The organism is Streptomyces sp. NPDC030840 (assembly GCF_055572015.1).
The window spans coordinates 1-56,672 of sequence record NZ_JBVIEE010000021.1 but is presented as its reverse complement, the minus strand read 5'-3'; the positions used below and the strand labels follow the sequence as shown (position 1 = coordinate 56,672).

At 69.9% G+C, this 56,672-nt stretch carries 47 protein-coding genes, 1 tRNA gene and 5 pseudogenes (1 of these 53 running past the window's edge); 19 read left to right on the top strand and 34 right to left on the bottom strand.

Annotated elements, in window-relative coordinates; translation table 11 throughout:
• A protein-coding gene (locus ACZ49J_RS33955) for a response regulator (RefSeq protein WP_467454350.1) crosses the window boundary here: on the bottom strand, positions 1-139 show its start. It extends 536 nt beyond the left edge of the window; only the first 139 of its 675 coding nucleotides appear in the window; its start codon is at positions 137-139; the stop codon falls past the left edge of the window.
• Positions 140-255: 116 nt separating this feature from the next.
• Complete coding sequence (locus ACZ49J_RS33950) at positions 256-1,467, bottom strand: sensor histidine kinase (protein WP_467454349.1); 1,212 nt, start codon at positions 1,465-1,467, stop codon at positions 256-258.
• 199 nt (positions 1,468-1,666) lie between these two features.
• Between ACZ49J_RS33950 and ACZ49J_RS33945 the strand changes: the two genes are divergently transcribed.
• A complete protein-coding gene (locus ACZ49J_RS33945; protein ID WP_467454348.1) occupies positions 1,667-2,242 on the top strand; it encodes an AMIN-like domain-containing (lipo)protein in 576 nt (191 codons plus the stop codon).
• 9 nt (positions 2,243-2,251) lie between these two features.
• Here the strand turns inward: ACZ49J_RS33945 and ACZ49J_RS33940 are convergent, their stop codons facing one another.
• The 4 genes from ACZ49J_RS33940 to ACZ49J_RS33925 all read right to left on the bottom strand — a co-directional run bounded on the left by ACZ49J_RS33940 (position 2,252) and on the right by ACZ49J_RS33925 (position 6,407).
• A complete protein-coding gene (locus ACZ49J_RS33940) occupies positions 2,252-3,274 on the bottom strand; it encodes a LacI family DNA-binding transcriptional regulator (RefSeq protein WP_467454347.1) in 1,023 nt (340 codons plus the stop codon).
• A gap of 77 nt (positions 3,275-3,351) precedes the next feature.
• A complete protein-coding gene (locus tag ACZ49J_RS33935) occupies positions 3,352-4,188 on the bottom strand; it encodes an ATP-binding cassette domain-containing protein (RefSeq protein ID WP_467454346.1) in 837 nt (278 codons plus the stop codon).
• Entirely contained in the window at positions 4,185-5,198 is a 1,014-nt protein-coding gene (locus ACZ49J_RS33930; RefSeq protein ID WP_467454345.1) for an ABC transporter permease, read from the bottom strand. The genes ACZ49J_RS33935 and ACZ49J_RS33930 overlap by 4 nt, the downstream gene beginning before the upstream one ends.
• Positions 5,199-5,384: 186 nt before the next feature.
• A complete protein-coding gene (locus tag ACZ49J_RS33925) occupies positions 5,385-6,407 on the bottom strand; it encodes a substrate-binding domain-containing protein (RefSeq protein WP_467454344.1) in 1,023 nt (340 codons plus the stop codon).
• A 364-nt stretch (positions 6,408-6,771) separates the two neighbouring features.
• On the opposite strand from ACZ49J_RS33925, the gene ACZ49J_RS33920 reads away from it, so the two are divergent.
• The gene (locus ACZ49J_RS33920; RefSeq protein ID WP_467454343.1) at positions 6,772-7,074 is read left to right on the top strand and encodes a putative quinol monooxygenase; all 303 of its coding nucleotides are present in this window, start codon (positions 6,772-6,774) and stop codon (positions 7,072-7,074) included.
• Between the two features lie 24 nt (positions 7,075-7,098).
• Here ACZ49J_RS33920 and ACZ49J_RS33915 read toward each other — a convergent pair whose 3' ends face one another.
• Positions 7,099-9,657 (bottom strand): GH32 C-terminal domain-containing protein, encoded by a 2,559-nt coding sequence (locus ACZ49J_RS33915; protein WP_467454342.1) that lies wholly within the window; start codon positions 9,655-9,657, stop codon positions 7,099-7,101.
• A 146-nt stretch (positions 9,658-9,803) separates the two neighbouring features.
• On the opposite strand from ACZ49J_RS33915, the gene ACZ49J_RS33910 reads away from it, so the two are divergent.
• Entirely contained in the window at positions 9,804-9,998 is a 195-nt protein-coding gene (locus tag ACZ49J_RS33910; protein ID WP_467454340.1) for a hypothetical protein, read from the top strand.
• Positions 9,999-10,007: 9 nt separating this feature from the next.
• Here the strand turns inward: ACZ49J_RS33910 and ACZ49J_RS33905 are convergent, their stop codons facing one another.
• Positions 10,008-11,099 carry an ArsR/SmtB family transcription factor gene (locus ACZ49J_RS33905; RefSeq protein WP_467454339.1) on the bottom strand — a complete coding sequence of 364 codons (1,092 nt, stop codon included), beginning with the start codon at positions 11,097-11,099 and terminating at the stop codon, positions 10,008-10,010.
• A 22-nt stretch (positions 11,100-11,121) separates the two neighbouring features.
• Positions 11,122-12,696, bottom strand: a complete 1,575-nt coding sequence (locus tag ACZ49J_RS33900) for an AbgT family transporter (RefSeq protein ID WP_467454338.1) — start codon at positions 12,694-12,696, stop codon at positions 11,122-11,124.
• A 247-nt stretch (positions 12,697-12,943) separates the two neighbouring features.
• On the opposite strand from ACZ49J_RS33900, the gene ACZ49J_RS33895 reads away from it, so the two are divergent.
• Entirely contained in the window at positions 12,944-14,884 is a 1,941-nt protein-coding gene (locus tag ACZ49J_RS33895) for a CocE/NonD family hydrolase (RefSeq protein ID WP_467454337.1), read from the top strand.
• A gap of 121 nt (positions 14,885-15,005) precedes the next feature.
• Here the strand turns inward: ACZ49J_RS33895 and ACZ49J_RS33890 are convergent.
• Positions 15,006-15,236 (bottom strand): annotated as a pseudogene (locus ACZ49J_RS33890) (response regulator); the annotation flags it as partial.
• A gap of 136 nt (positions 15,237-15,372) precedes the next feature.
• On the opposite strand from ACZ49J_RS33890, the gene ACZ49J_RS33885 reads away from it, so the two are divergent.
• Both ACZ49J_RS33885 and ACZ49J_RS33880 read left to right on the top strand, forming a co-directional pair.
• Complete coding sequence (locus ACZ49J_RS33885) at positions 15,373-16,830, top strand: FG-GAP-like repeat-containing protein (protein ID WP_467454336.1); 1,458 nt, start codon at positions 15,373-15,375, stop codon at positions 16,828-16,830.
• 338 nt (positions 16,831-17,168) lie between these two features.
• A complete protein-coding gene (locus ACZ49J_RS33880; RefSeq protein ID WP_467454335.1) occupies positions 17,169-18,503 on the top strand; it encodes a ferredoxin reductase family protein in 1,335 nt (444 codons plus the stop codon).
• Positions 18,504-18,939: 436 nt separating this feature from the next.
• Here ACZ49J_RS33880 and ACZ49J_RS33875 read toward each other — a convergent pair whose 3' ends face one another.
• From ACZ49J_RS33875 to ACZ49J_RS33815, 13 genes are all read right to left on the bottom strand, one after another.
• Positions 18,940-19,620 (bottom strand): polysaccharide deacetylase family protein, encoded by a 681-nt coding sequence (locus ACZ49J_RS33875; protein WP_467454334.1) that lies wholly within the window; start codon positions 19,618-19,620, stop codon positions 18,940-18,942.
• Between the two features lie 183 nt (positions 19,621-19,803).
• Positions 19,804-20,472: a glycoside hydrolase family 11 protein gene (locus ACZ49J_RS33870; RefSeq protein WP_467454333.1), complete on the bottom strand. Its 669-nt coding sequence runs from the start codon at positions 20,470-20,472 to the stop codon at positions 19,804-19,806.
• Positions 20,473-21,075: 603 nt separating this feature from the next.
• Positions 21,076-21,678, bottom strand: coding sequence for an HNH endonuclease family protein (locus ACZ49J_RS33865; RefSeq protein WP_468351363.1), 603 nt, complete (start codon positions 21,676-21,678; stop codon positions 21,076-21,078).
• 575 nt (positions 21,679-22,253) lie between these two features.
• Positions 22,254-23,087: a PIG-L family deacetylase gene (locus ACZ49J_RS33860; protein ID WP_467454330.1), complete on the bottom strand. Its 834-nt coding sequence runs from the start codon at positions 23,085-23,087 to the stop codon at positions 22,254-22,256.
• A 370-nt stretch (positions 23,088-23,457) separates the two neighbouring features.
• Positions 23,458-23,727 (bottom strand): hypothetical protein, encoded by a 270-nt coding sequence (locus ACZ49J_RS33855; RefSeq protein WP_467454329.1) that lies wholly within the window; start codon positions 23,725-23,727, stop codon positions 23,458-23,460.
• Positions 23,728-23,779: 52 nt separating this feature from the next.
• A complete protein-coding gene (locus ACZ49J_RS33850) occupies positions 23,780-24,103 on the bottom strand; it encodes an SCO5918 family protein (protein ID WP_467454328.1) in 324 nt (107 codons plus the stop codon).
• A 36-nt stretch (positions 24,104-24,139) separates the two neighbouring features.
• Complete coding sequence (locus ACZ49J_RS33845; RefSeq protein WP_467454327.1) at positions 24,140-24,487, bottom strand: CBS domain-containing protein; 348 nt, start codon at positions 24,485-24,487, stop codon at positions 24,140-24,142.
• 45 nt (positions 24,488-24,532) lie between these two features.
• The gene (locus ACZ49J_RS33840) at positions 24,533-26,035 is read right to left on the bottom strand and encodes a DEAD/DEAH box helicase (RefSeq protein WP_467454325.1); all 1,503 of its coding nucleotides are present in this window, start codon (positions 26,033-26,035) and stop codon (positions 24,533-24,535) included.
• A gap of 232 nt (positions 26,036-26,267) precedes the next feature.
• The gene (locus ACZ49J_RS33835) at positions 26,268-26,471 is read right to left on the bottom strand and encodes a cold-shock protein (protein WP_028799214.1); all 204 of its coding nucleotides are present in this window, start codon (positions 26,469-26,471) and stop codon (positions 26,268-26,270) included.
• A gap of 870 nt (positions 26,472-27,341) precedes the next feature.
• Positions 27,342-28,217, bottom strand: a complete 876-nt coding sequence (locus ACZ49J_RS33830; protein WP_467454324.1) for an ABC transporter permease — start codon at positions 28,215-28,217, stop codon at positions 27,342-27,344.
• Positions 28,214-29,146: an ABC transporter ATP-binding protein gene (locus ACZ49J_RS33825; RefSeq protein ID WP_467454323.1), complete on the bottom strand. Its 933-nt coding sequence runs from the start codon at positions 29,144-29,146 to the stop codon at positions 28,214-28,216. Before ACZ49J_RS33825 ends, ACZ49J_RS33830 begins: the two co-directional genes overlap by 4 nt.
• Entirely contained in the window at positions 29,143-29,487 is a 345-nt protein-coding gene (locus ACZ49J_RS33820; RefSeq protein ID WP_467454322.1) for a transcriptional regulator, read from the bottom strand. The genes ACZ49J_RS33825 and ACZ49J_RS33820 overlap by 4 nt, the downstream gene beginning before the upstream one ends.
• On the bottom strand, positions 29,484-29,984 hold the full coding sequence (locus ACZ49J_RS33815; RefSeq protein WP_467454471.1) for a hypothetical protein: 501 nt from the start codon (positions 29,982-29,984) through the stop codon (positions 29,484-29,486). Before ACZ49J_RS33815 ends, ACZ49J_RS33820 begins: the two co-directional genes overlap by 4 nt.
• Before the next feature lie 197 nt (positions 29,985-30,181).
• On the opposite strand from ACZ49J_RS33815, the pseudogene ACZ49J_RS33810 reads away from it, so the two are divergent.
• A pseudogene (locus tag ACZ49J_RS33810) lies at positions 30,182-30,370 on the top strand (lantibiotic dehydratase C-terminal domain-containing protein); the annotation flags it as partial.
• A gap of 66 nt (positions 30,371-30,436) precedes the next feature.
• Here ACZ49J_RS33810 and ACZ49J_RS33805 read toward each other — a convergent pair.
• Positions 30,437-32,452, bottom strand: coding sequence for a glycosyl hydrolase (locus ACZ49J_RS33805; protein ID WP_467454321.1), 2,016 nt, complete (start codon positions 32,450-32,452; stop codon positions 30,437-30,439).
• Between the two features lie 1,546 nt (positions 32,453-33,998).
• On the opposite strand from ACZ49J_RS33805, the gene ACZ49J_RS33800 reads away from it, so the two are divergent.
• Positions 33,999-35,276 carry a DUF418 domain-containing protein gene (locus ACZ49J_RS33800; protein ID WP_467454319.1) on the top strand — a complete coding sequence of 426 codons (1,278 nt, stop codon included), beginning with the start codon at positions 33,999-34,001 and terminating at the stop codon, positions 35,274-35,276.
• Positions 35,277-35,411: 135 nt separating this feature from the next.
• Here ACZ49J_RS33800 and ACZ49J_RS33795 read toward each other — a convergent pair.
• A pseudogene (locus ACZ49J_RS33795) lies at positions 35,412-35,501 on the bottom strand (VOC family protein); the annotation flags it as partial.
• Between the two features lie 216 nt (positions 35,502-35,717).
• A complete protein-coding gene (locus tag ACZ49J_RS33790) occupies positions 35,718-36,242 on the bottom strand; it encodes a peptidase inhibitor family I36 protein (protein ID WP_467454318.1) in 525 nt (174 codons plus the stop codon).
• 356 nt (positions 36,243-36,598) lie between these two features.
• On the opposite strand from ACZ49J_RS33790, the gene ACZ49J_RS33785 reads away from it, so the two are divergent.
• The 6 genes from ACZ49J_RS33785 (at position 36,599) to ACZ49J_RS33760 (ending at position 43,590) form a co-directional block, all read left to right on the top strand.
• Entirely contained in the window at positions 36,599-36,925 is a 327-nt protein-coding gene (locus ACZ49J_RS33785; RefSeq protein WP_467454480.1) for a hypothetical protein, read from the top strand.
• Positions 36,835-37,200 (top strand): tyrosine-type recombinase/integrase, encoded by a 366-nt coding sequence (locus ACZ49J_RS33780; protein ID WP_467454470.1) that lies wholly within the window; start codon positions 36,835-36,837, stop codon positions 37,198-37,200. The genes ACZ49J_RS33785 and ACZ49J_RS33780 overlap by 91 nt, the downstream gene beginning before the upstream one ends.
• A 904-nt stretch (positions 37,201-38,104) precedes the next feature.
• On the top strand, positions 38,105-38,749 hold the full coding sequence (locus ACZ49J_RS33775) for an RNA polymerase sigma factor (protein WP_467454316.1): 645 nt from the start codon (positions 38,105-38,107) through the stop codon (positions 38,747-38,749).
• On the top strand, positions 38,746-39,825 hold the full coding sequence (locus ACZ49J_RS33770) for a CU044_5270 family protein (protein ID WP_467454314.1): 1,080 nt from the start codon (positions 38,746-38,748) through the stop codon (positions 39,823-39,825). The genes ACZ49J_RS33775 and ACZ49J_RS33770 overlap by 4 nt, the downstream gene beginning before the upstream one ends.
• Positions 39,826-43,200 (top strand): S8 family peptidase, encoded by a 3,375-nt coding sequence (locus ACZ49J_RS33765; RefSeq protein WP_467454313.1) that lies wholly within the window; start codon positions 39,826-39,828, stop codon positions 43,198-43,200.
• Between the two features lie 120 nt (positions 43,201-43,320).
• Positions 43,321-43,590: a hypothetical protein gene (locus ACZ49J_RS33760; RefSeq protein WP_467454311.1), complete on the top strand. Its 270-nt coding sequence runs from the start codon at positions 43,321-43,323 to the stop codon at positions 43,588-43,590.
• A 286-nt stretch (positions 43,591-43,876) separates the two neighbouring features.
• Here ACZ49J_RS33760 and ACZ49J_RS33755 read toward each other — a convergent pair whose 3' ends face one another.
• Positions 43,877-44,443, bottom strand: coding sequence for a Uma2 family endonuclease (locus tag ACZ49J_RS33755; RefSeq protein WP_467454309.1), 567 nt, complete (start codon positions 44,441-44,443; stop codon positions 43,877-43,879).
• On the opposite strand from ACZ49J_RS33755, the gene ACZ49J_RS33750 reads away from it, so the two are divergent.
• A complete protein-coding gene (locus ACZ49J_RS33750) occupies positions 44,408-44,638 on the top strand; it encodes a hypothetical protein (protein WP_467454479.1) in 231 nt (76 codons plus the stop codon). The two genes, ACZ49J_RS33755 and ACZ49J_RS33750, sit on opposite strands and share 36 nt — an antisense overlap.
• A gap of 238 nt (positions 44,639-44,876) precedes the next feature.
• Here the strand turns inward: ACZ49J_RS33750 and ACZ49J_RS33745 are convergent, their stop codons facing one another.
• From ACZ49J_RS33745 to ACZ49J_RS33735, 3 genes and pseudogenes are all read right to left on the bottom strand, one after another.
• Entirely contained in the window at positions 44,877-45,107 is a 231-nt protein-coding gene (locus tag ACZ49J_RS33745) for a tautomerase family protein (protein ID WP_467454307.1), read from the bottom strand.
• A 208-nt stretch (positions 45,108-45,315) separates the two neighbouring features.
• A pseudogene (locus ACZ49J_RS33740) lies at positions 45,316-45,426 on the bottom strand (oxidoreductase); the annotation flags it as partial.
• 239 nt (positions 45,427-45,665) lie between these two features.
• On the bottom strand, positions 45,666-46,448 hold the full coding sequence (locus tag ACZ49J_RS33735) for an SDR family oxidoreductase (RefSeq protein WP_467454306.1): 783 nt from the start codon (positions 46,446-46,448) through the stop codon (positions 45,666-45,668).
• Positions 46,449-46,605: 157 nt separating this feature from the next.
• Between ACZ49J_RS33735 and ACZ49J_RS33730 the strand changes: the two genes are divergently transcribed.
• From ACZ49J_RS33730 to ACZ49J_RS33715, 4 genes and pseudogenes are all read left to right on the top strand, one after another.
• Positions 46,606-47,496, top strand: a complete 891-nt coding sequence (locus tag ACZ49J_RS33730; protein WP_467454304.1) for a helix-turn-helix transcriptional regulator — start codon at positions 46,606-46,608, stop codon at positions 47,494-47,496.
• Positions 47,493-48,268, top strand: a pseudogene (locus tag ACZ49J_RS33725) (IS5 family transposase). The gene ACZ49J_RS33730 and the pseudogene ACZ49J_RS33725 overlap by 4 nt, the downstream one beginning before the upstream one ends.
• A gap of 74 nt (positions 48,269-48,342) precedes the next feature.
• The gene (locus ACZ49J_RS33720) at positions 48,343-49,104 is read left to right on the top strand and encodes a maleylpyruvate isomerase family mycothiol-dependent enzyme (protein ID WP_467454303.1); all 762 of its coding nucleotides are present in this window, start codon (positions 48,343-48,345) and stop codon (positions 49,102-49,104) included.
• 398 nt (positions 49,105-49,502) lie between these two features.
• Entirely contained in the window at positions 49,503-50,030 is a 528-nt protein-coding gene (locus tag ACZ49J_RS33715; protein ID WP_467454301.1) for an SMI1/KNR4 family protein, read from the top strand.
• Between the two features lie 1,026 nt (positions 50,031-51,056).
• On the opposite strand, the gene ACZ49J_RS33710 is transcribed toward ACZ49J_RS33715, so the two are convergent.
• The 4 genes from ACZ49J_RS33710 to ACZ49J_RS33695 all read right to left on the bottom strand — a co-directional run.
• Positions 51,057-51,129, bottom strand: a tRNA-Arg gene (locus tag ACZ49J_RS33710).
• Between the two features lie 426 nt (positions 51,130-51,555).
• Positions 51,556-54,186: an RICIN domain-containing protein gene (locus tag ACZ49J_RS33705; protein WP_467454300.1), complete on the bottom strand. Its 2,631-nt coding sequence runs from the start codon at positions 54,184-54,186 to the stop codon at positions 51,556-51,558.
• Between the two features lie 416 nt (positions 54,187-54,602).
• Positions 54,603-55,709 carry a ricin-type beta-trefoil lectin domain protein gene (locus ACZ49J_RS33700; protein WP_467454299.1) on the bottom strand — a complete coding sequence of 369 codons (1,107 nt, stop codon included), beginning with the start codon at positions 55,707-55,709 and terminating at the stop codon, positions 54,603-54,605.
• Between the two features lie 395 nt (positions 55,710-56,104).
• Positions 56,105-56,672: ricin-type beta-trefoil lectin domain protein (locus tag ACZ49J_RS33695; RefSeq protein WP_467454298.1), on the bottom strand; the 568-nt coding region annotated here is incomplete at its 5' end.

The window sequence follows — 56,672 nt, the reverse complement described above, 5'->3', positions numbered from 1 at the left end:
TCAGCGCGTCAGCGCCGTTCTCCGCCTCGCCGACGACCTCGATGTCGCTCTGCGCGGCCAGCACCATCGCGAACCCGGCCCGGATCAGCGGCTGGTCGTCCACCACGACGACACGGATCGGCCCGCCGGGACCCTTCACCCCGTCAGGAGCTTCGCCGGAGGCTGGGTCGGTCGTCCCGTCAGCCGTCCGGTCTCCAGCCGTCCGGTCTCCAGCCGTCCGGTCTCCAGCCATCCGGTCCCCAGTCATCCGCTCCGTCACCCCGTCGTCCTCATGGGGAGCTCCCGCACCGGAAGCTCCGCGTCGACCTGCCATCCCGCGCCCAGCCGCGGCCCGGCGCTGAAACTGCCGCCGGACACCTCCACACGCTCGCGCATGCCCACCAGCCCGTTCCCACCGCTGACCCTGTCCGCCGCGTCCCGGGAGCCGGCCAGCTTGCCGGCTCCGTCGTCGACCACACGGATCAGGACGACGTCCTTGCCGAACCGCAGGCTGATCGTCACCTCCGCGCCGGGACCGGCATGCCGCAGCACGTTGGTCAGGCTCTCCTGGACGATCCGCAACACGGTCAGCTCGTCCGCCGTCGACAGCCCGCCCCGCTCACCCTCGACGACCAGGTCCACCTTCAGCCCCGCGGCGCGGGCGCGCTCGGCCACCGTCTCCAGGTCGTCCAGCGAGATCCGGCGACGACCGGTGTCCGTGTCCGGGTCCTCGCCCTGGCCGGAGGTCCGGCCGCCGCGCAGCACCCGCACGATCCGGTGCATGTCCTCCAGCGCCTCGCGGCCGGTGTCGGCGATCGCCCGCAGCGCGGTGCCCGCCTTGTCGGGGTCCGACTTGAGGGCGTATCCGGCCCCGTCGGCCTGAAGGATCATCACCGCCAGGCTGTGGGCCACCACGTCGTGCAACTCCCTGGCGATCTCCGCACGTTCCTCGGCCGCCGCGAGCCGTACCAGGTGCTCACGCTCCCGTTCGGCTGTGGCGGCCCTCTCTTCCAGGCCGGCCGCGTACAGCCGGCGTGTCCGCAGCACCATGGCGGTCAGCCACAGGGCCGCACAGACACCACCGATGGCGACGATGTCGCCGACGCTCTCGCCCGACCGCCCGCCGAAGGGCGGGAACCCGCCGAACGTCGCCGTCACGCCCAGCAGTACGACCGCACCCGCCGCGTAGACATGCCGCATCGGTTGGGCATGGGCGACCACCGAAACCATCGCGATGAGCAGCGCCACGCCGGACGCGAGCGGGGTGGACCCCAGCACGTGCTGGACCAGCGCGAGACCCGAGACCACCACCATCACCGTCATCGGCCGGTGCCGGCGGAACATCAGCGCCAGGGCCATCGCACAGCCGATGAGCTGGTCGAACACCGGGTCGTAGTGTGAGCCTGACGCCATGACGGCCACCAGCACCGCGAGCGCGGCGTCGTACGCCGTGTGTATCCACGGCAGAGCCAGGAGGCGGCGCGACATGGCGCTCAGGCTGCCCCTCGGCGGCATACCGGTCTGTCTCCCTCGAGCGGCGGCGCCCCGGGCCGAGCGGACGGGGACCGCGATGCCCTCTCTCTTCGCCTCTCCCATCGAAAGCCCTCTCTCCGCACACAACCAAGCGCCTGTCGCCGTCATCTAGAGGAGCGCCATACCGATCACCTAGTTCCACTGTGGAGGAAACATGCGTAAGGCATCACGCGGGGCGTTACTCGCCGTGACCGCTACGGTGGGCCTGTCCCTGGTGGTGGCGGCTCCGACCGCGTACGCCGAGGGGAGCGCGGGCACGACGGCGGCTGCCTGCGCGACCGGCTGGGGCAGCCTGCCGAAGACGGAGAGCAACAGCGCGCCCGCGTTCCTGACCAACATCAGGACGGGCCGCCACGACTGCTACGACCGCATCGTCTTCGACATCCCCGCGGGCAGCACCAGCCGGCTCGGCTACTACGTCCAGTACGTCGACGACTTCGGGCAGGAGGGCAGCGGGGACCCCATCCCGGTGTCCGGCGGCGCGATCCTGGAGGTCCGCGTCATCGCGGACTCCTACGACCGGGAGAACCAGACGGTGACCTATCCGGGCAAGGTGAAGCAGCCGCTGCCGGGCGTGGACCTGACGGGCTACACCACCTTCCGCGACACCAGGTTCGGCGGCAGCTTCGAGGGCCACACCAAGGTCGGCGTGGGCGTGCGCGCGCGCCTGCCGTTCAAGGTGACCCAGCTGTCCGACAAGCTCGTGGTGGACGTCGCCCACTCCTGGTAGGGCGTCTGCCTACCGCTCGGGCGCGGTCTGCTCGCCCGAGCCCCGGACGAGCAGGCGGGTGGGAACGGTGACGGTGCGGGCCCGGGAGCGGTCGCCGTCGAGGCGGGCCAGGGCGGTGGCCGCGGCGCTGCGGCCGATTTCCTCGGGGTCCTGCGCGACGACGGTCAGGGCCGGTTCGAGGGCCTCGGCGAGTGCCACGTCGTCGAAGGCGACGACGGCGACGTCCTTGCGCTTGCCGCGGGCGAGTTCGGCGACGATCCCGAGCGCCATGATGTTGTTGCCGGCGAACAGGGCCGTGGGGGGATCGGCCAGTTCGAGCAGGCGGGAGGTCGCCGCCTCGGCCCCCTGCTGGTCGTGGGCGTCGGTGACCAGGGAGCGGTCGTAGGGGATGCCGGCTTCCCGCAGGGCCGCGCGGTATCCGGCGAGGCGTTCGCGGCGCGTGTACAGCTCGACGGGCAGGTCGCCGACGAAGCCGATACGGCGGTGTCCGTGGGCGATCAGGTGGGTGACGCCGTGGTGGGCCCCCGCGCGGTTGGAGCTGACGATGCTGTCCGTGGACAGGCCGGCTCCCGGGCGGTCGAGGAAGACGACGGGGAGCCCGGCCCCGCGGTGCGACGCGAGGTGGGAGTGGTCGGCGCCGACCGACGGCACGACGATCAGGATGCTGATGCGGCGGGCGAGGAACGTGTCCGTCAGGGCGCGTTCGCGGTCGGGGTCGTCCGCGGACGACCCCATGAGCAGGGTCAGTCCGCGGTCGCGGACGGTGTCCTCGATGCTCCGGGCCACGGCGCCGAAGAAGGGGTTGGCGAGGTCGGGGATGACCAGTCCGACGGTGGTGTCGGGGCCGCCGACACGGATGTTGCGGGCCATCAGGTTCGGCTGGAAGCCCAGCTTGGCCACCGCGGCGAGTACCTGTTCCCGTGTCCGCGCCGAGACGGGTCCGTCCTCGTTGAGGACGCGCGAGACCGTCTTGGCGCTGACGCCGACCTCCTGGGCGACGTCGGCGAGGGTGGGGCGGCGGTTCGCTGCCATGAGGGGATACCGTCTCCTGTGAGCTCCCGGTTCCGGCCGTGGCCCCGGCCGGAAACCGTGAGAGCGGGATTGTGCTGTCAGGTGGCCTGTACTCCGGCGGCCTTCGCGGCCTCGGAATCCGCTACGACAGTAGCTCCGGCCTCGTCGACGGTGAGCGCGCCGGTCATGATGGCGACGACCTCGGCCATGGAGTAGTCGGACGGCTTGATCACGGCGGCGCGCCGGCCGAGCCGGTGGACGTGGATACGATCGGCGATCTCGAAGACGTGGGGCATGTTGTGGCTGATCAGGACGACCGGCATGCCCTTGTCCCGGACCCGGCGGATGAGGTCCAGGACCTGGCCGGACTCCTTGACGCCGAGGGCGGCGGTGGGCTCGTCCATGACGACGACGCTGCGGGCCCAGGCGACGGCGCGGGCGACGGCGACGGCCTGCCGCTGGCCGCCCGAGAGGGTCTCGACCGACTGCGTGAGCGAGCGGAGCCCGATCTTCAGGTCGGCCATGTGCTCGGCGGCCTCCTCGCGCATGCGCTTCTTGTCCAGCATGCGGAAGACACTGCCGAGGGGACCGGGGCGGCGCAGCTCGCGGCCGAGGAACATGTTGGAGGCGATGTCCATGGACGCGGCCACGGCGAGGTCCTGATAGACCGTCTCGATGCCGTGGGCGCGGGCGCTCTGCGGGCCGGAGAACGTGATGGGCTCACCGTTGAGGCGTATCTCGCCGGCGTCGGGGACCACCGCACCGGTGAGGGCCTTGATGAGGCTGGTCTTGCCGGCGCCGTTGTCGCCGATGACGGCGAGGACCTCGCCGGGCAGCAGGTCGAAGTCGGCGCCGTCGATGGCGGTGACATGCCCGTAGCGCTTGACCAGACCGCGGGCCTGCAGGACAGGGGTGGGGGAGGTGGTGGCGCTCATCGGGCCTTCTTCCGGGAGATCTGGTCGACGGTCACCGCGAGGATCACCAGGACACCGGTGATCAGGGTCTGGTAGATGGAGGCGACGCCCATCAGCTGCAGGCCGTTGCGGAAGACACCGACGATGAGGACGCCGATGAAGGTGCCGAGGACCGAGCCGCGTCCGCCGAAGAGGCTGGTGCCGCCGAGGACCACCGCGGTGATGCTGTCGAGGTTGTCGGTCTGCCCGGCCTGCGGGTCGCCGACCCCGGTGCGCGAGATCAGCAGCAGGGCGGCGATGCCGTACAGCAGCCCGGCCGCGGTGTAGACGCCGATGGTCAGGCGGGAGGTGCGGATGCCGTTGAGCCGCGCCGCTTCCTGGCTGTTGCCCAGGGCGTAGACGTGCCGGCCCCAACTGGTGCTGCTCAGCGCGTAGGCGAGGAGGAGGAAGAGGGCGATGGTGACCAGGGAGCCGTAGGTGATGTCCGTCCTGCCGAGCGGGAAGGTCTGCCCGAGGGCCGTCAGCGGGCCGGGCAGGTTGGTGACCGTCTGCTCCTCGGAGTAGATGTGGGTCAGCGCGAACGCCACGTTGAGCATGCCGAGGGTGACGATGAACGGCGGCAGCGGGATCTTCTGCACCAGCAGCCCGTTGAGCAGCCCGAAGCCCCCGCAGACGACCAGGCCGAGGGCGATGGCGGCGAGCGGGGGCAGGGAACCCTCGGCCGCCATCTTGGCGATCATGATGCTGCCGAACGCCATCACGGCACCGCACGACAGGTCGATGCCCGCGGTGAGGATGATCAGGGTCTGGCCGATGGCGAGGGTGCCGACGACCATGACCTGCTGCACGATCAGCGAGAAGTTGCCGCCCGTGAGGAACTGGTCGGTCGAGAAGGAGAAGAAGACGCAGGCCAGGAGGAGCGCGGCCAGGGGGCCGGTGGTCGGTTGCGTGAGCAGTCTGCGGGCCGTGGTCGGCGCCTTGAGCTCCGAGTACGGCGAGGAGGTGCTCGGGGGCGTGGACGTGGCTGTCATGCGGAGTCCTTGTGGGAAGACAGAGAACCTTGTCGCTGGGGCACGTCACCGGGACAGGTCACTGGGACGGATCGCCGGGACAGGTCGCGGGACAAGGGGGGCGGCCGTCCCCGCGGGTCGGGGAGTCGCGGGGGCCGGCCGCCCCGCTGAGGGGAGTGGCGGGTCTCGTACGGTCCTGGGGGCGGCTCAGCCCCAGCAGTTCTCCAGGCCGTAGGCCGTGTCCTTCGACGTGACCCCGTCCTGCGCCTTGTCGGTGATCAGGGTGACGCCCGTGTCGGTGTAACCGGACGCCTTCTTGCCGTCCTTGGCGTACGTCACGACGGCCTTGACGCCCTCGGCGGCCATCTTCAGCGGGTACTGCTGCGAGGTGGCGGCGATCTTGCCGTCCTTGACCGCCTGGGTGCCGGTGCAGCCGCCGTCGACGGAGACGATCAGGACGTCCTTCTCCCGGCCCTTGGCCTTGAGCGCGGTGTACGCGCCCAGGGCGGCGGGTTCGTTGATGGTGTAGACGACGTTGATGCCGGGCGCCTTCTGCAGGCAGTTCTCCATCGCCGTCTGGCCCTTGGCCTGGTCGCCGCCGGTGTCCTGGGCGCAGACGACGTCCTTGTCGGTGGCGCCGAAGCCCTTCAGGAAGCCGTCGTGGCGCTGGACGCCGACGGAGATGCCCGGCGCGAGGTCGAGGGTGGCTATCTTCGCCGACTTGCCCTTCATGGCCGCCTTGGCGTACTCGCCGATCAGCTCGCCGGCCTTGAGGTTGTCCGTGGCGAAGAGGGCGTCGACCGCGCTCTCCGGCTCGGTCGGGGTGTCGAGGGCGATGACCAGGACACCCTTGGCGCGGGCCTTCTCGATCGCGGGCACGATCGCCTTGGAGTCGCTCGGCGTGATCAGGATGCCCTTCGCACCGGCGGCCACCATGTTCTCGAGGGCGGTGACCTGACCGGCGTTGTCGCCGTCGAACTTGCCGGCCGCGGTCAGGAGCTTGACGCCCTCGTCCTTGGCGGCCTTCTCGGCGCCCTCCTTCATCTTCACGAAGAACGGGTTGGTCTCGGTCTTGGTGATCAGGCCGACCTTGACGTCGCCCGAACCGGCGCTGGACGAACCCGACCCGGAACCGGAACCGGATCCGCAGGCCGTCAGGGTGAGGGCCGCGACGCCCGTGACGGCGGCTGCTCTGAGGAGGGAGGAGGACAGGCGAGTGGTGCGAGACATGATCGACTCCTGTGGGATAGCGGACGGCACGGGGGCGGGTTCAGACGCATGCCGCCCGGGATGTCAGCGTTGACTCATGTCATCGTTGACACCGCATGGCGAGGATGATGGACTCCGGATCCCGGCAACGTCAATGCCTTGAACCCGTCACAAATCGGCAACGTCGGTGACCGTCCGACAGGTGCAACAGCCACCGACCGCGTCGCGAACTGCCCGGTTCTGCCGGCGTGCCGCCGGACCGTTGACGCACCGGCCGGATTGCGCTTCATTGTCGGAACGCTCGGTGTCATCGCTGACACAAGTCAACGATGACACCGAGCTCGGCCGGTACCTGGACCCCACTCACCGACAAGGACGGCACACCGTGACGAAAACCCTGCTCGCCGAGTTCACCGCCCGTCAGGGAACTGAGGACGAGGTCGCCCGCCTGATCCAGGACTACGCCCTGAAGGTGCGCGAGGAGGAAGGGAACCTGGCCTTCGACGTCTACACCAAGGCGGCGAGCCCGCGCGCGTACTGGATCTTCGAGGTCTACCGGGACGAGGACGCCTTCAAGGCACACCTGGACGCCCCGTACGGCGCCCCGTTCAACGCCGCCCTGACCCCGCTGATCGAGGAGGACGCCTCCGTGCTGACGTTCCTCGACCCGCTGGCCACGCGCCCGTAGCGGGCGTTGAGCACCGGTGGCGCGTCACCGCCAGACGGACTTCAGCTGCCACGCCCGCAGGTGGTCGAGCCTGGCGGTGCCGGCCTCGGCGAAGACGTCGACGCCGGTGCTGGACGGGTCGGGGAAGATCTGGTCGGTGATCACCGCCTCGCCGCTGCCGCCGAAGACCTCGACGGACGACCAGTCGACGAGGATCCGCAGCTTGACCTTGCCGTTCCTGGGCTTCAGGGGGGCGGTCTGGACGCCGGGGAAGGTGCTGTTGAAGTCCACGGCGCCGGAGCGGGTGCGGTCGACGTACAGCTCCTGGGCCGTGGCGTCGTAGCCGATGACGGTCTCCTCGCCGTCGGCGCCGGTGCGGACCTTCAGGCCGAAGCGTTCGGCGTCCTTGAGGGAGAAGGTGGCCTCGATGTCGAGGGCCCTGCCCTTGGCCGAGGGGCCGATGAGGCGCTGTGTGGTGTTCTTGACGGTGACACCGGTCGCGGTCGCCGCCTGGTTCTGCCGCAGGGACTTCACGCTGTTCACCGGCGTGCTGGTCAGCCGGACGCGGCCGTCGACCGTACGCAGGGCCATCTCGCGCGGGATGCTCTGGGCGCCGCGCCAGGGGGAGGTGGGGACGGAGCCGCCGTAGTCCCAGTTGTTCATCCAGCCGATCATGTACCGCTTGCCGCCCGGCGCGTTCTCCCAGGACACCGCCGCGTAGTAGTCCTTGCCGTAGTCGGCCCAGTCGGCGCGCTGCAGGACGGACTTGGCGGGGGCGTCGGCGGCGGTGAACTGGTCGGCGAGGACATGGCCCCAGCCGCCGGTGTTCATGTCGACGATCTGGATCCGCGCCTTCTTGCCGAGGTAGGGGCGTGTGGTGAAGGACGCCCAGTCCAGGGTCTCGCTGTCGGAGCCGGTGGCGCTGCCCACGACCTTGCCGTCGACGATCAGGTTGACGGACGTCTCCCGGGAGACGGGCTGCGCCTTGCTGTCGGAGAGCACGATGTGGTCGACGTTGATGTGGCCCCAGCCGCCGGTGTTGTCGTCGACGATCCTGATCCGCGCCTTTTTTCCGGCGAGGTCGCCGACGTCCCAGGAAGCCCAGTTGAGCGCCTCGGCGTCCTGTCCGGTGGCGGTGCGTACCACCTTGCCGTCGACGAGGAGTTCGACGGCGGTCGGGTTGTCGGAGCCGGCGGGGTGGCGGCCGCCGCCGATGAGGAAGTTGACGTACTTCTTGTCGATGGTGAACTCGGGCGAGGTGAGGGTGCCGGTGGTGGAGTCACCGTTCAGGAAGGTGTTGACCAGGCCGCTGCCCAGATATCCGGAGACCTGCTGCTGGTCGGGCAGGGTCCCCTTGGCCGGTGCGGTGCCGAAGGCGTCCCCGGTCTTCGTCCAGTCGCCGTAGGTTCCGCCTTCGAAGTCGGCGAGGACGGTCCCCTCGGGCGGGGTCTGCTCCATGACGGTTCCGGCCTCGTGAGGATGCCGCCCGCCGCCGATCTTGAAGTTCAGGTAGGGGCTGTCGACGGTGAACTCCGGCGAGGTGAGGGTGCCGGTGCTGCCGTCGCCGCTGTGGAAGCTGTTGGCGAGGCCCTTGCCCTCGAAGCCGGAGACCTCTCCCTGCCCGTCCACCGCACCGGCCGCGGGCCCCTGGCCGAACGCGGTCCCGGTGGCCGTCCACGAACCGAAGCCGGTGCCCTCGAAGTCCTGCGTCACCGTGCCGCTGGGCGGGGTGTAGGTGCCCTTGTCCTCGGCGGTGAACTTCTTGCCGTCGAAGTCGCCGATGAAGTACTGGGCGGCCGAACCGCCCGCGATACCACCGGGGTTGATGTTGACGACCAGGACCCACTTGATGTTGTCCGGGTCCCCGTCGACCGCGAGGGGGAACAGGTCGGGGCACTCCCACACGCCGCCCGTCGCGCCGGCCGGCCCGAAATCGCTGAGCAGGTCCCAGTCCTTGAGGTTCTTCGAGGAGTAGAACCGCACCTTGTGCTCGGCGGACAGCGACACGGTCATCAGCCAGCTCTTCGTCGGCTCGTACCACTGGACCTTGGGATCGCGGAAGTTGGTGGAGCCGATGTCGATGACGGGATTGCCCTGGTACTTGGTCCAGGTGCGGCCCCGGTCGGTGCTGTAGGCGAGCGACTGGGCCTGCTTGCCGCCGTTCTTGTAGGCGCTGGTGTAGATCGCCACCATCGGCGGGTTCTTCTTCGTGCCGAACCCGGTGGTGTTGTTCCAGTCGACGACCGCGCTGCCGGAGAAGACCATCTCCTCGTCGTCGTGCGACAGGGCGAGCGGCAGCTCCTTCCAGTGCACGAGGTCCGTGCTCACCGCGTGCCCCCAGGACATGTCGCCCCAGGAGTTGCCGTTCGGGTTGTACTGGTAGAAGAGGTGGTACTCGCCCTTGTAGTACACGAGACCGTTGGGGTCGTTCATCCAGTTCTTCTCCGGAGTGAAGTGGAACTGGGGCCTGTAGGTCTCGGTGTACGCCGGGGTGTCGGCGGCGACGGCCTGGGGGGCGAGCGGCGCCGCGGACAGGGCGCAGACCGTTGCCACCGCCGCCGCCAACCGCATGCGGGCATGCCGGGATACGCGTACAGAGCTCAAAATGTCTCCTTGTCCCGCCGGCGTCCGCGCAGCCGTGACAGCGACCCTGGCGCGGACGGACCGAAAAGTGACGTCCCGGGCCGGCGCCGTCGTCCAGGCAGCCGACCCGGGATGTCATCGTTGACGTGTGTCAGCGATGACATCGAGTGCCCGATTATGAGGCGCAGTCCGGCCGGTGCGTCAACGGTCCGGGCGCGATTGTTCCGGTACGGGTCTCGCGGACGGCCGGCGAGTCACCTGATCTCCTTCCCGACACAGACGGCCGGTACATCAAGATCGTCAACACCGGTGACGTCGCCCGCAGTTGGTGGTCAGTCGCAGAACTCAACGTCTACAACTGACCTGTCGGCTCACCGTGCCACCGTCGCCAGGACATCCTGGCCCAGCCGCTGGATGACGTCCGTGGCGAGCCGGTGCCGGACCAGCTTGCCGTCCCGGGTGGAACGCACCAGGCCCGCCTCGCGCAGGGTCCGCAGGGCGCGGGAGACCTGTGGTTCGGTGGAGCCGAGCCGGGCGGCGAGCTCCGAGGTGGTGATGGGCTCGCCCAGCAGATGGCGGCACAGCTCCATCCGGGCGGGCGAGGTCAGCGCCATCAGCCGGTGGTGCAGGTCCCGCAGGGTCAGCTCCCCGGCCGGGGTGGTGCCGCGCGCCGCGTACTGGACCACCACGCACGACGGGTGCTCGTTCTTGACCGTCAGATGGGGCCACACCCGGGCGGACGGGACGAGGACGAGGGGACGCGGGGCCACCCTCACCTCGTCGATCTGCAGCTTGTCCAGCCGAATCCGTTCCCCCGGCCCGACCCGCGCCGCGGTCGGCAGCAGCTCGGCGAGCACCTCCACGGGCGAGCGGAGGGCCAGCCGGCGGCGTACCTCCCGGGCGTGGTCCTCCAGGGGCGGGCGCAGGGCGCGCCAGTGCTCGGCGAAGAACGCGGTGTCGGCGGCCCGCAGCACCGCCAGCAGCCGGTCCCGCAGCTCCAGCGGTGCCGCCACCAGCTGACGCGCCAGCTCACCGCGGGCGTAGGAGCGGCGCAGGCAGCGGCGTACGTAGTCCTCGGCGGCCGCCGTGCCGGCGCGCAGGTCGCGGGCCGGCGGCGCGGGCTGCGCGTTGGTGCCCAGGACACCGGGCGCCACCAGCTGAAGGAAGTCCTCGGCCGGCAGCGCCGCGATCGCGGCGAGCTCCTCGTCCAGGCCCGCCGCGAGCGGCACCGTGAGGGGGAAGAACAGACGGCAGCGGTAGCGGGCCCACAAGGGGGCGAACGCGGACAACTCGTCGTGCAGCTCGGGTCCCGCCGTGGCGGCGCGGGCCGCCCAGCCGGCGGCCTCCGGGTGGTGCTCGGGCTCGGCGAGCACATGCAGGCTCGCCATCAGCTCCGACAGCGCGGAGGGCCCGGCCGCGAGGTCCGCGGGGCCGAGTCCTCCGAGGTCGAGCACGATGCTCACGCCGTCAGCGTACGGCCGGAACTCACCGCACGGGCGCGCCCGGACCGAGCGGGATGCCCAGCAGGTACCAGGTGAAGAACAGCAGGACCCAGACCGCCAGCATGATCATGGCGACGGGCAGGGTGAACGACACCAGGGTGCCGATGCCGGCCTTGCGGCGCAGGGTCTGCAGGTAGCCGACACAGAGCATGAACGAGGTGCTCATCGGGGTGATGGAGTTCGTGCAGGAGTCGGCGATGCGGTAGAGCGCCATGGTGGTGGCCGGGCTGGTGCCGAGCAGCATGAGCATCGGCACCAGCGCCGGGGCGACCAGGGTCCACAGGGCGGAGCCGGACGTGATGAGCAGGTTCATCAGTGCGACCGCGACGATCAGCAGCGTGAACAGCACCAGGGTGGGCGCGCCCAGCCCGCGGAGGAAGTCCGCGCCCTCGACCGCGACGACCGTGGCGATGTTGGTCCACTTGAACAGGGCGAGGAACTGGGACACGGCGAAGAAGAGCACCAGCAGCGGTGCGATGGAGCGCACTCCGTCCGCCATGAACTCCGGTATCGCGCGGCTGCCGCTGATCCGCCCGGTGAGCCGCCCGTACACGGCGCCGACGATCAGGAAGAAGACGGTGAGGAAGAGGGCGATGGCGTTCATGAAGGTGGACTCCACGATCGCGCCCCCCTCTCCGCGCAGCGGTGACGAGCCGGGCAGCATCGCGAGCACGACCAGGGTGGCGTAGCCGAGCACGGCCAGTCCGGTCAGCTTCAGGGCCCGCAGCTCGGTGGCGTCGTCGACCCCGGCGGCGACCACCTGCTGGGAGGCGGCGGCCTCCAGGTCGGGGTCGGGGACCAGGTGGTGCTCGCGCCTGGCGAGGATCTTGTCCACGACCAGGGCGATGGTGCCGGCCAGCACGAACGCCGAGACGGTGGTGAAGTACATGTTGTCCGTCGCGCGGACCACCACGTCCTTGTCGACGAGCTGCGCGGCCTCGGTGGCCACGGAGGCGAACAGCGCGTCACCCGGGGCGATCAGCGGATTGGCGTCGCCCGCGGCGTTGATGGAGACGAACGCGACGATCATGCCGAGCATGGGGGAGCGGCCCACGGCGCGGAAGGCCACCGCCCCGAGCGGGATGAGGACCACGTACGCGGAGTCGGACAGGAACTTCCCCAGCACGCCGCCCAGCGCCACGCCCAGGACGACCGTGCGCGGCGACAGGCCCGACAGCATGCGACGGGCCAGCGCCTCGAAGAGCCCCGACCGCTCGGCGACCGCGACGCCGAGCATCACCATCAGCACGGTGCCGAGCGGTCCGAAGGTGACGAAGGACTCCTCGGCGCCGGCGATCAGGTCCCGTACGGCAGCCGCCGACAGGGCGTTGCGTACGCCCACCGGGTCGCCGGAGGCGGGGTCCTCGACCCGCAGGCCGGAGGCGTTCAGCACCCAGCTGACCAGGGCGACGATCCCGCACAGGATCCAGAACAGCCAGAACGGATGGGGCAGCGCGTTGCCCGCGCGCTCGACCAGGTCGAGGAGGCGTGAGCCACGGCCCCCCTCACCGGGTTCGGGGGCCCGCACCTCCCGGGTACGGCTGTCGGCTGTGCTCATGGCGGCCTCCTGTGAGGACGGGGAGAGGAGTGGGGAAGGGCGGAAGGAAGGCATGGCGCGGCTGCGCCGCGAGCGGTGGGAAAGGCCCCGGAGCCGGGCATGATCCGCCGCGGGGGGAACGCGGGGCGTTCCCGGGTTGCGCTGCACAGTAGGTCCCGTGTCCGGTCCCGTCACCGTCCGGCGGAACAGTTGACCTGATGACGTCAAGTGATCGCCATGGCCAGGTCCGCTGCCTAACGTCACGGAAGTGACCTCGTACGACACCTCCCACGCCTGCCGGTGCGACCCCCTGCAGGGCGGCGCCCTGTGGCGCCGCACCCTGCGCATCCCCATGCGGGACGGCATCCGTCTCGCCGCCGACCTGTACACGGCCTCACCCGAGCCGGAGGCGGCCGCGCTTCCCGCGCTGCCCGTGCTCCTCGAGCGCACCCCGTACGGGCGGCGCGCGCGGCGCGGTTCGGACCAGGACCGCGGCGACGCGCCGGTTCCGCGGCCCGAGGACATCGCCCGGTACTTCACCGAGGCCCGCTACCACGTCGTACGGCAGGACTGCCGGGGCCGCGGCGACTCCGAGGGAACGTTCGTGAAGTACCTCGGCGAGGGCCCGGACGGGGCGGACACGATCGCCTGGATCAGGGACCAGCCGTGGTGCGACGGCAGTGTGGTGATGACGGGGGTGTCCTACTCCGCGCACGTCCAGGCGGCCGCGGCCGCCGAAGGGGCGACGGGGCTGGCCGCCATGTTCCAGGACTCGGGCGGTTTCTCCTCCGCGTACGACGCGGGCATGCGGATGGGCGGCGCCTTCGAGCTCAAGCAGGTGACCTGGGCACTGCGGCACGCGCTGCAGAGCCCGGAGGCCGCCGCGGACCCGGTGCTCGCGGAGGCGCTGCTGCGGGTGGACGTGACCGGCTGGTTCGGCGCGATGCCGTGGCGGCCGGGCTGCACGCCGCTGCGGCACCTGCCGGCGTACGAGGACTATCTGCTGGAGCAGTGGCGGCAGGACACGTTCGGCGACTTCTACCGCACCCCGGCGATCTACGGACGGGGCTTCTACCACCGCTTCCCGGACGCGCCGAGCCTGCACATGGGCAGCTGGTACGACCCGTACGTCCGCTCCACCATCGAGAACTTCACCGCCCTGCGGGAGCTGAAGTCGGCACCCGCCCACCTGGTCATGGGCCCGTGGACGCACGGGCACCGCTGCGAGACGTACGCCGGTGACGTGGACTTCGGCCCGCGGGCGACGCTGGACGGCAACCTCGCCCCGTCCTACCTGGAGTTCCGCCGCCGCTGGTTCGACCGGGCGCTGGGCCGGCAGGACGGGGCGGGCGGGGGGAGCCCGGCGAGCGAAGACCTCCCCGTCGTCCAGTACTTCCTGATGGGCGGAGGCGACGGCCGGCGGGACGCGGCAGGGCGGATGCGGCACGGCGGCGCATGGCGCACCGACACCCGGTGGCCGCCGGCGTCGACGGCCCCCGTCGCCCTGTACCTCACCGCCGACGGCGCCCTCACCACCGCCCCGCCCACCGAGGCCGCCGCGTCGGTGACGTACGACTTCGACCCGCGTCACCCGGTCCCCACCATGGGAGGCCAGGTCACCTCGGGCGAACCGGTGATGACCGGCGGGGCGTACGACCAGAACGCCCCGGACGCCCGGGTGTACGGGGCGCGCGAGCCGTACCTGCCGCTGGACTCCCGCCCGGACGTGATCAGCCTCAGCACCCCGCCCCTGGAGCGGGACGTGGTGCTGGCCGGCCCGGTGTCGGCGAGGCTCCACATCTCCACCACGGCCCCGGACACCGACTTCACCATCAAGCTGATCGACGTCCACCCGCCCAACGCCGACTATCCGCACGGCTTCGCCATGAACCTCACCGACGGCATCGCCCGCTGCCGCTTCCACCGCTCCTACGAGAAGCCGGAGTTACTCACTCCCGGCGAGGTGTACGAGATCGAGGTCACCGCTCCTGACACGGCGAACCGCTTCGCCGCCGGCCACCGCATCCGGCTCGACGTCTCCTCCAGCAACTTCCCCCGCTTCGACGTCAACACCAACACCGGCGAACCGGAGGCCGCCGCCCGCCGCACCGCCATAGCCGCGAACACCGTGCACATGGACGCCGAGCGCCCGTCCCACCTGCGCGTGTGGGTGGAAGGAGGGGAGGACGCGCTCGACCAGCTGAAGTAGCCGGACAGCGTTTCGGCCGACGTGGGTGGCCCGGCCCCGGCTCAGCCACGGCCCGGCCCCGGCCGGTCCGCACGGCTCGCGAGGTGCCGCCTGGACGAGACCCGTCCGGTAGGCGATGACGGAAGCCGCTGGCGCCGGCCCGCAGCGCCTTGGCCACGTACTCGTCGGTCTCGAACATCGTGAGGATGAGGATGCGGGTGCCGGCCAGGTCCGGGTCGTCGCAGATGGTCGTGGTGGCGACGAGGCCGTCGGTGCAGGGCATGCGGATGTCCATGAGGACGACGTCGGGGTGGCGGGTGCGGGTGAGTGCGACCGCGTCCTGGCCGTTGGCGGCCTCGCCGACGACCTCCATCTCCCGCGCTGTGGTGCTCTGTTGCCCTCCGCCGCCGTATCGCGGGCCACCTCTCCTTTCCCGTACAACCCTTCAGGCTCACGAGAGGTCATCTCTGAGCCGTTCGTATGCCTTCGCATGTCCTGGAGAGGAATTCATGTCCCGCCCCCACCACAAGCGCTCCCGGCGTCCCGTCGTCCTGGGCGCCACCGCCGTCGCGGCCGCCCTGGCCGGTGGCCTGCTCATCACCCTGCCCGGCGGCGCGAGTGCCGCCGGATCGGGTCTCGCCGACGACTTCAACGGCGACGGCTACCGCGACTTGGCGATCGGCGCCCCGGGTGCTGTCGCGGGAGGGAAGGCGAAGGCGGGCGCCGTGGTCGTCAACTACGGCTCGGCGAGCGGTATCAGCGCCGCGCGCCACAAGAGAACATCGCAGAGTTCCTCCGGCGTGCCGGGCGCCTCGGAGACCTCCGACCGCTTCGGCACCGAGCTCGCGCACGGCGACCTCAACAGGGACGGCTACGGCGATCTCGTCGTGGGCGCACCGCTGGAGGACGTCGGCGGCGATGCCGACGGCGGTTCGGTCACGATCCTGTGGGGCGGCTCGTCCGGCCTGTCGGGCGGCACGACGATCAGCGACCCGAACGCGTCGGGTCACGACCGGTTCGGCCAGTCCCTCGCGGTCGGTGACTTCACCGGTGACGGGAAGGCCGATCTGGCGGTCGGTTCCACCGGCAAGGACGTGTGGATCTTCAAGGGCGGCTTCACCAAGTCCGGCGGCGCGGCCGGGAAGCTGCGCTTCGACGCGCAGATCGAGTCCGGCGCGTACCCCAGGGGCGCCGTCCAACTGGCCGCCGGGGACTTCGACGACGACGGGGCGGACGACGTGGTGGTCGGGTCCTCCGCGGGCAACTTCGTCTACCGGGGCTCCTCGACCGGGCCCACGCTGCAGACCGAGGCGGGCGAGGGGTACGCGGGCGCGCTCACCGTGGCCGACTTCGACCGCGACGGACACGACGACCTGGTCGTCGGCACCGACTTCCTCGACATCTTCGACCAGACGGCGAAGGGCGGCTACGCCACCGTCTTCTACGGCGGTACGGCGGGCGTCGACACCACACGCAGCGCCGTCTTCAGCCAGGACACCGAGGGTGTTCCGGGCGCGGACGAGTCCGACGACTCGTTCGGCGGCACCCTCGCGGCGGGCGACGTCAACGACGACGGCTATCCGGACCTCGCCGTCGGCGCGGACTTCGAGTCCATCGGCTCCGCGGCCCACGCGGGGAGCGTCTGGGTGCTGCGCGGTGGCGCCTCCGGCCTCACGGCGGCCGGCGCCCAGTCCTTCAACCAGGGCACCTCGGGTGTCCCGGGCGCCAACGAGTCGTCGGACATGTTCGGCCACGCCATCCACCTCGCCGACCACAACAAGGACGGCCGCGCCGACCTGTCGGTGGGCGCGGGCGGCGAGAACAGTGACGACGGCGCCGTGTGGGTCCTGCGCGGCTCCACCGGAGGCGTCACGACCAGCGGCGCGGTGAGCTTCGGCGCGTCGTCGGTGGGCATCGGGAACTCGGGGGACGACCCCATGTTCGGGGACACCATGTCGGGCTCCTGACCAGGTGGACGGACAGCCGGACTGACGACGTCGTACGCGGCAGCCGACGGCGTCGGCGAGGACGTCGCCGGTCCGGCGGTCCCAGTCCTCGCCCGCCCCGGATCACCCTCAGGCAACCTTCCTGCCGCACCCCATGCCCCCGCTCGGCAGGGCCCATCGAACGCCGAAAGCCGAACTGCGTCTGAATTCTGCGGCTCTGGCGTGAACCGATCGGTCCCGCGCTCCGTATGCTTATCCGATCGACGGCGCGTATCCGGACGAACCACTCGACCCTCATGGGGTCAGCACACACAGGCCGCGCATACAGCGGGCCACGGGGATGCGAGGAAAGCATGGCGATGGCGAGAAGAACGGTGCGCGGAGGCACCGTGCTTCCGGTGGACGCGGCGCGCTTGACGATGTGGACGTTCGTCATCGTCAACGCGGTGATCGTCGAGACGTTGTTCCTCAGCGCCGGTTCAGGCAAGAACGGGGTGCTGACGGTCGCCAAGTTCTTCGGACTGCACGCGGCCCTTCTGATGCTGTTCCAACTGCTGCTGGTCGCCCGGCTGCCGTGGCTGGACCGCCGCATCGGGATGGACCGGCTCACGGTGTGGCACCGCTGGGTCGGCTTCCTGCTGCTGTGGACCGTCCTCACCCACGCCACGCTGGTGGTGCTCGGTTACGCCCACCTCGACGACGCCTCCATGGGGAAGACGTTCGTCGCACTGAGCGGGGTGCCGGCCTCCCTGCTGGGCATGCTCGCCGCAGCCGTCATCGTCGTGATCGCCGTGATCTCCACCCGGCCGCTGCGGCGGCGACTGCGGTACGAGGTCTGGCACGGTCTGCACCTGCTGCTCTACGTGGCCCTGGGCCTGTCGTTCGTCCACCAGCTGCAGGAGACCACGACGTTCACGTCCTCCGCGTTCGCCACGGCCTATTGGTGGATTCTCTGGCTGTTCGCCTTCGGTGCCCTGCTGACCGGGCGTGTCGCCATGCCGCTGTGGCGCAACGCCTACCACCGGTTCCGCGTCGCGGCCGTGGTCCCGGAGTCGGACAACGTGGTCTCCGTGTACGTCACCGGCCGGCACCTCGACAAACTCCCGGCCAGGGCGGGGCAGTTCTGCATCTGGCGGTTCCCCGGGCACAACCACTGGTGGCTGGCCAACCCCTTCTCCCTGTCGGCGGCGCCGGACGGGCAGGGGCTGCGCCTCACGGCGAAGGCGGCGGGCAGCACCAGTGCCGGCCTGCGGAACGTCCCGGTCGGCAGCCGCGCGTTCGTCGAGGGGCCGTACGGGGCGTTCACCTCGCTGCACCGGAGCCGGCCCGGCACCCTGCTGATCGCCGGGGGCGTGGGGATCACGCCCGTGCGGGCCATGCTGGAGGAGGAGGCGACCGGCGACGTCGTCGTGCTGTACCGGGTGCGCAGCGAGGCCGACGCCGTGCTGCTGAGCGAGGTGCGCCAGCTGGTCGAGCTCCGGGGCGGACGACTGCACCTGCTCACCGGCAGGACCGGCGAGGGAGGCACCCCGCCGTTCGCCCCCGACAGCCTGCACCGCCTGGTCCCCGACATCACCGAACGCGACGTGTACGTCTGCGGCCCGCCCGCCATGACCGGAGCCGTACTCGCCGGCCTACGGGACCTGCGGGTCCCCGCGCGGCAGGTGCACGCCGAGAAGTTCGGTCTGGCCTGACCCGTCTGTGCCCGTGCCTTCCCGCTCCGACAGGCCGCGGCCTCCCCACACCCGGTGCGTGCGGCCGGCACTGTGGACGTGGCCCGGAGGCGGCTCCGGGCTATCGGTTCTGTGCTCCGAACCAGCGGACCGCGGCGATGGCGAGTCCGATGACCGCGGCGATCGTGACCATTGCGGCGATCTTGGCGCCCAGGTCCATTGCTCCGAACACGTGCGTCTCCCCTCGTTGATGGCCGCAGCTCCTGCGGACACCTGTTCGCGTTCTCGTGTGGGATGACCATGACATGCTCTTCCGGTGCACGTCGCGAGCAAGGTGGAAGTCTTGAGGATCTTCTGAGCTCGGCCGCCCCGTCACACCCGGCCGGCACGGTCAGCCTGTGGTGCGGGAGACCGTTGGCCAGGTCCGCTTGCCGCTTGCCGTTGCCGTTGTCGCCGTCTATGTCGTTGTCGGAGCCACGGCGCGGCCGGTTTGCGGGGAGATCATGCCGGCGCACAGGCCGCGGCTCGCCAGCCCCTGCGCGATGCGGGGGATGGCTGCGCGGGAGTTGGCGGCCCAGTCGTGCATGAGGATGACCTGGCCGCTGGTGAGCCGGCCGGCCGCTGCCACGATCGCGTCGGTGCTGGCGCCGTTCCAGTCCTGCGAGTCGACGTTCCAGATGATCTCGGTCAGGCCGTACCTGGTCGCGACGGCTCTCACCGTCGAGTTGGTCTCGCCGTACGGCGGCCGGAACAGCTTCGGCGTACCGCCGCCCGCGGCCGCGATGGCCTGCTGGGTCCGGGAGATCTCCGAGTCGATCGTCGCCTGGCTCTGCTGGGTCAGGCGCGGGTGGGTGTAGCTGTGGTTGCCGACCCACATGCCGGCATTGACCTGCGCCTTGACCTGGGCCGGGTAGGCGGCGGCGTACTGGCCCTGGTTGAACATCGTGGCCCGCAGTCCGTTCTGGGTGAGCGCGTTGAGCAGGGCCGGGGTGTTGCCGGACGGGCCGTCGTCGAAGGTGAGCCCGACGTACCCGTTGCAGGCGGCGGCCTGGGCCGGGGCGGCGGTGTCGACGGTGAGGGTGCCGGCGGCAGCGAGCGCGGCGGCGACGAGCAGCGAGAGACGTGGTGCGGCTTTCATGAGGAGCGGGCCTCCAGCCTGGGGGATTCGGGAGTCGGCGCCTGGGGCTTGGACAGCCGGCGCCGCTGTTCCGGATGAGAGGGGGGCAAGGAGCCGGGGGAGAGAAACCCCACGGGGACGGCAGGTTCGTCGTCACGGCCGCCGCGTCACGGCCACTCCGCAGCCTCCCCCCTCCGAACTGGCCTAGTACACCGTGATGTTGGAGCTCCCGCTGCTCTGGTATCCCTCGGTGGCGAGGATCATGTAATAGCTGAAGCTCCCCAGGCGCATTCCGGCGCGGGCCCAGGCGTCGAAGTGGTTGCCGGTGGTGATGGTGCCACCGGTCCGTTTCGACTGCCGGACGCTCCAGTACTGGTTGAACGTGCGGATTCCTTCGACGGACGGGGCGTTGTAGCGCGTGGTCTGGTAGATGTCGTACGTGCCGCCGTCGCTGGTGACGGTGCCCTTGTGCGTTCCCGTGGGCCGGTAGGTGCCCCAGTTGTCGACGACGTAGTACTCGACGAGCGGGTTCGACGTCCACCCGTAGAGAGTCAGGTAGCCGTTGCCGGACGGGTTGAAGCTGCCGGAGTAGGTCACGGTCCGGCGTGAGCCGTTGCTCCAGCCCTTGCCGGCGACGAAGTTCCCGGTGTTCCTCCACGAGGTGCTGTAGTTGCCGCCGGAGTTCAGGGTCATGGACACCGTGCCCTGGCTGTCCGTCCAGAACGAGTAGTAGTACCCGTTGTTGGTTCCGGTCTGGTTCGTGGTGATGACCGTGGCCGCCTCGGCGGTGCCGGGCAGGGCCAACGTGGCTCCGGTGGCCAGCAGCAGGGTGCAGACGCTGCGGCGCGTCGGGTGTGCGGGTCCGTCGTTCATGAGCGTGCTTCCTCCTCGTCCTCGCAAGGCTGACGGGGGCTGGGCACCTTGTGTCGACGGGTGGTTCGTGCCAGCCCGCGTCGACAGTGGTGGAACTCTGCCAACGGCGACAGTGTTGATATGGCCCTGCCAACTGTCAATGGTTTCGGCATTGATCCCGAAACATTCGGTCGACCGATAGCGTCCTCGTCGGACATAAAGCCAGGTCGTGGCCGTGAGCGAGGGAGTGAATAGAGGTGTTCTTCGCCGTCCGCGATGGGTAGATCAATTGTCAGGCTCGACTCTTCGAATGTTTCGAAGAGCTTTCCCGTCGCACGGGGGAGGCGCGCACGGCGGGGAAGCAACGTGGCCCGACATCACGCGCACGGCCCTTCCCGCGCACGGCCCTTCCCGCGCACGGCCCCGCACCGCGTCACCGGGTTCGCGAGCGGACTCCGTTGGACGACACGCCACCGCTTCGCCGCTCGATCCGCTGCGGCACTCACGCCCAGGCGCCCGGAGAGTCCGTCGCGCATCTCGTCCACGAGGACCGATGGCAGGCCGGCAACCGGGCGCCTTGTTCTTACCGATCGGGCAGCGCGGGTCCTCGGAAACCCCGTTCCCTCAGTGACATGCGCCCAGAAGGGAACGCAGTGCGGTCTTCTCGGTCTTGGTCACGGAGAGGCCGTAGGAGAACTTCACATGAGTCCAAGCCCTGCCGTACACGCAGTGGTAGGCGGTGTTCGGCGGAACCCACTGGTCGGGCGACTGGTCGCCCTTCGTCCTGTTGACGACGTCCGAGACGGCGATGAGCTGTGTGGTGGAGAGGTCGTTGGCGAACTTGTGACGCCGTGCCGGGCTCCACTCGTCGGCTCCGGAGCGCCACGCGTTGGCGAGCGGCACGACGTGATCCACATGTACGTCGGACCTCGTGGTGAGGATCCGGTCGTCGTAGGGGCTGTGCCAGTGTTGCGTCGCCGCCTGTGCCTGCTGGCTGACCCCGACCTGTTTGCCGTCGCGTCTGAGGACGACCTCCTGTGTCCTGGGCCATTGCTCCTCGACCCAGTCCTCGAACTTGTCCCGGCTGTACCCCGCCATCGAATGCGGAGCTTCCACGGTGAGGGTCCTGAGTTCCTTGCGGGCCACGTCCGCGGGCGGGGCCTCGGGCACCATCGGCGGGAGGGGTGAGACCGGAGCACTGGCCGATTCGTGGGGCGGCGTGGCCACCGATCTGGATGGTCCGAGCGTCACGGCGGCGAGGGCGACCGGCACGGGGAGGAAGGCCACGGCCAGCGACAGGACCAGGGAGCGTCGATGGGAAAGCCCCGAAACTCCGTGGTCAGGGCCTATGTGAGGTGTGATCATATGTGGATGGGTACCGTGCGCCGCTGATCCGTTATCAGAAACAACCCACTTGGCGGACCTGCAGAACCTGCTGGGCTGCACGCACTGGGCCATTCACCCGATCACGCGCGCCGGAAGGTCTCCCGCGCCGCCCACCGGGTGGTGCTGCGGATGAACTCCGCCTGGTTCCTCCACAGCGCCCGCGCTCTGGCCCGCCCGGTGCCCGAGCTTACGGAGGACACCACGGTCGCCGACGCGATCGACCTGTTGCGTCGCCGCCGGGGCCTCCCTCGCCGCCATCGGCCACGGCTCCGCGATCACCGTCGTCCTTCTTCGACGCGGGCGGCTTCTTCGATGCCGGGCGGGATGGCGCGTCGCCTCGGTCGCGATCCGGGTGTGTGACCCGCTCGATCGTGTCGTGCCGTCGATGCGTTCTCCTGGCCCGTCGGACGGGCGGATCAGCGCAGTCCGGCGAAGAGATCGTCTTCGGGTAGGGCAGCGCCGGTGGTGTCCTGGACCCGTAGAAAGGTCTCCGTGCCCATCAACTCGCCGAACCTCTCCTTGCCCATCCTGAGGAAGAAGATGTTCTCGCCCTGACTGGCGTGCGCGGCCAGCGCGTCGAACTTCTGCCCGCTGAACGCCGTGGTGTCCACCCATGTGGTGATCTCGTCGTCGGGGAGGCCGATCTCAGCCATCGCGGCGGCCTCGGCAGGATCCGGCTCCGGCATGTCCGGATGAAACTCGCGCATGATCTCGCCGAACCGCCGCATCCCCGAGCGGGGCATCGTGGTCCAGTACACCTTCGGTGTCAGCGCGGTCATCTCCAGCGCCGCCATCGTGATGCGGTGGGCCTGGATGTGGTCGGGGTGGCCGTAGAAGCCGTTCTGGTCGTAGGTGACGACCACATCAGGCCGGTAGTGCCGCATGAGTTCCGCGAGTCGGGCCGCGCCCTCCTCCACCGGGGTCTGCCAGAAGGAACCGGGGGCGTCGTTGGTCGGCCAGCCCATCATTCCGGAGTCGGCATAGTCCAGCGTCTCCAGATCGCTGACCTTCAGGACGTCACAGCTCGCCTCGAGTTCTCGACGGCGCATCAGGGCGACTGCCGCCGGATCGTGCGCGGGATCACCCGGCTTGACACCCCCCGGCCCGTCACCGCAACCGCCGTCGGTACACGTCACGAGAACCGTGCGGACGCCCTCCGCCGCGTACCTCGCCAGGACCCCACCGGTTCCGGTGGCCTCGTCGTCGGGGTGGGCGTGCACCGCCATGAGCGTCAACGGCCGGTCAGTCATGAAACAGTCCTCCTGCAGACATACGTTGTGGTCCGACGGTGCGGCGGGCAAACCACGATCGTGGCGCCCGGATTCCGGGGAGGCCGGATCCTGGTGAGTCCCGACGACCTTGTGGTCGGCGTTCCCGCCGTGCGGCACCGGCCTCTCAGACGATGCAACCGTGCCGGCCGGGCCGGCTGTTCCCGGCGCGGACGCTTGGTCTTCCGGGCGTCGGGCTCAACGCGGACGAGGTACGGGCGCGACCTCGCATGTCTCAGTGCCACGTCGGATCCGACCCCATGCGGCACCAGCCGTGGGATGCCGACACGACATGTAAGCCCCCACAGCGGGAGAGCCGTCACCCGACTGCACCTGGACCACTACAACCAGCTCACCGCTCCGTCGGACAGCTGGTGGTCAGAGGCGGGCGGAATGAGGTGCTGGCGGTGTCTCGGCAGACCTTCCCGACTCGCACGGAGTGTCCCGCGAGGAGTTGGTTGATGTCGTCGGTATCGGGGGTGAAGACGGTTGCCTGAGCTCCCTGCACGGCCTCCCGCCCGGCCGCAGCCGCCAGAACGGCGGCGACGGCGTACTCGTGCCCAGGCAGGCCGGCTGCCGTCAGCATGTCGCGCGCCATGGCGATCACGTCGTCCGTGTGCACGACGCGGATAATGGCAGGGCCCTCCCGGGGTCTCTGACGCCGGTTTTCCGCCTCACCTCCCCGCGGAGGCGGTGCCCCCGAGCAGCGACGAAGCGGTCCGGAGCGGAGTGGGGACACCCACCGGCACGGTCTCGGGGTGCTCGTGGCAGGTGAAGCCGAGGCGGGTCATGGCCCGGACGACCTCCCCGCTGGTGAAGTCGCGGCGGTCCTGCCGGGTGACGATCTGGCCCACTTGCTCGGCCGGGTAGCGGCGGCGGCCGATGGTCACGGACTCACCCGTGACGCGCTCGGGCGTGATGCCCTTCATCGAGGCGAGCACCACCCTCTTGGTCAGCTCGAACGGGTACCGGGCGATGACACAGCGCGTGATCCTCACAGCGAAGAAGGAGAAGGGGCCGACCGGCGAAGTGGATCAGCCGGCGAGGGCTGGGACGCCCGGGGGCCGGCGATACCCCCCGACGGCGCCGGGACGAGCGCCGGGCGGGGTGAACGGTCCGTCGAGGATGTCCCGTAGGCGGATCCGGTCCGTGTAGGCGGGGCTGTCGCGGAGAGCGGTAAGCCGGACCAGGGTGATCAGGCCCGTGCTCTGGTCGTCCCCGTCGCACAGGACGAGGCGATCGACACGGGCACCGGCCATGAGGGAAAGAGCCACCTCGACCGTCATGTCGTCACGGACCCGAGGTCCGGACGGGTCCCTGTCGTCGACCACGGCCTTGGCGGCGTGATCCGTTACCGGGTGCTGTGGCTGAGCCGTCGTCATGGGTGCCTCCTGGCCGAAACGGATGGGCTGGTGATCACGGCGGCTCTAGGCGGCCGAGCCGAAGCCGGTCCGCCGCTGTGTCCTGCGGTGCGCCGCTTCCCCGACGGGCCGGGCCTGTCCGGTGTGGCCCCGGCGACCCCGACGGCGCTGGGACGGGGAAGACGCCCCGCGGGGACGCTCCGTGTCCGGCGCTGTGACGACGACCGGGACACCGGAAGGCGCCTGGGCGCCTGTGATGCGGCTCAGCTCCGCCTCGCCCGACCGCACCTGGGCGATCCGGGGGGTGATGCCCGCCGAAGCCATCAGCCGGCTCATGTCGCGACGCTGGTCAGGGGTCACCAGGGTGACGACGCTGCCGGACTCGCCGGCTCGGGCCGTACGACCGCCGCGGTGCAGGTAGTCCTTGGGGTCACTGGGCGGATCCACATTGACGACCAGGTCGAGGTTGTCGACGTGGATACCGCGCGCCGCGACGTTGGTCGCCACCAGGACCGTCACACGCCCGCTCTTGAACTGGGCCAGGGTCCGCGTGCGCTGCGGCTGGGACTTGCCACCGTGCAGGGCCGCGGCGCGGACACCGCTGCTCAGCAGGTGCTTGGTCAGCCGGTCCACCGCGTGCTTGGTGTCCAGGAACATGATCACTCGACCGTCTCGCGCCGCGATCTCGGTGGTCGTCCGATGCTTGTCCGCGTCGTGCACGTGGAGTACGTGGTGCTCCATCGTGGTGACCGCGCCCGCCGACGGGTCGACGGAGTGGACTACCGGGTCCATGAGGTAGCGGCGGACCAGCAGGTCGACGTTGCGGTCCAGGGTGGCCGAGAAGAGCATCCGCTGCCCGTCGGGACGCACCTGGTCGAGCAGGGCCGTGACCTGGGGCATGAAGCCCATGTCGGCCATCTGGTCGGCCTCGTCGAGGACCGTGATGCCGACGTCGTCCAGCCGGCAGTCCCCCCGCGCGATGAGGTCCTTGAGCCGCCCGGGCGTGGCGACGACCACCTCGGCCCCGGAGCGCAGCGCACCGGCCTGCCTGCCGATGGACATCCCGCCGACGACGGTGGCCAGCCGCAGGCTCACGGAGCGGGCGTACGGAGTGAGCGCGTCGGTGACCTGCTGGGCGAGCTCGCGGGTGGGGACGAGGACAAGGGCGAGCGGCTGCCGTGGCTCGGCACGCCGCCCCGCTGTACGGGCCAGTACGGCGAGGCCGAAGGCGAGGGTCTTGCCCGAGCCGGTGCGGCCGCGGCCGAGTACGTCACGACCGGCCAGGGAGTTCGGCAGGGTCGCCGCCTGGATCGGAAACGGTACGGTCACACCTTCGTGACCGAGCGTGGCCAACAGCCGTGCGGGCATGGCGAGGTCGGCGAACGACCCGACGGCGGGCAGCGCGGGCGTGATCGTCTTCGGTGGCGCGAACTCGCCCTGTACGGCCCGTCCGGCCTGGCGGCTTCCGTAGCCCTTCGAACGGTGCTGACCACCAGAGCGGTTGGCGCCGACGCCTCCTCCGAAGCGGTCATATGTGCGGGACGTCCGGGATGTGCGGGCACGCTTCATGCGGAACCTTCCTTGATGGGGCACGTATCAAGGAATGCCCGCAGCAGATGAGCGGCGCAGAGAATCTCGAGACGAGCCGAAGTTGATATGGGGCGAGTCGGACCGACGGGGAATGTTCACCGGTCGGTGGTGCGGTGGAGCCTTCCCGTCGCGCCCCTGGAAAGCAGCGAGCTGGGGCCCGCACCCCAGAGGTGCGGGCCCCAGCTGCGAAGGTAATGCGTCAGCGCCGGTGTCAGGCGGGAACGATGTTCTCGGCCGTCGGGCCCTTCTGGCCCTGCGCGATGTCGAACGACACCTTCTGGCCTTCCAGCAGCTCGCGGAAGCCCTGGGTGGCGATGTTCGAGTAGTGGGCGAAGACGTCGGCGCCACCACCGTCCTGCTCGATGAAGCCGAAGCCCTTTTCCGCGTTGAACCACTTCACGGTGCCAGTAGCCATGTCATTTCTCCTTGGAGACGGTGTCAGAAATTCGCCCTGTGCGAATCCCGTGTCGCCGTGATGATTACCCCGTCGGAAATGAACCTTCTGGCCAACCACACCTGCAACTGAGATCGACAGTAGCACGGTGCGATCGGCCCAGCACGGTCGATGATTTTGCCCCGGCCGACGGTCGAGGAATACTCGCCGTGCCCCGCGCCAATTTCTCATGTCACGGACACAGATATTGCTCTCCGCAGGCACGGCGTTTCCTGCCGTGCGTTTCCGCCCGCAGCCCTGTGACCTCCGTTGACGGGAGGTGTGCCGCTGCCACCGTCGTCAGCGGATGGCACAACGATGAACGAGCTGGGACCCCACTACCGCGATAAAGGTCACATCACCCGCGAAGAGCGCGAAGGCCGGTGGTCGGCAGGTGGTCGGACGTGGCCGCCCGCGCCCGCGCAGTACGTCGGCCCCCCGCAACGGCAGCGCGCGACCTCGTCCGCAAAGCTGGGGAATCGTCTACTACTCCTTCAGGTCCTGAACCCCCGCTGATCACAGCCCAGGCCAATTGGCCCGCAGGCGTGACCATGGCGGCATTCCCTGCGGAGCTGATTATCTCCGGGTCGCGGCGTTCGCGTAGGCAGCATCCTTGACCAACTCGGTCCGCGAATCGTCATGACCGCCGGGTCGGTCCTCGGGACCATCAGCCTGGTGATCGTGACGGCTGCCCCGCCCTGGCTCGTCCGCTGCTACGAGAGCAACGGCTTCGTCCGCACCGATACCTACAGGCGGACGAACGACTGGCCGGGGCAAGTGCTGCCCCGCAGGGTCCAGGTGGGCCTTGCCGTCGAGGCAGGGCACGGCGTAGCCCGGTGGTCGCGGGGCCGCCTACGCGGGCAGCGCGCCGCTCTGTGCCGCCTTGCGGTGGCGGGCGGACAGCCGCGAGCCGGACTCGCGGCGGGCGGCGCGACGCAGGAGGGGCACCGCGAGGAGGAACCCCAGGGCTGCCCAGGCGGTCAGGACCAGGGCGACCATGGGCAGTTCCCAGGAGCCGGCCGCCTCGGCGGCCCGTGCGGCGTCCGGCAGCAGCGCCGAACGCAGACCCTGCGCCATCCACTTGAGCGGGAAGACCGCGGCCACCTGCTGGACCGGCACGGGCAGCGACGTGATCGGAAACACCACTCCGGAGGTCATCAGCAGCCCCATGGTGGGCAGCATGATCAACGCCAACGCCTCACGCGGGTTGGGCAGCACGGCGCCGATGGCCGCGCCCAGCGGTACGACGGCGAGCAGCCCGAGTGTGGTGACCCACGCCAGCGTCAGCCAGGCGCCCGGCCCGTGCGGCAGTGGCCCGTCCGCCAGCAGCGCCCCGGCGACCAGGAGCAGCGCCAGGGTGCCGACCGCCAGGACGACCACCAGCAGGCACTTGGCGACGAGGTAGGCCGGTATCCCGCCGGGCGTGGCGCGCAGCCGCAGCAGGGTGCCCTCCTCCCGCTCGGTCACGAGGATCTGCGGGAGGTTGATCAGCCCGACCTGGAACAGCAGGTAGGCGGCGAAGCCCGCCAGCACCAGATGAGTCATCGGGGTCCGGGTGCCGGGCACGTCGTCGCTGACGTAGGCGGCGACGAGCAGCGCGACGACCACGTTGGTCAGATGGCCGGACATCTCCTTGCCGTTGCGCAGGAGGTGCCGCAGCTCGATTCCGCCGCGCTGGAGCCCGGCACGCCAGCTGTTCGTCCCTTTCGTCATGTGTGCCCCCGTCATGCGGCCGGTGCCTCCTCGTCCGCGTCCCTGTCCGTGCCCTCGGCCCCATCCGTGCCGTCGGCCTTCCGGTGGACCATGTGCAGATAGGTGTCCTCCAGCGTCGGGCGGCGGACCTCCAGGTCGGCGAGCGGGCCGGCCGCGTGCCGGTGGAGTTCCCAGACCAGCCGTGAGGGGTCCTCGGTGCGTTCGCGGCGGGGCGCCCCGTCGTCGGCCGTCCAGCGGACCTCGGCCTGGGCGGCGGCTCGCCGGGCCAGTTCCGCGGGTGTGCCACAGGCCCTGATCCGGCCGCCGACCAGCATGGCGATCCGGTCGGCGAGCCGCTCGGCCTCCGCCAGGTCATGGGTGGTGAGCAGGACGGTGACGCCCTCGTCGCGGGCCAGCCGTTCGACCAGGACGTGGAACTCGTGCCGCGCCTGAGGGTCGAAGCCGGTGGTGGGCTCGTCCAGGAAAAGGAGTTCGGGGCGGCCGACGATGCCGAGCGCGACGTCGAGGCGCCGGCGCTGGCCGCCGGAGAGCCGGTCCACCTGCCGGCCGGCCTGGTCGGTGAGGCCGACCAGGGCCAGCAGTTCGGCCGGGTCGCGCGGGTCGGGGTAGTAGGTCGCGAAGTGCGTCAGCAGCTCGGCGACCCGCCAGCGGCGGTGGTCGCGCCAGGACTGCAGGACCAGGCCGATCCGGCCACGCCACGCGTCGCCGCCCCGCTCGGGGTCCGTACCGAGGACGCTCACCTCACCGGCGGAACGCTGCCGGAAGCCCTCCAGGATCTCGACGGTGGTGGTCTTCCCCGCGCCGTTGGGCCCGAGCAGCGCGAAGACCTCGCCGCGGTGGATGTCCAGATCGATGCCGCGCAGGACGTCGACATCGCCGTACGCCATGGTCAGATCGCGTACCTGGATCACGGGCTGGACGTCGGTGCGCCCGAGCGCCGTCATCGGCCCGCCTCCGCGTGGGGCTGCTGTTGTGCCGCCCCGGTCGCGGGTCCGGCGCTGTCGACGATGGCCCGGAGCGCCGCCACATGTCCCTCGAAGGCGGTGCGACCTCGGTCCGTAAGCCGTACCTTCGTACGGCGGTTGCGGCCGCCGCCCTCCTTCTGGATCTCCAGGTATCCGGCCCCCTCCAAGGTGTGCAGCTGCTTGGAGAGCGCGGAGTCGCTGAGCGAGAGGCTGTCGCGGACGAACGCGAAGTCCGCCCACTCGGTGGCGGCGAGCAGCGCGACCACCGACAGCCGGGTGGCGGGGTGGATCACCTCGTCGAAGCCGGCGGGGGTGCTCATCGGCCCGCCTCCTCGTCGGCCGCCGGTTCGCCGCCGCTCCGCACCGAGTCGGCCGCCCAGCGGTTGGCGGGACCGAGGCAGAGCAGGTACACGGCCACCGCGGCCGTGGCCTGGATGGGGCCGGCGTAGATCGGCTCCAGTGGCTCGGTCAGGTGGTCCGACAGCACGATCGTCCCGCCGACCAGCACCGCTGCCGCACCGAACGCGGCCCACACACGCCCGGGGCAGCGAGTGCGGTGCAGTCGCATCCGGCTCCTGCGGCTGCTCATCACGACCAGCACGCTCAACAGGCCGGCGTAGGCGGCCATGAACAGTCCGACGCCCCACTGGGGCGGGTCCATGCCCACGCCGGCAAGGAACACCCACATGAGTGCGGCCGTGCCGTAGGTCATGCCGCGCCCGCCGGACACGGAGCGCTCGAACTCGTCGTACACCCGCTCCTGCGGCACGCGGATGCGCTGGAGATCCTTCCATGCCTGTTCGGCATCCACCGGCATGCTCACGGCGATCGCCCTCCCGTCCCCGATTACTTTCCTACCAGGAAAGTTACTCTCGACTTTCCCGATAGGCAAGTCGGAGGTTGGCCGGGACTGGGAGGCGGGAGCCGCGACGGTTACGACGCGGTCAGGCCGCGGTCACAGCCGCTCGTCCCGCCGCTCCGGCGGCACGAAGCGCACCCGCGGATGCCCGTGGCGGCACGGCGGTGTCCTGGCTGCCCTGCACCCACGAACCTGAGACCGATGCCTTCGGCGGGACCGAGGCCGTGGATGCCGCTCACGAGCTGTTCCACCAGGACAGCCGCCCCCTGCTCATCTACCAGCCTGGCCCGGAGAACCTCGGGCGCCGGAAAACCGCCGTGCTGCTGGCAACCTGCGACACCCGCTTCAGGAGAGGGGCCGAATCCTTGCCGGGTGGTGCCCGACGCAGGGGGTTGCCGCGTGCCGGTGCGTCATTCGGCCCTGATGTTGTCCACGTACACGGTGCCCTTGGTCGCCGCGCCGCTCCCATGGACGAGGTACAGATTGAACGCCGTCACCTTGGCGAGGTGAGCGGCGTCGAGCACGGCTCCGGCGTGTGCGGTGTCCCAGGGAGCGGGCGCGAAATCGCTGAAGGGCGCCCTGACCTCCTGCCCGCTCGTGTCGGACAGCGGAACCTGGTACCAGAAGTCGACTCCGCCGGCGACGATCTGGAGCGCCCCGCCGTTCGCGGAACCGTCGCCCCGCAGCCACAGCGCGAGGGACGTGAAGGCGGACCAGTCCGCGTCGACCGGCTTGCCCGTGCCGGTGTACTCGGCGCCGGTGAAGTCGTACGCGTAGGCCAGTCCGTAGGAGCCCGAGGACTTGTGGTCGGCGGACAGGGTGAGGGTGTGGGAGTTGACATGGGTGTACGCCTGGCTCAGGGCGGTGTCGTCTCCGGCGTATCCCTCGAAGTCGTCGACCCAGCCGGCAGGCAGGGGTGCGACCTCGCCGAGGAGGACCACGGCCGAGTCGGTGAGCGTCCTGCCGTCCGCCCGCGCGCTCACGGTGAGGGTCACCGAGCGGTTGTTCCGCGTGGCCGGGTCGATCGACCAGTCGCCCGAGTAGAAGCCGTCGGCGTCGAGGCGCAGCCGTCTGGGGCGTCCGCCGTTCACGGAGTAGGTGACCCGGCTCGCCCCCGCGGGTGTGACACGCACCCGGACGGTGGTCTTGGCGGCCGCTACGCGCTGCCGGTCCGTAGGGGTCACGAGGTGCATGAACGGGGCGTTCCTGACAGCGGTGGTGCGAGCGGAGTACACCCCCCGGAGATCGGAGGCGAACAGGGTGTAGGGGTCCTGCTGGTACTTGACGAAGTCCGGCAGCAGGACGTGGCCCGGGTACGGCACATAAGCACGCTTGGTGCCCCCGAAGTTGGCCCAGGTGAGCATGTACGTCACCTGACGGGCCAGCGGGTCCGCCTCGACGGCCCGCGACAGCTGGGTGAACCACTGCGGGTTGCGGACCTCGGTGCCGCCCTCCCCGAACTCGGTGAAGGCCGGAGCCTTGCCTCGCTCGTTCGCCAGCCGGACCACCATCGCCAGATCCTTCACCACACCGTCCAGCCAGGGGGTCGGTCCGGCGTTCTCGTCGTAGGAGTCGTAGCCGAGGATGTCGACGAAACGGTCGCCGGGGTAGGTCTTCAGGTAGCCGGTCGGGTCGCCTCCGAAACTCGAGTTGGGCGAGTAGGCGTAGAGCAGGTTGTGGACGCCCCTGGTGTCGCGCAGGTACTCGACGGTGTAGCGGAACAGCTCGATGAACTCGGCCGGGGTGGTGTGGCCGGCGCCCCACCAGAACCAGGCTCCGTTGTTCTCGTGGAAGGGGCGGAAGACGACCGGGATCGCGGTGCCGTCCGGCCGCCGCGCGCCCTTGACCGCCTTCGCGATGCGGTCGAGGAAGGCGTTGAAGTCCGCGTGTTTCGCGCCTCCGGGAAGGATCTGGCCGACCACTCGGCCCGTTGTGTCGTAGAAGTTCTCGCCGGTGACGAAGTTCGGCATGTGAGCGCTGAGGGTGTTGATCCCGCCGCGCGCGTCCCCCTGCCGGATGCACCGGCTGAGCGCGGCGATGTTCTCGGCTTCGGTCCCGCCCTCGAGGCCGGGGCGTTCGTCGCCGTCCAGGATGAGGGTGTCCCAGCCGAAGACCGCGGGGTAGTCGCCCACCGCTGCCCTGGTGTCGGACGCCTTGCCGTCGGGGGCGGTGAAGGTGAAGCCGTAGGTGAGGTCGTGCTGGTGACCGAACAGGATGCCCTTGCCCTGCTGCCGTTTCAGGTACGCGAACAGCGCGCGGGTGGCGGGGGTCGCCTTGTCGTCGACGATCCGGACCGGCGTCGGCGCACCGGCGAGCGCCGTGGGGGAGGGCGCCGCGGCGGCCACCGATGTCCGGGCGCCGGCTGCCGCGGCGACCGTGGCACCGAGGAGGATGAACGTGCGACGGTTCAGGGGGGAGCTGGGCATGTGTGTCTCCGTTTGACGTGGCGATCTCTCGCCCAGGGGAGGTGACCTCCCGGGGGCCGGGGCGCACCGCCCCGAGGGGTGTCGTGGGCCGCCCCCCCCGTCGGCGGCGCCAGGCGTCGTCGGGCACGGCGGCTGGTCGCCGTAGTCGTATGCCGGGCCGGGGGAGCGGGGGCGCTCAGGTAGCTTCGGACAGACGGCTGCTCGGCCTGCTCAGTCGGCCGTCGAACAGTTGCCGCATTTCAGGGGGCGGGCCGTCTCCCAGTCGCAGGTCTGCGACCCGGAGCCGTGAACCCGGCCCGGACTGCTTCGCGGAGCCTCGCGGGGACCCGTTGCGGGTGCGGCGCTGGAGAAAGAGGGACAGGAAGACGACGAGCGTGGGCGCGATGCGAGGACTGCCTCGGCCGTGATGCCATCCCCGTGGGCTCCGAAGGGGATGAGGAGTCGGAACGGCAGTGGCCAGGACCCCGGTGATCGGGTTGCCGCAGGGACCGGCCACGGCCTTTGTCCGGTCGTTGCCCGCGCCACCGCGAAGGCGGAGAACGTGGCTGCCACCGCTGCAAGGGCGACACTGGTCGCCGCTGCCCTGAGCATCCAGGGTCTGTAGGTCACTTGTGGGGGGTCCTTCCCATGACGCGATCGGCTGCAGGTGGATGGGGTCCTGGTCATGGACATCCGCGACGCAGGACACGGACGTGCTTCAAGTGGCGCTATTCGACTAGAGGTTGAGGAAAAAAGAAAGGCTGAGCAGCTCGCGAGACCCAGGCGCACGCTCTGTTCACCGCGCTTGCCACGGAGCGGCAAGCGCAGGACTGCCGCGCTCTGGTGGATGCCTGCGCCCTCGGTGCAGGGGGCATGCCGGGCTGTAGGAGAACTGGCGTCCGCTTTGCGCGCCAGTGACAGCGTGATCCGGACGAGTCTCGCGATGCCAGCCGATCCCGGACGCATACCCCTCCTGGAGAGATCCGCATGAGCGCGTGAGTCCGGGAGTTCGTCGTGCGGCTGCCGTACTGGCTGGATGCCTGAGCCCGGTGATCGGCGACACCACGCGGCCCTCTCCCACGTTGCCCGTGGAGTCCTGATCAGTGGCGCCGTGCTTGCGGCGGCTGCGGAGCCGGAACGGCGGCTGCGTGACGGACCGGAGCGTTGGGGCGCTGGGCTTCGCTGTCAGCCCCATACTCCGCTACGGGCTCGTGCCGCGCGGGCTTGTGCGCTGGGTGCCGGCCATGCGCTGAGGCGTTGGATGCGCCAGGGAGCGCGGCTCGTCCCGCCCCGTCCGCTCACGCAAACGGCCAGCTTCTGCCCCTCCTGGTCGGTCAGTCTGCGTACACGGACAGGCTCAGCCACCGCACCGAACCCAGGCGGTCAGAGCGCTAGACATGTTGCGGGATGACGAAGCGCCAGCCCTGTGACCATGCAAACCGTGGAGGCCGGCGGGTGGTCGGGTGGCGTTGTTCCGCCGGTCGGGGGGAGTCCCGGCCGGTCGGCGGGGGTTTCACCGAAGCCTGTCGGATGGCCCGCTTCCTGACGGCATCCAAGGATCCTGCGTATGGCACAGATAAAGCCGCCGCAGGCGGAATCGGCTGTGCAGGAGCACTCGCCTCCACCGCCGCAGGCCTCGTCCGAGTCGGGCGGGCAGGTCTCGGGCGGCCCTTCGATGGGGCGCCTGGTCGGGGTGGATCTGGCCCGTGCGCTGACGGTGTTCGGCATGTACATCGTGCACATCGCCCCGATGGACTCTCCCCAGGGGAGCGTCGGCAGCTGGGTGTACTTCCTGGCCGAGGGACGCTCCTCGGCCCTGTTCGCCACGCTCGCCGGGTTCTCGCTGATGCTGATCGTCGGCCGCCGTGAGCCGAAGACCGGCCTGGCGGGCCGGCAGGCGAAGGCCCGCATCAGGATCCGCGCCGTGATCCTGCTGGCCCTGGGCACCGTGCTGGCGATGGAGTACGGGGACATCATCATCCTCGCCTACTATGGCGTCTACTTCCTCCTCGCACTGCTCCTGGTACGACTGAGCGCCAGGACACTGGCGCTCATCGCGGCCGGGATCGCGCTGGTCATGCCACAGTTGGCGTTCGTTTTGCAGATGTGGCTGAGCGACTCCGTCCAGCAGAGCATCAACGCCTACGACCCGCTGGAACGGCTCAGCACCGTGGGAGTGCTCGATCTGCTGCTCACGGGCCTCTACCCGACCATCACGCGGATGACATTCGTGACCACCGGCATGGCTCTGGCCCGCCTCGACCTGTCCGCCCCCGTCGTCCGGCGGCGGCTGGCCGTCCTCGGTGCCGGCCTCGCCACAGCCGCCTACGGCCTGGCCACACTGCTGACCGGCGCGAGCGCGGTATGGAACGTCGGCGGAGGTGGAGGACCCTCCAGCGGCTCCGGTGCGGGCTCCATGGGCAGCGGCTTGGGGGTCTCCGGCTCCATGGGCAGCGCACCCGGCGGGCCCGAGCTGTCGGCCTCGGACCTGCTGGGCGCCGTCCCCCACACCGGCACCACCCTCGACACCATCGGCTGCGCGGGCATCGCAATCCTCGTGATCGTGGCCACGACGGCGGCGATGGACCGCCTGCCGCTACTGCGCCGCCTGGCGAAGCCGGTCATCGCCGTGGGCACCATGTCCCTGACCGCCTACGTAGGCCACTTCCTCGCACAGTCCGCGTGGCCCGCTTCCGGCGCCGGCACCACGACGTCCTGGGTACCCGTGCTCACGTACATCCTGACAGCGATCGTGTTCGCCACGATCTGGTCCCGCTTCTTCCGCCGCGGCCCTCTGGAGTATCTGCTCAACGCCGCCACCAAACCCGCCAAGTACATCCGCTGATGTCCGGTCGGGGTGGCTCGGCCTCCTGCCCCACCCCGGCCTGCACGGCCCGCTCGGCCCGCAAGGGGACAGCCCTTGCGGGCCTCGGCAGTGGACCTGGCCGAAGGCGTTTCGAGGAGAGCGAGACCCGACCTCACGGAGCTCGAACCCGACAATGTCCCGGTAGAAGGCGATGGCATCGTCGTAGTCGCGCACGACAACGGTCACCAGTCCGAGATGAGTCATCAGGCGATCTTGCCTGCAAGCCGTACGGGCGCACCATCCCAACCCGGCAAACCTTCCCGGTGAGAACCACTAGGCCGACGACGTATGAGTGGCCGTCGAAGCGCAGTTGGAAACGGTTGAGTGTCGTCACCGGCGGAGCCCAACCTCGCGCCTTCAGGAACGGCGGTGCGTGTGAGGGTGACGAGGTCGCAACGGTGGGCCCCGTCACACCTTCGGTCAATTGCAGGCATCCACCCATGCGACCGGCGTCCAGTCGCCGACGCGGTCCTCCGAGTAGGCACCTGGCGTGGTGTAGATCAGTGAGTCAACCGAGTCATACATCCGCGCCCTGGTCCCGCTGGATTGGTTGTTGCTCCACGACCCGTCTCCCACCCAGGGAACGGAGAAGAAGTCGTCGCAGTCCTCCTGCCGCAGAACCTCGCCCCTGAAGTTCGTGCCGGAGTACGCACAGAAGGTGTAGTAGGCACAGGAGGCTGGCGCCTGGACGTTCGCGGGCCGCCGTGGCTCATCGAGGTCGCGTGCGCTGCCCTCACCGGGCAGTGGCAGCAGCAGTTCGGTGCCATTGGGCAGGCTTATCTCGTTGGCCGCGGTCTGAACGCCGCCGAACTCGGCTAACCGGGCGTCGACACGCTCCTGCAGTTCTCTGGTCTGCGAGCTGTCCAGCCCAGCGGCGCGTGCTTGCGCGGCGAAACGATTCTCGGCGTTGCCCGAGGCGTCGGCCGCCGTGACGGTACTGACCATGACAGCGGCCATGAGGCCGGCCGCAGCGGCCAGGCGAGAGTGTCGGAAGTGCATAGCATGCGTCCCCTTCATCAGCTCATGTGGCATACCAGCCGGGTTTGGCGCCAGCGGCCGTCCGTTGGTGCCTCATGGAAGTTAAGAGAACGCTTGGTCAGCGGGACAGACTTGTTTCCGGACATATCCGATGTGAACTGTGTCCTCTAGCAGCGTGAGCGTGAGCGTGAAGCCGGGAGCGGCATGCTGTCACCTTGGTCTCATTGGGAGTCACGCCCGCTCGCCCTCGACGCACTACTAGATGTCAGAGCACACGGGGGACTGCCCCGGGTACAAGATCCGAGGAGGATCTTCAGTGGAGCTTGCGGTTCTCATCCCCGAAGAGCGACAGCGGCGCCCGCACGATCCGGCTCGACAGTCAGACCCACCAACTCCTGCTGTTCTGGCGGCGACGTCAGCAGACCGAGCGTGTTGAGTGGGAGGAGAAGCACCGCAGGAACCCGAAGAAGTACGGGCCTTACATCGACTCAGGTCGCGTCTTCACCAGGGAGGACGGGCGCCCGTACGACCCGGAGTATCTCTCCCAGATCTTCAACCGCTGGTTCAGAAACTCGATCTGCCGCCGATCCGGCTGCACGACCTGCGTCACTGCGCCGCGACGCTGTCCCTCGCCGCTGGCATCCACATGAAGACGATCCAGGTCATGCTCGGGCATTCCTCGTACAAGCTCACCGCCGACACGTACACCAGCGTCCTGCCCCAGCTCGAGCTGGAGGCCGCCGACGCGCCTGTGGCGATCGTCCCGCGTAAGGCGAAGCCGCAGGAGCCAACGGATGGGGAGCAGCCGCAGGGGCCCCGCGCAGTCCCGAAGGTGGAGGGTGTCGCTGGGGCGGTGCCTGAGGTCGCCTCTGGCCCCGCTGCGGGCTCCGACGTGCCCGACGTCCCCGATGGGGCCGCCGCCTAGCAGCGTGTCCACGTTCTGTCCCCGCACACATGAAAACGCCCCCTCCGGAGATCATTCCGGAGGGGGCGTTCGATGCTTCGTGCCTGGTCAGGCGCAGTGCCCCCGGCAGGATTCGAACCTGCGACACCCGCTGCAGGAGTTCGATCAACGCCCGCCCCTTGGGCCGTCGTCGGTAGGTCCGACGGTCGTCCGAAGATGTTGCTGTATGCCGCCGTCCGGCCCTGTCGATGTCAGAGTTGGGTGTCAGGGAAACAGCTTCGATGCTGGGCAGACCTCCAACGGATCGCCTGGCCGGTCCGCCTACTGCCACTACATGTGCACCGCCACGAAGTCCGGCAGGTCCGTCGGCCGTCGTCGTCCTGCCGGGCGAGCACCGGGCCGCGCGACAACAGGGGCTGTTGCACTGGGGACAGGGCAAAGCATCGTCGGGCAAGGGAGATCTGTTCCGGGCGCGTCTGGATGGCTTGTGCCTGGACCGGCGCGATCGTCAGCCCGAGGCCCTGGCCCCGTCGGTTCTCGGCCGCTCCGGTCCGCACGTGTTGCGGCCCGTGGGCGAGCAGCTCTGCCGAAGCCCGGGCCTGGTTTGCGTACGACGACAACGGCGCCGTTCACCGTCGGTGAGACCGGTGCCCGCCCGTGCCGGTGGGCGTTGCCGGATCAGCCTGTTCCGCGCCCGCGTTCGGCCTCGACACCTCCAACAGATTCTCGACCGGCCTGCGCACCCCCGGACCGGGCCCCGCATCAGGTCGGGCGTCTTGCTTTCGGGCCTCGCAGCCTGAGCGGTGCGCGGCTGAGCGGCTGCCATGTCCACCGAGTCCTCGTGTGGTCACCGCCCCGGTGACCTGTACGACGGCTGTGACGTGTCTCACTGGAACTCGCCCGCACCGTAACGTCAGTTCATGACGTGACCACAGATATGCGAACCCGGGTGCGAAACGGAGATCCGGACGCCTTCGCGGAACTCTTCGACGAGTGCGCCCGCGCGGTGTACAACCACGCCTTCCGGCTGACCGCCGACTGGTCCCTGGCCGAGGACGTGATGTCGACGACCTTCATGGAGGCGTGGCGGCGCCGGGCCTCGGTCGAGGCCGAAGGTGCTTCGCTGCGGCCGTGGCTGCTGGGCATCGCCACCAACGTCGCCCGCTCCCACCACCGCAGCAACCGCCGCTACCGCAACGCGGCGAGCGCCGCGGCCGCCGCGCACGCCGCCGAGGAACGGGTCGAGGACCACGCCGAGGAGACCGCAGGACGCCTGGACGACCGGCGCCGCATCAACGCCACGCTCGCCGCCCTCAGCCTGCTCAAGCGCCCCGAGCGTGAGGTCCTGACGCTGTGCCTGTGGGAGGGGATGGAGTACGCCGGGGCGGCTCGCGCCCTGGGCATCCCGGTCGGCACCGTCCGCTCCCGCCTCTCCCGCGCCCGCGCCAAGCTGCGCAAGCTCACCGACGCGCAACTGCTCGGAGAAAAACGGGAACCCACCCGCACGAACCGGCAGATAACAGGTGATCGCGGATACGCGGTCCGGTCCGCACAGGAAGGAAACCGATGAACGCCAGCCCCTCCCACCGGCCCCACCCGGCCGAGTGGACGGAGACGCAGAGTCTGCTGCCCTCCGCCGAGCGGGATCTGCCGGCGGGCCGCCACCAGTTCCACAAGGAGCAGATGATGGCCCGGATCCACGAAGACCTCCGCACTTCCTCCCGTACGTCCGCTACCTCTCCGGTCGCGCCCGTGAAGCGCTCCAACCCGTTCCTGCGCCGTACGATCCTCCTGCCCGCCGCGGCCTTCACCCTGGCCGGCGCGGTCGTGGGCGGCCTCGCACTCACCGGCGGCGGGACCGACGGCGGCAAGACCGCCCTGGCCACCGGCCCCGCACTGACCACCAGCATCGGCGTCGCCGACCCCAAGGGCGCCCCCCAGCTCCTCGAACGCATCTCCCTGGCCGCCGCCGACACCTCCGCGCCCACCCCGCGCAAGGGCCAGTACATCTACATCGCCTCGAAGGTGGCCGACACCTACATCAAGACCGAGGGCGACAAGAGCGAGGTGGTCAGCGACGAGCTGCACTCCCGCCAGGTCTGGAACTCCCTCGACGGCAGGGACGGCTGGCTGATCGAGGCCGGCAAGACGAGCGACAAGGGCATCACCCTGAAGGGCGACACCCCGTTCACCGGCGCCTACAACGCCCTGGCCGAGCTGCCGACCGACCCCGACACGCTGCTCCAGCAGATCTACCGCGAGTCGGACGCCGTCCGGGACCCCGAAGTCCCGCGCGACCAGGCCGCCTTCGTCGCGATCGGCGATCTGCTGTTCGAGAGCTACCCGCCCGCCGAGGTCGGCGCCGCCCTCTACAAGGCTGCGGCCAAGATCCCCGGCGTCGTCGCGGTGAACGACGCGGTCGACGCCACGGGCCGGCACGGGGTCGCGATCGCGCGGGAGAACGACGGCGACCGCATCGAGTGGATCTTCGACAAGAAGACGCTGCGGCTCCTCGGCCAGCGCATCGTGGTGGTCAAGGCCACGGCGGACAATCCCCTCAAGGTCGGTACCGTCACGCACACCAGCGCGATCACCGAGCGCGCGGTCGTCGACGCCAACAAGCAGCTCCCCGGGCAGGCGAGCTGAATGCGCGACAGAACCACAAGCGCCTCGCTGGCCGCCCTGCTGGTGGCGGGGCTGATGACGGGCGTCTCGGTGGCGGCCACGGGCTCCGGCCTCGGCGTACGGACGCAGGACACCGCCACCGTCGCGGCGCCCGGCGGCTCCGCCCTCGGCGCGCGGACCGCGGGCTCCGCCTCCGCGGCCGGCCGGTACGTCACCCTCCTCACCGGCGACCGGGTCCGGCTGGACCCCCGGGGCCGGGTGACGGGCGTACGGCGGGCACCGGGCCGTGAGCACGTCCCGGTGTCCGTGCGCGGCGTCGGGGGCGATCAGTACGTCGTTCCCGCCGACGCAGCCGCCCTGATCGGCCAAGGCGTCCTGGACATGCGGCTGTTCGATGTCAGCGGCCTGACACGGGCCGGCTACGACGACACCCGGCGGGGCACGCTTCCGCTGATCGTGTCGTACGAGGGCAAGTCCGCCCAGCGCAGGAGCACACAGAAGTCGCTGGTCGCGGACGCGGACGCCACCGTGCGCCGGGAGCTTCCCAGCGTGGCGGGCGCCGCGATCACCGTCCCCAAGGCCGGGGCCGACGACATGTGGCAGGCCCTCACCGAGGAGCAGGGAGTCGCGCGGGTCTGGCTGGACGGCCGGTTCAAGGCGCCGGCGGACATGGACGGCGCAAGGGCCGGGGAGGCGGGCGGCGGCGTCGCGCAGATCGGCGCCCCGGCCGCCTGGGCGGCCGGATACGACGGCAAGGGCGTCAAGGTCGCCGTCCTCGACACCGGCGTCGACACCACACACCCGGACCTCGCCTCGGCGGTGACGGTGTCGAAGGACTTCACCAGCAGTGGCAGCACCGACGACAAGGTCGGCCACGGCACGCATGTCGCAGCGACGCTGGCGGGCTCGGGCGCACGGTCCGACGGCCGGTACAAGGGCGTCGCGCCCGGTGCCGGGATCCTCAACGCCAAGGTGCTGGACGACAGCGGCGAGGGCAGCGACTCCGGCGTCATCGCCGGCCTGGAGTGGGCCGCCGGGCAGGGCGCCAGGGTGGCCAACCTCAGCCTGGGCCAGGACGACACCCCGGGGGAGGACCCGGTCGAGGCGGCGGTGAACGCCCTCTCGAAGAGCACCGGCATGCTCACCGTCGCCGCGGCCGGCAACGAGGGCCCCGACGCGGGAACCGTCGGCTCCCCGGGGGCCGCGGAATCGGCGCTCACCGTGGGCGCCGTCGACGGCGAGGACCGGCTCGCCGACTTCTCCAGCACCGGCCCGACCGCCGACAACGCGCTGAAACCGGACCTCACGGCACCGGGCGTGGACATCGTCTCGGCGAAGGCGGCGCACGGCTACCTGGGCGACCCGGCGGCCGACGGCTATGTCTCCATGTCCGGTACGTCGATGGCGACACCACATGCCGCGGGGGCGGCCGCGATCCTCGCCCAGCGGCACCCCGACTGGACCGGCGCACGGATCAAGCAGGCGCTCACCGCGTCCACCACCCCGACCACCGGCGCGACCGGCTACCAGCAGGGGACGGGCCGGCTCGACGTGTCCCGGGCACTTCAGGGGGCGGTGGCGAGCGAACAGACCTCCGTGTCCTTCGGCAAGCAGCTGTGGCCCCACACCGACGACCGGCCGGTCACCCGGCACATCACCTACCGCAACGACGGCGACCACCCCGTCACCCTCGACCTGACGGCCACCGCGACCGGCCCCGGAGGCAGCACGGCCCCCGAAGGCATGTTCACGCTGAGCACCACACGGCTCACCGTCCCGGCGGGCGGCACCGCCGGCGTCGACCTCACCGCGGACACCCGCGTCGAGGCGGTCGACGGCGCCTACTCGGGCACGCTGGTCGCCACCGCGCGGAACGGCGCCGACCCCGCTGCCGTACGGACCGCCTTCGGCGTCGTACGCGAGGCCGAGTCATACGACCTCACCCTGAAGTTCCTCGACCGCGGCGGCAAGCCCGTGAGCGCTCCGCTGACCGAGATCCTCGGGTACTCGGGCACCTACTGGACCACGAACCTCAAGGACTCCGAGCAGATCTCCAAGGGCGTGTACCGGGTGCGGGTCCCGCGCGGCGACTACGTCGTGGACACCGTGATGGACGACGCCAGGGGCACCTCCGCGCTGGTCCGGCCGCGGCTCTCGCTGACCGGGGACACCACGGTCGTCTTCGACGCGCGCAAGGCGAAGCCGGTCCGGATCACCGCGCCGCAGGGCGCGAAGATGTCCGACGGCCAGCTCAACCTCGCCGTGGGCACCGGGGACACCGGGAGCGAACCGCACAACAGCACCCTGTTCTGGGGAACGTTCAAGAACCTCCGCACCGCGACCCTGGGACCGACCGCCCCGGCCGGGAGGCTCAGCACGCAGCTCGGCGGCCTGTGGCAGAAGGGCAGCACCACCTACCACCTGCTCCACAACCTGCCCGACCGCTTCCCCACCGGCTATCGGCACACCACGCGCATGAGCGAACTCGCCCTGCTGAGGCGCAACTTCGGCTCGTCCGTCGCCCACCGCAAGGGCATTGTCAACGTCCTGTGGAGCGGTCCCACCCTGTCGCTGGGCACGGTGAGCGACCCCTTCCCGCTGCCGACGACCGCGAAGATCTACGTCACCACGCCCAAGGGCTTCAAGTGGACGGCCAACCTGGGCCAGCGAAACGCCTCCGGAGACGACGAGGACGTCTTCTACGGCACGGAGAGCACGAGGTCGTACCAAGCGGGCCGGACCTACGCGGCGACGTACAACGTCGGCGTCTTCAGCCCGATAACCGGCGGCCCGTACGGCGCACAGCGCGACGGCGACACCCTCGACCTGTGCGTCCCCGACCTCGCCGACGGGAGCGGACACCCCGCATCCTCCACAGCGAAACGCCACACCACGGTGACCGCGGACGGCACCACCCTTCTCGACAACGACGGCGACCTCTGCCAGACCGTGGAGAAGCTCCCGTCCGTCCCGGCCCGCTACACGATCCGAACGAACCTGACCCGCCCGCCAGGAGTGGCCACGACCACGAGCCGCCTGACAGCGGCCTGGACCTTCACGTCCAGCCCGTCCGAATCCGGCTCCCTGCCCCTCTCCACGGTCCGCTTCCACCCGAAGCTGACCCCGACCGGCACGGCCCCCGCAGGCCGCCGCACCACGATCCCCCTCTCCCTCCAGGGCCCGGCGGCCACCGACCTGAAATCCCTGACGGTGAAGGTCTCCTACGACGCGGGCGAGACCTGGTCCCCCGCCCCGGTGACCACCACCCACGGCAAAAGGACCCTCACCCTGACCCACCCGGAAAACGCCCGCTCGGTCTCCCTCAAATCCACCCTGACCGACACCACCGGCAACACCTACGCGGTGACGATCCTGGAGGCATACCTCCTGACCTGACGTGGTCCAGACACTCCTCGACGCGGTCACGCATCATCCGGAGCACTTCGCCGCTGCCGACCGAGACACACGTTTTCGTCGAGACGCAGAGGCGCGCAACTGCGGCGGAGGGACGACTGGGTGAAGGCTCGGAAGGCTGCGGGTGTCACGGCCGAGTTGCACTTCCACGCCCTTCGGCACACGGGCAACACGCTCGCCTCGACGGCGGGAGCCAGCACCCGGGAGTTGATGACGCGCAGGGGCCACGGCAGCTCCCGAGCCGCGCTGATCCACCAGCACATGACCAGCGACCGGGACCGGGCCATCGCCGACCGGCTTGGGGCCATGATCCGGGGCGGCGGGGGAGTGGCCGGCCCCGAGCCCTCTGAAAAGGATCGGGCGGGCTCGTAGTGGCATGGATGTGGCACGGCGCCTGAAACGGCCAAGGGCCAGCCTTGGAGGAAACCCCTCCTGAGCTGGCCCTTCTGTCTGTGCCCCCGGCAGGATTCGAACCTGCGACACCCGCTTCAGGAGTGGGATCGCTTCCTTGCCGGGTGGTGCCTGGTGCTGCCGCGCTTCGCTGTTTCCCCTGGTCAGAAACGCGCGGCGAGGCACTCGACCCGGCTCATGCCGCCCTGTATCGGACCGTCCGCGCACGCATCGCTCACGCGCTGCCGGCTGCTGAGCAGCGCGTGGGTCAGATCTGGCCGAGGTCGATCTCCACCGGGAAGGGGGCCGCTGCCTTGAGGACGCCGGTGAAGACGTCTCCGTCCCGATCAGTCTTCGTCGTGGGGTCGAGAACGTAGGTGTACACGAGAGGGACGCCTGTCGCGGCCTGCTCGATCCGCCAGTAGAAGCCGATGCCTGCCTTGGCGTACTGGTCGACCTTCACGATCCGGTCGGTGATCTCCGAGCCCGGCGACACCACCTCCGCGACCAGCAGCACGTGCTCAGGGCGGGTCGGGGTGATGTCGATCGTGTCTGCGCGGTACACGACGACGTCCGGGCGGGGATTGGTGAGCGGGACGTCCTGAAGCCGGACATCGAAGCCCGTGTCGGCGTTCCACTCCGGGCCTGCGGCGGCATCCAGGGCGTTCGCGAGAATCCGCGCCAGTCGGTTGTGCAGCTTGGACGGGCTCGGACTCACGACGACCATCCCGTCCACGATCTTGATACCGGCGCACTGCTCCTCGGACCAGGACTCGTACACCTCCGCCGTGATCTGCTCATGCATCCACGCCGGGGCCACCATCTCGACCGTCATGAAGCACCTCCCGGACGCCGTGCCGCGGGCCCGAAGTTCTTCGAGCTGAAGCCTCGTTCTCCTGGCCTGCTCGAAGAGGTCACGCCGGCCGCGGTGAAATACGTCGCCGATCTGGTGAAGGTCCCGGCGACCGACTTTGAGAAGTACACGCTGGTCGGCCGGACTGCCGAATACCACCGCAAGCAGATCCGCTAGACGCTGAGGTTCCGGCCGTCGACGGTCGCGGACGAGATGGCGCTGGCCGAGTGGCCGGCTGCGGAGGTCTGCCCGGTCGTGCTGATAGAGGACCGGCAGCGCGAGGCCCTGCTGTTGGAGTGCCGGGCGCGGAAGATCGGGCCGCCAGGTGGTTGCCTACTCGGGTCGAGGGCCGCCGGGCACGATCGGCGGCCCTCGGTTTCAAGGTGTTGTCTTGGCCGAATGACGGCCGGTGATGTCAGGCGTCGCCGGTGTCGGTCGTTGTCGCCTCACCGAGCATGGCCAGGGTAAGCACATTGCCGGCGATGCCCCAGCCGCCGTCGGCGACCTCTTCGACCAGAACCATCGTGTTGTTGCGGGCGCGCTCGCCGTAGATCTCGACGTACAGCTCGGTCGTGCGGGTGACGATCTCCTCCTTCTGCTTCGGGGTGAGGGTCTTCTCGGGGACCTTGAAGTTCGCGAAAGGCATGGCTGGTTGTTCCTTCTCTCAGTGGGGCGCTACAAGGGGAGGTACAGGGAGCTGCCTGCGGTGAGCAGGCTGTCCGGTCCGATGCGGCGGAAGAAGCCGACGCGGACGCGGTGTACGACCGCGGAGACGACTTCGCTGCCGTCTCGGCTGGGTCGTACAGGCCCGCGAGTTGCTCGGCGGCGAACGCCTCGGCGGCGCCCAGGCCCATGTGTCCGGCGTTGTGTACGACCGCGTCCAGCCGGCCGCGCTCGGCGAGGATCCGGTCGACTGCGGCGTCAGCGGAGTCCTGGGAGGTGACGTCCAGATCGGCGGCGTGCACGGCGACCTGGTGGTCGGCCGTAGCGCGCCGATTCGGCTACCGCGGTCGCGTTACGGGTCGCGGTTGGCGGATGCCCGCGTACACGGTGTGACCGGCCAGGGCCAGAGCACGCAGGACCGCGCCCCGATGCCGCTGAAGGCCCCAGTGACCAGGATGACCTTTGCGGTGTCGTCGTTCCTCATGACAGGTCTTTCGTTATGACAGGGTCTTTCGTCGAACGATGGGAAGCTGCGGGCGGTTCAGATGATTCCGCCGTTGGCGCGGACGACCTGTCCGTTGACCCAGTGGCCGGCCGGGGAGGCCAGGAACGCGACGACCTCGGCGATGTCGGCCGGGGTACCAAGTCGCTCCAGCGGGGGCTGGGCGGCCAGACGGGCGATGGTCTGCTCGTCCTTGCCGTCCAGGAACAGGTCGGTGGCCGTGGGGCCCGGCGCGACGGCGTTGGCGGTGACGTCCCGGCCCCGCAGCTCCCGGGCCAGGATCAGCGTCAGTGCCTCGACCGCACCCTTGCTGGCGGAGTACGCGCCGTAGTTCGGGAAGGCCAGCCCCACCACGGACGTGGAGAACGTCACAATCGCACCGCCGCGGCGCACTCGACGGGCGGCCTGCTGGACGACGACGAACGTGCCGCGAATGTTGGTGCGGTGCAGGTCGTCCAGGACGGCCAGGTCCAGCTCGGCGATCGGCGCCATGTGTGCCCGCCCGGCCGCGTGCACGACGACGTCGACACCGCCGAACTCTGCCTCGGCCGCGTCGAACAGAGCCTCGACGGCGTGTTCGTCGGCGACGTCGGCGCGCACCGCGATCGCCCGGACACCGCCGGTGACGGCCTCCTTCACGGCGGCTTCGGCCTCGTCCTGGTTGCCGGCATAGCCGACCACGACGGCGTACCCGTCGGCGGCCAACCGGCCGACGGCCTGGCGGCCGATGCCGCGCGAGCCGCCGGTGACGATCGCGACACGGGGGGAGGCGGAGGGCCGGGCCGATGCAGCGGTCCCGTCGAGGGAAGTGGAAATAGGCATGACTGACTCCTGTGGTGGATGCGATCAGGCCGCGGTCTCGCCGACGCCCTGCTGCGTCCTCCACGATCGGCCGGGCCTCCACTCCTGGCCAGGGCTGCGTTTACCCAGGGGATGCCACCCCCTGGCTACGGCTCGGCGCGCGAGCGACCATGAAGCGGTGAACCTTCCAGAACTCGGCGCCTTCCTCAGGACACGCCGCGACCGCATCCGCCCCGCCGAGGTCGGTCTTCCCCAAGGCCCGCGCCGGCGCGTCCCCGGGCTGCGCCGCGAGGAGGTCGCCCAGTTGGCAGGGCTGTCGGCCGACTACTACACGGAGTTGGAACGCGGCAGCGCAAAGAACGGCGTGCAGCCCTCGGCCCAGACCCTGGTCGCCCTCGCCCGAGCCCTGCGCCTGAACGGCGACGAGCGCGACCACCTGTTTCACCTGGCCGAACGGCCGGTCCCCCCATCAGCACACGGACCGTCGGCACACGTGCAGCCCGCGCTTCTCGGACTGTTGGACCGGCTGTCCAACACCCCCGCGCGCGTCATCACCGACCTGCACGAAACCCTGGTGGAAAACGACCTGGCCCGGAACCTGCTCGGCAGGTCCCCGGCACACCACGGTCCGACGGCAAGCTTCGTGTACCGCTGGTTCACTGATCCGCAGGCGCGCGAGAGGTACCCGCCCGAGGATCACCCGCACCACTCCCGGGTGTTCGTGGCCGACCTCCAGGCAGCGGCTGCCCGCCGTGGCCGGGACGCGGAGGTCACCAAGATGGTCGCCGTACTGCGCCGCCGTAGTCAGGAGTTCGCAGCCCTCTGGGACAGCCACGACGTCGCGGTGCGCCGCAAGGACCACAAGAAGATCGTCCACCCCACGCTCGGCATCATCGAACTCGACTGCTACAACCTGCTCAGTGAGGACGGACGCCAACGCCTGCTGTGGTTCACCGCGCCGCCCGGAAGCCGGGGAGCCGAGCAGCTGGAACTGCTGTCCGTCATAGGAACCCAGGACCTGAGCGTCACCGAGGAAACGGCACCGGAGGGGGTGTCCGCGGCGGAATAAGGAAGGCAGCGCTGACCCGCGCCTCCGAGGACGCCAGGTTCAGGTATCCGGGGCGGAAGCCGTTGCCGGACCGGGAGGTGCTGTGCGGAATTCTGTACGTCCTACACACCGGCATCCAGTGGGAACATCTTCCTCAGCAGCTGGGGTTCGGCTCGGGCATGACATGTTGGCGTCGGCTGAGGCACTGGAACGAGGCCGGCGTGTGGCAGCGACTGCACGAAGTGCTCCTGGCCGAGCTCAACGCGGCCGCTCGACTGGACTGGTCGAGGTGTGTGGTCGACTCCTCGCACGTCAGGGCGCTAAGAAGGGGGCTCCACACGGACCCGTTGCCGGTCGACCGGGGCCGGGCCGGGTCGAAGCACCACGTGATCACCGACGGTCACGGCACTCCGCTCGCTGTCCTGCTGACCGGCGACAACTGCAACGACGTCACCCAGCTCCTGCCCTTGCTCGACGCCGCCCCGCCCGTGCACGGCCGCGTCGGACACCCCCGACGCAGACCCGACTCGCTGTTCGCCGACCGGCTACGACCACGACGTCTACCGGGACCAGGTCCGCGCCCGCGGCACCGTCCCCAGCTATCGCCCGACGCGGAACCCTGCATGGCACCGGCCTGGGCACCTACCGGTGGGTGGTCGAGCGCACGATCGCCTGGCTCCACGGCTTCCGCCGGCTCCGCATTTGCTGGGAAAGACGAGCCGACATCCACGAAGCCTTCCTCAAGCTCGCCTGCTGCCTCATCACCCATCGCCAACTCAGATCATTGTGTTAACCCCTGCAACTTCCGCAGCTGATGGCCTGGAAAATACGGTGCGGTTGGCTGAACTGGGGTGATAGGTAGGCGATGTGACAGAGAGTCTTAGGTATTCCACCCTGCTGCAACTGATCGACGAGCGGTCGGCCGCGTTCCGGAGTGCGGTTGCCGCCGCGCCCAGCCTTGACGAGCCGGTGCCGTCCTGCCCCGAGTGGACGTTGTCCGATCTGGTGCAGCACCTGGGTACGGGCCAGCGTTGGTGGGCCGCGATCGTGGCCGCGGGCCCGGCCGAGGCTCCGCCGGCCAAGGACGCCGCGGAGGCGCCGCGCGAGCTCGAGGCGCTGCTGGCCTGGTACGCCGAGTCGACCGACCTGCTGCTGAGTGCGCTGCGCAAGGCCGGCCCGGAGCGCGAGTGCTGGACGTGGTGGAGCGCTGGCGTGTCGCCGGCGAATGCCTGGGGCGTTGCCCGGCGCCGGGTGCACGAGGTGCTGGTGCACACCTACGACGCCCAGCTCGCCGCAGGCGCCGTGCAGCCGATGCCGGCCGACCTCGCGATCGACGGCGTGGCCGAGTTCCTCGACACCTGCAACTCCACCCCGGCGGCCTGGCCACACAAGGCCGCCACCATCCACTACCACGCCACCGAGGGCCGCTCCTGGCTCCTCGCGCTGGACGGCACCGGCGCCTGGCCCGCACCCCTCACGGACGACGCCGCGCCCGCCTCCGCTTCGGCCACGGGCACGGCCGAGCAGCTGCTCCTCTTCGTCTGGGGCCGCCTCACGCTGAGCGACCTGCACATCGAGGGTGACAAGCAGGTCTTCGAGCACCTGATCGCCTGGGAGCCCGAGGAGTAGCCAGTCGATACCGCCAGCGGACGGCCTCGATGACGTCCGCGTGGATGAACATCGCGAACAACTCCGTCTCAGCACGGCAGATGGCCAGTACAGCCTCGTACAGCCCGGGCCTGACCGCCTCCCGCAGCACTGCCGACTCAGCCAGGAAGGGGATGTGGCGGCCACGACCAGGCTTTCTGTCAGGTGCTCTAAGCCGTGAAGCCGACCGCCCCAGCCGCGACGTAGCCCTTCTCTGGCGTCAGGCGGCTGATTGCTGTCTCGGTTGATGGTTGACACTTCGGTCCCAGCTGATGATTGGCAGGCTGCCCCGGAAGGACATTGGTCAGGGGTGGGTAGTTGAACAGGCAAGGCGTCCTATGTGCAGCCTCAGTGACAGTGGTGATCGCTAGCCTGTCCTCGTGATGCCTATCGATGATCGGCGGGTCCCTGCCGCCCTCGCTGCCGCTTTGGCGCTCCCGTTCGACTACAACGACGGTAATGGCGTCGACTTCGAGCCTTTTCCGGCTTTTCTGTCTGCCGAAGAGACCACCGACTGGTTTCGGTCCTGGACAGGCAACACGGAGCTGGATGGCGACAACTTCCGTGTGTTCGGCCAGGACGGCTCGGGTGGATATGCAGCGTTCTGGCTCATCCGCCCGAACCACCCGCTCGTCCATCAGCCTGTGGTCTTCCTTGGGTCCGAGGGTGAGACCGGTGTCGTGGCGCGTGACCTGGGAGCCTTCCTGTGGCTGCTGGCTGGCGGATACGGCCCCTGGGAAGCGGCCACCTCATACGAGCCCGACTGGACCCCGCGCCACAACCAGGAACTGGCGGCTGTCGCCGAAAGATTCGCGGCCGACTGTAAGCAGTCGCCGACTGCCGTTGTCGAGCAGGCGACACGGGAGTTCCCGGACTTCGATGACTCCATTATGGAGCTCTGCCGCTGACCGGACTCGTACACGGCCGTGCCTGCTCCGCTGCAACCTAGGTGTCCCGGGCCTCGGGCTTGAAGTCGTTTGCGCAGGCTGGAAGTTCGGTGCCCTGACGGTGCGCGGGAGGCAAGAAGAGCGCAGGTCGGATCGTCCACGTGATGCGGGTGCTGCTGTGGCTGATCGTCACGGTGGACGGTTCGGAGCGTAACCGACCGGTGGTGCCACCCCGCCTCCGGCGTGGGCCACCGCCGAGCTGCTCACCGATGCCATCGGCACCGCTGCTGCCAAGCAGCTCTCGGGCCGCACTGATCTACCAGCACATGACCAGTGACCGGGACCGGGCCATCGCAGACCGCCTTGGAGCCATGATCCGGGGTGGTGGGGGTGGCGGCCCCGGCAGGGGACGCGCGAGGGGCCGTATTAGTTGCGCGGTACATGCGAATGCCCCGCCGTGGGGGTGCGCGGGGCATTCGGTTTGCATGCGTACGGGCCCTGTGGGTGGGCGCGTCAGGGCCGCGGCCAACCGTAGGTGACGAATAAATAACGATACAACCGGTCATTCGGTGGCTGTGTTACGCACCGCATACTTGACTAGACCAGTAGAACCCACGATCTAAAGGATCAAACACCTTTGTCAGACGGCGCGTGGGTGGCGACTGCTGTCGCTGCTCTGGGCGCGTGCGGCTTTGTAGTGCACGCTGCCCTAGACGCAATCCCTCCTCTGTCCAAGAAGGCTCAGCGGGCAATCCGCTCGCTGCGCAGCCTTCGCGACACATGGAAGGGGGATGATCGAAAGTCGTGCGACTAACTGAACATCCAGAAGACTCGCGGGCTCCTCGCTGACCGAGGTGAGATCGAGAGCGAGTCGTAGAGCTGGCCCGATCGCTGATCGTGCAGAGGGCCGAGCGCAGCGGCCAAACGCCTCACCGTTACCTCGGTCGGGTATGGCATCGGCGTTAGCGGCACGCGTGTGGCACGGCGCCTGGAACAACAAAGGGCCAGCCTGGGAGAAAACCTCCCCCGAGCTGGCCCTTTCTTCTGTGCCCCCGGCAGGATTCGAACCTGCGACACCCGCTTTAGGAGAGCGGTGCTCTATCCCCTGAGCTACGAAGGCGGGGCCTTGTGGAAAACGTGGCTGAATACTCTGAGTGACCATTCGCCGCGGTCTCGACAAGGGTGCGACCGCCACCGAGGTGGCGGTCCCTGACAGGGTAGCGGATCGGGGTGGTGGGATGGGCTGAGGGTGATGCTCAGCCTGTTCGCGATCGGCCGGGTGTGTCGGCGCCGTTGCTGAGGTCGGTGGCCTCTGTGTCCGTGTCCGTGCAGGTGGGGTCCTCTTTGTAGCGGGCGGTGCTGGTGGCGTTCTGGGCGAGGAGGAAGCCGAGGACGACGAGGCTTTGGGCCTCGGCGCCGAAGGAGCCCGCCCGGTGCTGCCCGGTGCTGCCCGGTGCTGCCCGACCGCACCGCCTCGCAGGGAGGTCCCTGAGCCCAGGTGGGGCCGCGGGCCGTTCCGGCTGAGGCCCCACCAAGGGTGTGTGGGTCAGGACGGGTCGCCGTACTGGAGGCCGCGTCCGTTGGTGCCGATGTAGACGCGGCCGAAGGTGTCGGGGTCGCCGGTGATGACGCCCGAGCTGCCGATGGCGCCCCACTGGTGGGCGTCGTCGTTGACGCGGACCCAGGTGGCGCCCTGGTCGGTGGAGCGGAAGACCCCGGTGACGTCCTTGACGGTGCCGATCAGGTACAGGGCCTGGTAGCTGGTGCCCGGCTCGGCCTTGCCGAAGCCGAGGGCCGAGGCGGACTTCACCGCCTTGAGGGTGGTGAAGGTGCGGCCGCCGTCGGTGGAGTGCAGCAGCCCGTTGCCACCGCCCGCGATCCACAGGTCGCCGGCGATGCCGGGGACTGCCTTGAGTCGGCCGTCGGCGGGCAGGTTGGTGGCGCGGGCGGAGAAGGTCGCGCCGCCGTCGGTGCTGGCGTAGAGCGTGCCTTTGGACAGCGAGTAGAAGGTCCTGGCCGAGGAGCGGTCGGCGACGACCACGGCTTCGGCGCCCAGGCCGCTGACCCTCGACCAGCTCGCGCCCTTGTCGGTCGAGCGGTACGGGGCCTGGCCGGCCTGGGTCCAGATGATGGCGGAGCCGTCCGCCGCGAGCGCGACGTGGCCGTCCTGTGCACTGGCCACCGGCTCCGTCCTGAAGCCGGTCCAGCTGGTGCCGCCGTCGGTGGAGTAGGCACCGTCCTTGTCGCCGCCGCGGCCGACGCGGACCATGATCGAGGGCTTGGACTGGGCGAAGTCGATGTCGGTGCTGTTGGTCATCATCGGGTTCTTCAGTCGCCCGGCGGGCACCTTGGTCAGGGAGTCGTGGCGGAAGCCGCCCTGGTCGCCCATGGCGGTGACGACGGTGGCGCCCCCGGGCGGGGCGATCGCGTCCAGCAGCGCGGTCTCCTCCAGCCCGCGGGCGCCGGAGGACCAGTGGCTGGTGCCGCCGCTGTCGGAGGCGCCTGCGTCCTTGCTGCGCCAGATGCCGTTGCCGGTGCCGTACAGCACGTGCCCGGAGTCGAAGGGATCGATGGCCAGAGCGGTCATCCAGTGCCCGGTGTGGTCGCCGACGTAGGGAGCGGCGGAGGCGTCGCGCACCGACTTGTCGGACAGCGCCTTCCACGTCGCGCCGCCGTCGGTGCTGCGGTAGATCTCGTCCTCGGGCCACCAGCGGCCGAGGGTGGTGACCATCACCGTGGAGGGCTTGCGCGGGTCGACGGCCAGACCGGAGAACCCGTAGTCGCCCTGGGACGGGGAGATGTTCTTCCACGCCCCGCGGTCCGGCGTGTACTTCCACACCGAGCCGGCCGTCACGCCGTTGGGTCCGAGGTTGTTGGTGTACGTCAGGTACAGCGCGCCGTCACCGGAGAGCACGCCGTGCTGCGGCAGCCGGCCGGTGGGCTGCCCGGAGACGGCCCGCCAGGTGTTGCCCCCGTCGGTGGAGCGGTACAGGGAGGTGGATCTGTCGTTGACGCCGACGTAGATCGTCTTGCTGCCGGGCGGGCCGTACGTCACGAAGGAGATGCCCGCACCCGTGCCGGCCCCGTCCTTCACGGGGAACGAGGAGACCTGCCGCCATGTCTCGCCGTAGTCGGTGCTGCGCCACAGGCCGTTCTTGCGGGTGCCCAGCAGCAGGGTTCTGTTGTCCGCGGGGTCGATCACGAGCCGTTCGCCCGCGCCGCGGCCGTCCTCGTTGGCGCCCAGCTTGAAGGGCAGATCGGTGCGCTCGAAGGTGCGGCCCTGGTCGGTGGAGCGCAGGATCGCGCCGTTGCCCGCCCAGTCGTTGGTGTAGGTGCCCGCCCCGAGGTAGAGCCGCTTGGGGTCGACGGGGTCGGTGGCCACCGAGTCGATACCGAGCAGGTTCCAGTCCTTCTCGCCGACCCAGTCGGTCAGCGGGATCCACTGCTCGGCCCCGGTGTCCCAGCGGTAGGCGCCGCCCATGTCGGTGCGCGCGTACAGCAGGCCCTTCTCCTTCTGGTTGAACACCAGCCCGGTGACGTAACCGCCGCCCACCACCTGGGCGTTCTTCCACGCGTACGGTCCGGCCGCGGCAGTCCGGGGCTCGGTCACCTTCACCAGCTTCCACTGCTGGTTGGTGCCGCCGTGGCCCGGATACTGGATGACCGCCGCGCCCTGGGCGGTGGTGCCTCCCGAGACGTCCAGGACCAGGCCGCTCCTGCGGGAGGTGAAGGTGACCGCGTCCGAGCCGTTCACCGCGTCGATCCGCCACTCCTGGGAAGTGGAGGAGCTGTCGGTCTGCTGCTCGGCCGCGGCCGCCCGGGCGGTCGAGTTGCCCGCTATGCCCAGCACTTTTCCGCTGTTGCGGTTGACGAGTTCGTAGTAGCCGTCCCCGGCGTCCTTCAGACGCCACTGCTGGTTGGCCGTGTTCTGGTCGGTGTACTGCTGGATACGGGTTCCGTCGGCGGTGGAGAAGTTCATGACGTCCAGTACCTTGCCGCTGCGCGCGGAGACCAGCCGGTAGTAGGCGTCGCCGTCGACCGTCGTCGCGGCCTGCGAGTCCTCCTGCGCGAACAGGAGATACGGCACGAGGACGGCGGGCACGCCGAGCAGCAGACCGGTGGCGGTCCAGCGGCGGCGGTGACGCCCGCGGCGCCCGCCGTTCGTGGAGTTGTTCATGGAGGGCTTTGCTCCTTGCACGCTGTTCAACAGTGGAAAGCGGATCCGGCCACCGGAACTGGCCGGATCCGCTTCCTTGTTGCCACAGACCACGCGCAGGGTTGCCGCGAGCCGGTTTTTTCAGTCACCTCCTGGCGCGATAGGCGCTGAAGGCGGTCCATGGCCGAGGAGTTGACGGCCAAGGAGTTGACGGCCGAGGAGTTGGCGGCCGAGGAGTTGCCGATGCGTTCGAGTAGCGCGTATGTCTTGACGCCAACCGCGGCGGCGGCGAGGGCCGCCGCCCCGGATGGCTGTCCTGACGCCGGGCGGCACGGATGCGTCCGGTGCCGCCCCGGCGGTCTTCCGGTGGTCATCCGGTGCCGCCCCGGCGGTCTTCCGGTGGTCATCCGGTGCCGCCCCCGGCGGTCATCCGGTGGTCATCCGGCGGCCAGAGTGGTCCACTTCTGGTTGGAGCCGCCGTTGCAGTCCCACAGGTGGAGCTGTGTGCCGTCGGCCGTGGAGGAGCCCGGGACATCCAGGCAGCGTCCTGAGGCGGGGTTGCGGTAGCCGCCGTTGTAGGGCTCCCAGACCTGGTTGGCGCCGCCGTGGCAGGACCAGATCTGTACCTTGGTGCCGTTGGCGGTGCCCCAGCCGGCGGCGTCGAGGCACTTGCCCATGGAGCGCAGAGTGCCGTCGGTGTACGCGGACCAGTACTGGTTGGCGCCGTCGCCGCAGCTCCAGGTCTGGACGGCGGTCCCGTCGGCGGTGCCGGCGCCGTTGACGTCCAGGCACTTGCCGGCGATGCCGGACCGCACGCGGGCGGGGGCGGGGGCCGGGTTCCTCACCCATCCCGCGCTGTCCGCGGCCTGGACGCCGCGGTGGAAGGCGTCGGCCATCTTCCGGTAGCCCGCGTCGTTCGGGTGCAGGGTGTCGGCCAGGTCGGCAGTGGTCAGGCTGCTCATGTCGACGTATGCGACGCGCTTGCCCGCGGCCTGCGCCTCGCTCACGATCTGTGGGATGGCCTGGTTGTACGCGGCTCGGTACCGCTCCTCCGTGGCGCTGGTGGACACGACCAGGGAGGCCACGAGGACGGTCGCGTCGGGGGCGGCGGCGGTGATCTGGCCGACCAGGGACTTCAGCCGGGCGGTGGCGGTGGAGACCTGGTAGGATCTGTCGAGGTCGTTGGTGCCGATGTGCAGCGTCACGACATTGGGCCGGTAGCGGGTGAGCGAGGCGTCGGCGAGTGCGGCGATCTGGTCGATGCGGTATCCCGAGTGGCCCTGGTTGTCGGGGTCGGACATCGAGCCGCCCCGCAACGTGCCCACGAAGTCCAGCGGATGGCCGTCGGCCGCGAGCTTGTCCCACAACGGTGCCCGGTAGCCGTTGCCCGTACTGCTTCCCACGCCCCAGGTGATCGAGTCGCCCAACGGCATGACCCGCAAAGGAGTGTCGGAGGCGGGGAAGGCGGGGGCCACTCCTGCCGCTGTCACCCCGAGCACGGCGGCGACAAGCGTGATCAGGGGGCGAACCCAGGACTTTCTCATGGAGTTCCCTCTCTCTTGCGAGTGATTGCTGCATCAGCGGGGCTGATCGCCGTACGGGTCAGGAGCTCGGCCGCAGTGCCTTCTGTGGGCGTCGACGACCACGTGCTGGCGACCGCCTGACGTACTGGCGAACGGCGCGACGTACTGGCGAACGGCGCGAGTGGAGAGCTTCTGCGCTGTCTGTGAGCGGCGACGGGCGAGATCACCGAGTGGCCGTCGATACACCACCTCGGCAGACGTGTCCTGGCACGGGAGCGCCCGGCCGGTGACTGCGCCGATGGACTCGAAAGTCCCGCTCCCGGTACGGGAAGGGCAGTCCCCGCAGCCTGGCGTGCTGTCGTGGGACCGCCCTCGACCGATCGGGCGTCTCCGTGCGCCGCGGTAGGGGTGGCGGGTTACGGGAGCGTGGTCCACTTCTGGTTGTTCTGGCCGTTGCAGGTCCACAGGATGACCCGGGTCCCGTTGGTGGTGGCGGCTCCGTTGACGTCGAGGCACAGACCAGCGTGGACGTTGCGGATCGATCCGTCGGCCTGCGTGGTCCACTTCTGGTTGTTCTGGCCGTTGCAGGGCCAGATGACGACCGGCGTGCCGTTGGTGGTGCCCTGGCCGGATGCGTCCAGGCACTTGTCGCCGTAGACGCGGATCTCGCCGCCGGCCCATGTGGTCCACAGCTGGTTGGCGGCGGTGTGGCAGTCCCAGATCAGCGTCGCCGTCCCGGCCGCGGTGGAGGAACGGTCCACGTCCAGGCAGCGGCCGGACCCGGTACCGCGCAAACGTGCGGTCGTCGAGGCCAGCGGGCTCCCGCCGGTCATCCTGAACACGGCCACGCCGTGCGCGGGGACGCTCGCGGAGATCTGGCCGGAGGTGTTCGACGTGCCGCCGGTCCACAGGTCGGTGAGGGTGAACGGGCCGCCGGTCAGGCCGACTTGTGCGGCCGTGGTGGTGACCGTCGCGGTGCCGGCT

What these genes read in the sequence shown, in the direction of transcription:
- ACZ49J_RS33950 (WP_467454349.1), bottom strand. Translation starts at nt 1,467, where the DNA reads ATGTCGCGCCGCCTCCTGGCTCTGCCGTGGATACACACGGCGTACGAC.
- ACZ49J_RS33945 (WP_467454348.1), top strand. Translation starts at nt 1,667, where the DNA reads ATGCGTAAGGCATCACGCGGGGCGTTACTCGCCGTGACCGCTACGGTG.
- ACZ49J_RS33940 (WP_467454347.1), bottom strand. Translation starts at nt 3,274, where the DNA reads ATGGCAGCGAACCGCCGCCCCACCCTCGCCGACGTCGCCCAGGAGGTC.
- ACZ49J_RS33935 (WP_467454346.1), bottom strand. Translation starts at nt 4,188, where the DNA reads ATGAGCGCCACCACCTCCCCCACCCCTGTCCTGCAGGCCCGCGGTCTG.
- ACZ49J_RS33930 (WP_467454345.1), bottom strand. Translation starts at nt 5,198, where the DNA reads ATGACAGCCACGTCCACGCCCCCGAGCACCTCCTCGCCGTACTCGGAG.
- ACZ49J_RS33925 (WP_467454344.1), bottom strand. Translation starts at nt 6,407, where the DNA reads ATGTCTCGCACCACTCGCCTGTCCTCCTCCCTCCTCAGAGCAGCCGCC.
- ACZ49J_RS33900 (WP_467454338.1), bottom strand. Translation starts at nt 12,696, where the DNA reads ATGAGCACAGCCGACAGCCGTACCCGGGAGGTGCGGGCCCCCGAACCC.
- ACZ49J_RS33885 (WP_467454336.1), top strand. Translation starts at nt 15,373, where the DNA reads ATGTCCCGCCCCCACCACAAGCGCTCCCGGCGTCCCGTCGTCCTGGGC.
- ACZ49J_RS33880 (WP_467454335.1), top strand. Translation starts at nt 17,169, where the DNA reads ATGGCGAGAAGAACGGTGCGCGGAGGCACCGTGCTTCCGGTGGACGCG.
- ACZ49J_RS33875 (WP_467454334.1), bottom strand. Translation starts at nt 19,620, where the DNA reads ATGAAAGCCGCACCACGTCTCTCGCTGCTCGTCGCCGCCGCGCTCGCT.
- ACZ49J_RS33870 (WP_467454333.1), bottom strand. Translation starts at nt 20,472, where the DNA reads ATGAACGACGGACCCGCACACCCGACGCGCCGCAGCGTCTGCACCCTG.
- ACZ49J_RS33860 (WP_467454330.1), bottom strand. Translation starts at nt 23,087, where the DNA reads ATGACTGACCGGCCGTTGACGCTCATGGCGGTGCACGCCCACCCCGAC.
- ACZ49J_RS33845 (WP_467454327.1), bottom strand. Translation starts at nt 24,487, where the DNA reads ATGACGACGGCTCAGCCACAGCACCCGGTAACGGATCACGCCGCCAAG.
- ACZ49J_RS33840 (WP_467454325.1), bottom strand. Translation starts at nt 26,035, where the DNA reads ATGAAGCGTGCCCGCACATCCCGGACGTCCCGCACATATGACCGCTTC.
- ACZ49J_RS33835 (WP_028799214.1), bottom strand. Translation starts at nt 26,471, where the DNA reads ATGGCTACTGGCACCGTGAAGTGGTTCAACGCGGAAAAGGGCTTCGGC.
- ACZ49J_RS33830 (WP_467454324.1), bottom strand. Translation starts at nt 28,217, where the DNA reads ATGACGGGGGCACACATGACGAAAGGGACGAACAGCTGGCGTGCCGGG.
- ACZ49J_RS33825 (WP_467454323.1), bottom strand. Translation starts at nt 29,146, where the DNA reads ATGACGGCGCTCGGGCGCACCGACGTCCAGCCCGTGATCCAGGTACGC.
- ACZ49J_RS33820 (WP_467454322.1), bottom strand. Translation starts at nt 29,487, where the DNA reads ATGAGCACCCCCGCCGGCTTCGACGAGGTGATCCACCCCGCCACCCGG.
- ACZ49J_RS33815 (WP_467454471.1), bottom strand. Translation starts at nt 29,984, where the DNA reads ATGCCGGTGGATGCCGAACAGGCATGGAAGGATCTCCAGCGCATCCGC.
- ACZ49J_RS33805 (WP_467454321.1), bottom strand. Translation starts at nt 32,452, where the DNA reads ATGCCCAGCTCCCCCCTGAACCGTCGCACGTTCATCCTCCTCGGTGCC.
- ACZ49J_RS33800 (WP_467454319.1), top strand. Translation starts at nt 33,999, where the DNA reads ATGGCACAGATAAAGCCGCCGCAGGCGGAATCGGCTGTGCAGGAGCAC.
- ACZ49J_RS33790 (WP_467454318.1), bottom strand. Translation starts at nt 36,242, where the DNA reads ATGGTCAGTACCGTCACGGCGGCCGACGCCTCGGGCAACGCCGAGAAT.
- ACZ49J_RS33770 (WP_467454314.1), top strand. Translation starts at nt 38,746, where the DNA reads ATGAACGCCAGCCCCTCCCACCGGCCCCACCCGGCCGAGTGGACGGAG.
- ACZ49J_RS33765 (WP_467454313.1), top strand. Translation starts at nt 39,826, where the DNA reads ATGCGCGACAGAACCACAAGCGCCTCGCTGGCCGCCCTGCTGGTGGCG.
- ACZ49J_RS33750 (WP_467454479.1), top strand. Translation starts at nt 44,408, where the DNA reads ATGCATCCACGCCGGGGCCACCATCTCGACCGTCATGAAGCACCTCCC.
- ACZ49J_RS33755 (WP_467454309.1), bottom strand. Translation starts at nt 44,443, where the DNA reads ATGACGGTCGAGATGGTGGCCCCGGCGTGGATGCATGAGCAGATCACG.
- ACZ49J_RS33745 (WP_467454307.1), bottom strand. Translation starts at nt 45,107, where the DNA reads ATGCCTTTCGCGAACTTCAAGGTCCCCGAGAAGACCCTCACCCCGAAG.
- ACZ49J_RS33735 (WP_467454306.1), bottom strand. Translation starts at nt 46,448, where the DNA reads ATGCCTATTTCCACTTCCCTCGACGGGACCGCTGCATCGGCCCGGCCC.
- ACZ49J_RS33705 (WP_467454300.1), bottom strand. Translation starts at nt 54,186, where the DNA reads ATGAACAACTCCACGAACGGCGGGCGCCGCGGGCGTCACCGCCGCCGC.
- ACZ49J_RS33700 (WP_467454299.1), bottom strand. Translation starts at nt 55,709, where the DNA reads ATGAGAAAGTCCTGGGTTCGCCCCCTGATCACGCTTGTCGCCGCCGTG.